Raw genomic sequence first — 57,671 nt, 5'->3', positions numbered from 1 at the left:
TTCATCCGCTGGGCCGAGAGATACGGCTACGACCTCGCCTACGCGGACGCCCGCGACCTGCACGCGGGCCGCATCGACCCCAGCCGCTACCGGGGCCTGGTCTTCCCCGGTCACGACGAGTACTGGTCGCTGCCCATGCGCCGGGCCGCCGAGCGCGCCCGCGACTGCGGCACCTCGCTGGTCTTCCTCTCCGCCAACACCATGTACTGGCAGGTGGGCCTCGCTCCCTCCGCCTCCGGCATCCCCGACCGGCTGCTGACCTGCCGCAAGCGCCGGGGGCCGGGCAAGTCCGCGCTCTGGCGCGAGGTGGACCGGCCCGAGCAGCAGCTCCTGGGCATCCAGTACGCGGGCCGGGTGCCCGAGCCCCGCCCGCTGGTCGTGCGCAACGCCGAGCACTGGCTCTGGGACGCCACGGGCGCGGCCGACGGCGACGAGATCCCGGGCCTGGTCGCCGGTGAGGCCGACCGCTACTTCCCCCGTACGAGCCTGCCCGAGCACGACAACCGGATCCTGCTCGCCCACTCCCCGTACCAGGACTCCGAGGGCGCCGTCCGCCACCAGGAGACCTCGCTCTACCAGGCCCCCTCCGGCGCGCTCGTCTTCGCCTCCGGCACCTTCGCCTGGTCCCCGGCCCTGGACCGCCCCGGGCACACGGACCCCCGGATCCAGCGGGCCACGGCCAACCTCCTCGACCGGATCTGCAAGCGCGACTGACCGGGGCTCGTACAGCGCGAGGAACACCAGGCCGAGCCCCGGGCGAAGACCGGGCCGCGGATACGGGACAATCGGAACCGCTCCTGGATCAATCTACGCGGAGGAACCGTGTCCGGTTTTGTAGAAAAGCCCGAGCCCGTACAGGTTCCGGGCCTCACCCACCTGCACACCGGCAAGGTGCGTGACCTGTACCGCAACGAGGCGGGCGACCTCGTCATGGTCGCCAGCGACCGTATCTCCGCGTACGACTGGGTCCTGCCGACCGAGATCCCCGACAAGGGCCGCGTCCTCACCAAGCTCTCGCTCTGGTGGTTCGACCAGCTCGCCGACCTGGTGCCCAACCACGTCCTCTCCACCGAGCTGCCGCCCGGCGCACCGGCGGACTGGGAAGGCCGCACCCTCATCTGCAAGCCCCTGCGGATGGTCCAGGTCGAGTGCGTGGCCCGCGGCTATCTGACCGGCTCCGGGCTCACCGAGTACAACGCCTCCCGTACGGTGTGCGGCATCGGCCTCCCCGAGGGGCTGGTCGACGGTTCCGAGCTGCCCGGCCCGATCTTCACCCCGGCCACGAAGGCGGCCGTCGGCGACCACGACGAGAATGTCAGCTACGAGGAGATCGCCCGCGAGGTCGGCGTGGAGACCGCCGCCGAGCTGCGGCGGACGACGCTCGACGTCTACCGGCGGGCCCGGGACATCGCGCACCAGCGCGGGATCATCCTGGCCGACACCAAGTTCGAGTTCGGCTTCGAGACCACCGAGGACGGCGGCGAGCGGCTGATCATCGCCGACGAGGTGCTGACGCCCGACTCCTCGCGCTTCTGGCCCGCCGCCACCTGGAAGCCGGGGAGCGCGCAGCCGTCCTACGACAAGCAGTTCGTCCGCGACTGGCTGACCTCGCCGGCCTCCGGCTGGGACCGCGCGAGCGAGCAGCCGCCGCCGGCGCTGCCGCAGGAGATCGTGGACGCGACCCGCGCCAAGTACATCGAGGCGTACGAGGTCCTGACCGGCTCCAACTGGTCGTAGGAGACCCGCAGTAGGAGGTACGCAGAAGGCCCCGGTCCACCTGGACCAGGGCCTTCTGTCTATCCGGAGCGGACGACCAGGTTCGAACTGGCGACCTCAACCTTGGCAAGGTTGCGCTCTACCAACTGAGCTACGTCCGCGTTGCGCCGAAGCGCGATGCTCACTATACCCAACCCCGCTCGCGGGCGAGACGCACCGCCGTGTGCCGGTTCTCCGCACCGATCTTGGAGGCGGCCGAGGAGAGGTAGTTGCGGACCGTCCCCTGCGAGAGCGAGGCCCGCTCCGCGATCTCCGCGACCGGCGCCCCGTCCGCCGCCAGTTCGAGCACCTCGGCCTCCCGGACGGTCAGCGGGGAGTCCCCGGCGGAGATCGCGTCGGCCGCCAACTCCGGGTCGACATAGCGGTTTCCGGCGTGGACGGTACGGATGATCTCGGCGAGCCGCCGCGCGCTGACGGTCTTCGGCACGAACCCGCGTACGCCGGCGGCCAGCGCCCGCTTGAGGTGCCCGGGGCGGCCGTGGCTGGTCACGATCATGGTGCGGCAGCCGGGCAGTTCGCTGCGGAGCGATGTGGCGACCTTCACACCGTCCGCGCCCGGCATCTGGAGGTCGAGGACGGCGACATCGGGCCGGTGTGCGAGGGCCATCGCGAGCGCCTCGGGGCCGCTCGCCGCCTCCGCGACCACCACGAGGTCGTCCTCCAGGGCGAGCAGCGCGGCCAGGGCGCCCCGGATCAGGTGCTCGTCGTCGGCGAGCAGGACCCGCAGGGGCCGGCCTTCAAGGCCTTCGGAGCCTTCGGTGGTCATGTTCCCCTCGGTGGTCATCGTTCGTCCGGAGAAGCGGAGCCGGAGCGGTTGTGGAGCGCGTCGGAGCGGTTACGGGGAGCCGTCAGCGGGACCGTCGCCGTGACCCGGAACAGGCCGTCCCCGGCCGCCCCGGCCTCCAGCGACCCGCCGAGGGCCGCGAGCCGCTCCCGCAGCCCGGCCAGACCCGAGCCGCCCTCACCGGCGGGGGCCGCCCCCGCCCCGCCGTTCGCCCCCGCCCGGTCGTCCTCGACCACCCCGTCGTTCTCGACCTCCAGGACCACCGAACCCGCCACCGTCCGGAGCCGGATCACGCACACCCGCGGATCACCGTGGCGCAGGACGTTGGTCGCCGCCTCACGGACCACCCAGCCGAGGGCCGCCTGGACGGCCGGGGGTGCCCCGATCCCCGCCGGGCCGTCGGCGCCCTCGACGGTGCAGGTGATCCCGGCGGCCTCCAGCACGCCCTTGGCGCCGAGCAGTTCGGTGGGCAGGTCGGCCTCGCGGTAGCCCCGTACGACATCACGTACCTCCTGCTGGGAGGCGCGGGCGATCCGCTGCACCTCGACCATCTGGTCCACGGCCGCCGCGTTCCCGCGCTGGGCCAGCTCCACGGCCAGCTCGCTCTTCAGCGCGATCACCGCCAGGTTCCGGCCCAGCACGTCGTGCATGTCCCGGCCGAACCGCAGCCGCTCCTCCGCCACCGCCAGCCGGGCCTGCATGTCCCGGGCCTCCTCCGCCTGCCACATCACGGACAGGCTCCAGGCGCTCGGCCGGGTCGAGATGAGCACCAGCACGGTGCCGACGAGCAGCGAGACGGCCGACCCGAACAGCGTGCGGCCGGGCACCCCGACGGCCCCCAGCAGCGCCACCACCGCCACCGCGCAGATCGCGCAGCGGAGCAGGTACGTCCGGGCCGGGACGAGGAGCACGTACGGCGTCGCGAACGCCAGGGGCAGGTCCAGCACCAGCAGGCTCAGCCCCGCGTCCTCGACCCCGCCCACCGCCGCGAGGGCCACCAGCAGGCCGGTCAGCACCGCCAGCAGCACCGCAGGGAGCCTCAGCCGCCGCAGCGGGAAGGGCGCCACGCCCCGGTAGTGGGCGAAGGCGGGGTCCACGTTGCGGTTGCTCAGCAGGCACTGGGCGGCGTTCACCACGAGGAACGCCACGGCCAGGGACACCGGCACCGGGCCCTGGCCGAAGGCCTTGCCGAGCGGGAGCAGGCCCCAGGTCACGAGGAAGACCCAGGGGAGCGCGCAGAGCGTGAGGCGGGTGTAGAGGTCGATGCGCTGGAGCTTGGTCCGCTCCGTCCAGCCGCGCCGCCAGCCCCGTACTCGCCCGATCACCGCGTCCAGCTCCTTCATGTCGTTCCCGTGGCGCACCGCTGTGGTCAGCCCCGCGGGTCCCAGCGGAACCACCGCTGCACAGCAAACACCGCGAACCCGGTCCAGGCCAGCGCCGCCACGGTGGCCGTGAGCAGGTCGCCGCCTTCGACACCGCCGAGCCAGCCGTGCCGGATGAGGGTCATCACGCCGGTCAGCGGCAGCAGCTCGAAGACCGAGGCCAGGCCGTCCGGGAAGATGTCCAGCGGGACGAAGATCCCGGAGGCGAAGAGCGAGACGAAGAACAGCGGCAACGTGGTGAGCTGCGAGGTCTGGACCGTCCGGGTCACCGCGGAGGTCGCGGCCGCCAGGCCGGACATCATCACGAGACCCACCAGCAGCCCCGCCAGGAAGATCTCGGGCCGCTGCGGAGCGCTCAGGTCGAAGGCGACCGCGCCGGCTGCGACCAGCAGCACGACCTGGAGGAGCGCCAGCGCGACGGCGGGCAGCGCGTTGGCGGCCAGGATCTCGCGGTCGGTGACCTCGCCGGTGCGCAGCCGCTTGAGGACGAGCTCCTCGCGCCGGGTGACGTACCCGGTGACGAGGGTCATGTAGACGACCTGGACCAGCACGATGCCGATGCCGCCGGTGAGGGCGGCGCCCGCGATGGAGAGGCCGGTGCCGGCGAGGTCGATCTGCTGGAGCGAGGCCCGGATCGAGAAGATCATCACGATCGGCAGCACCAGGGCGATGAAGATCGCGGACCGGTTGCGGACCAGCAGGATCAGCTCGGCGCGGGCGAGCGCGGTGAGCCGCCGTGCGGACGCGGATGCCTTCGAGGGGGACTTGCGGGGGCCGGTGAGGACGGTCGTGGTCGTCATGCCGCCACCTTCTTCTTCGTGTCGTCCGTGGGCTTGGTCCCCGCCCGGCGCGGGTCGTCGGCGCGGGAGCGGAGCTGGGTGTTCGCGATCTGGAGGAACGCCTCCTCCAGGGAGGCGGAACGGGCGTCAAGACCGAGCAGCTGCACGCCCGACTCCCTTGCCCAGCCGAGGAGTTCGTGCAGCGACTCCTGGAGTCCGGAGGTACGGATCTCGATCCGCTGCCCCTCCGCCGCCGCCCGCAGCGAGAGCGGAAGATGCCCTGCCGGTACGCCGTCGGGCAGCGTGAACCGGATCCTGGCGGGCTGCGACGCGGTGACCTCGGCGGTCGTCCCGGACGTCACGATCTGCCCCTGGTGCATGATCGCCAGCCGGTCCGCGAGCGCCTCGGCCTCCTCCAGGTAGTGCGTGGTCAGCAGTACGGTCGTGCCGCCGTCCCGGAGCGCCCGGATCAGGTCCCAGGTGTCGCGCCGCCCCTCCGCGTCCAGCCCCGTCGTCGGCTCGTCCAGGAAGAGCACCTCGGGCCGCGAGGTCAGGGCCAGCGCCAGGTCCAGGCGCCGCTTCTCCCCGCCGGACAGCTGCTTCACCCGTACCCCCGTCCGGCTCGTGAGGCCGACCATCTCCAGGGCCTCGGCGGCGGGGCGGGCGCCGGTGGTGCACGCCGACCACATCCGCGCGGTCTCCATCACCGTGAGGTCGGAGGGGAAGCCGCCCTCCTGGAGCATCACCCCGGTCCGGGGCCGGACGGCGGCGCGTTCGCGGTACGGGTCGTGGCCGAGGACCTCGATGGTCCCGGCGGTCGGGAGCGCCAGCCCTTCGAGGAGCTCCACGGTGGAGGTCTTGCCCGCGCCGTTCGTCCCGAGCAGGGCGAACAGCTCGCCGCGGGCCACGGAGAAGGAGACCCCGGAAACGGCCTCGAAGCCGTCCTTGTAGCTGCGGCGGACCCCGTCCGCCGCGATCACCGTCTCCGCGTCTGCCGTGCCACCGGTCGTTCGGTCGCTGAGAAAGTCGTCGCTGGTCATGCTTCGAGTTTTCCGCCGGAGCGGGCCCGCGAGCAGTGCGCGCTGTCACCACTGCTCATGACAAACGTCATGAGCAGTGGTGAGCGGAAGCCGGACGAACGACAAAGGCCCTGATCGAAATCGATCAGGGCCTTTGTCGTTCGGAGCGGACGACCAGGTTCGAACTGGCGACCTCAACCTTGGCAAGGTTGCGCTCTACCAACTGAGCTACGTCCGCAGTGCAGCCACTCGGCTTTCACCGGTGGAGCGAGCACTACTCTACCTGATCCAACGGAGTGGTCTGAAGAGTCGTGCAGAGCGGGTGACAGGAATTGCACACTGCGCCTTCCCCCTGGAAGGGGGATGTTCTACTACTGAACTACACCCGCACGCGGCTCGGGGTTCCGGCCTTTCGGCCTTGCCCCTCGGCGTGCTCCAGACTCTAGCCGACCTGCGGGGGTGTCGCGCAAGTCGGCTCCCGGCGGGTCTCGCCGGAGGGGGCGGAAGGCGGCCGTCCGCACCCCCGTCCCGCTCCTGCGCACCCTGCCCGCACCCCGCCTGACGGAGCGTCCGCCGCACGCCGGGCGGACGCCCACGCTCCAGGGCATGCACCCGGTCACGCCCCCGGGTGCGCCCCGGCTCAGTCCGCCGCGTTGAACGCCTCGTAGACCTTCTTCGGGATCCGGCCGCGGGCCGGCACCTCCATCCGGTGCGAGCGGGCCCAGGCGCGGACGGCCGCGGGGTCCGGGGCGAGGGAGGTGTGGTGGTACGACGCGGGGGTCCTGCCGCGCTTACCGGCATTTGTCTGCTTTCGTCCGGCCGCCACGTAAGGGGCCAGGGCCTTCCGCAGTTTCTTCGCGTTGGCGGGATTGAGGTCGATCTCGTACGTCTTCCCGTCCAGGGCGAAGGTGACCGTTTCCGCCGCTGTTCCCCCGTCGATGTCGTCGGAGAGCGTAACCACTACGCGCTGGGCCACGGATATCGGTCCTTTCCTACGGCGTCGGCGCGTCGGGCGTGCGCCGATGGGCCGGCCTTCCGGCTGTTAGGCGGATACGGATCGACTGGAGTCGACTGTTCCGGTGTTCCCGGGGCAATGCTGCTTTCCCCGGTAATCATTTGTACAGCGGTAGGTACCGCATTGTGAAGCCCAGCCAATTACATCCGCGTGTCCGTGCGCAATCCGGCGCATGATTTTTTCCCAGGACTTTTCCCGCATGTTGTCGCGGCCGATATCCCGGCGTGATCTGCGCCGAGCCCCCGCCCTCTTGCCACCGCGTCCGTTCCGTCCGATATCTACCCGCGTAGAATTTTCGGCCAGGTACGCTGAGTGGACCCGCGGGGGTCTGGGGAACCCCCCGGAGAGACAGCCGCACCACACCACCACACCGGGAGTGCCAGTGGCACGCGTCGTAGTCGACGTCATGCTCAAGCCGGAGATCCTCGACCCGCAGGGACAGGCGGTGCAGCGTGCGCTGCCCCGTCTCGGCTTTGAGGGAATCGCGGACGTTCGTCAGGGAAAGCGTTTCGAGCTGGAGGTCGAGGGGCCGGTGGACGACGCCGCCCTCGCCCGTATTAACGAGATGGCCGAGACCTTCCTCGCCAACACCGTCATCGAGGACTTCGTCGTGAAGGTGGAGGAGGAGAAGTGACCACCCGTATCGGCGTCGTCACTTTTCCCGGCACCCTCGACGATCAGGACGCCCTGCGGGCCGTCCGGATCGCGGGCGCGGAGCCCGTATCGCTGTGGCACCGCGACAAGGACCTGCACCAGGTCGACGCGGTCGTCCTGGCCGGCGGCTTCTCCTACGGGGACTACCTGCGGGCCGGCGCGATCTCGCGCTTCTCGCCGGTGATGGAGCCGCTCATCGAGCAGGCCAAGGCCGGTATGCCGGTCCTCGGCATCTGCAACGGCTTCCAGATCCTGACCGAGGCGCACCTGCTGCCCGGCGCGATGCTGCGCAACAACCACCTCCACTTCATCTGCCGCGATCAGAGCCTGCGGGTGGAGAACGCGGAGACCGCCTGGACCTCGGACTACAGCGCCGGCCAGGAGATCAAGGTCCCGCTCAAGAACATGGACGGCCGGTACACCGCCGACGAGCACACGCTCGACGAGCTGGAGGCCGAGGGCCGCGTCGCCTTCCGCTACCTGGACGGCAACCCCAACGGCTCGCTCCGCGACATCGCGGGCATCACCAACGCCGCGGGCAACATCGTCGGCCTGATGCCGCACCCGGAGCACGCCGTTGAGCCGCTCATCGGCACCGGCCGCACCGACGGCCTCGGTTTCTTCACCTCGATCATCAAGAAGCTGGTCAACGCATGAGCCTGGATACGGTCAAGCACGCGGCCGAGACCCCGGACGCCGAGCAGCCCTGGAAGGAGCTCGGCCTCAAGGAGGACGAGTACGCCCGGATCCGCGAGATCCTGGGCCGCCGTCCCACCGGCGCCGAGCTCGCCATGTACTCGGTGATGTGGTCGGAGCACTGTTCGTACAAGAGCAGCAAGGTCCACCTCAAGCAGTTCGGCGAGAAGGTCCCCGCCAACGACGCGATGCTCGTCGGCATCGGTGAGAACGCGGGCGTCGTCGACGTCGGCCAGGGGTACGCGGTCACCTTCAAGGTCGAGTCGCACAACCACCCCTCGTACATCGAGCCCTACCAGGGCGCGGCCACCGGCATCGGCGGCATCGTCCGCGACATCCTCGCCATGGGTGCCCGCCCGATCGCGGTCGTCGACCCGCTGCGCTTCGGCGCCGCCGACCACCCCGACACCAAGCGCGTCCTGCCGGGCGTCGTCGCGGGCATCGGCGGCTACGGCAACTGCCTCGGCCTGCCCAACATCGGCGGCGAGGTCGTCTTCGACGCCTGCTACCAGGGCAACCCGCTGGTCAACGCCGGCTGCATCGGCGTGATGAAGCACGAGGACATCCACCTCGCGCAGGCGTCCGGCCCCGGCAACAAGGTCATCCTGTACGGCGCCCGCACCGGCGGCGACGGCATCGGCGGCGTCTCGGTGCTGGCGAGCGAGACCTTCGAGTCGACGGGTCCCGCCAAGCGGCCCGCCGTCCAGGTCGGTGACCCGTTCCAGGAGAAGCTCCTCATCGAGTGCACCCTGGAGATCTTCAAGGAGAAGCTCGTCGCGGGCATCCAGGACCTCGGCGGCGCCGGGCTCTCCTGTGCCACCAGCGAGCTGGCCTCCGCCGGTTCCGGCGGCATGCGCGTCGAGCTGGACACCGTGCCGCTGCGCGACTCCTCCCTCTCGCCCGAGGAGATCCTCATGAGCGAGTCGCAGGAGCGCATGTGCGCGATCGTCGAGCCGCAGCACGTGGACCGCTTCCTGGAGATCTGCGAGAAGTGGGACGTCATCGCCACCGTCATCGGTGAGGTGACCGACGGCTCGCAGCTGGAGATCTTCTGGCACGGCGAGCAGATCGTGGACGTACCCCCGCGCTCGGTCGCCCACGACGGCCCGGTCTACCACCGCCCGTTCGCCCGCCCGTCCTGGCAGGACGCGCTCCAGGCGGACGACGCGGGCAAGCTGCCCCGGCCGCAGAACGGCGCCGAGCTGAAGGACCAGGTCCTCAAGCTGGTCGCCTCCCCGAACCAGGCCTCCAAGGCGTGGATCACCGACCAGTACGACCGCTTCGTGCAGGGCAACACCGTGCTGGCGATGCCCGAGGACGCGGGCATGGTCCGCATCGACGCCGAGTCGAACCTGGGCGTGGCGATGGCGACCGACGGCAACGGCCGGTACGCCAAGCTCGACCCGTACACCGGTGCGCAGCTCGCGCTGGCGGAGTCGTACCGCAACGTCGCCGCCTCCGGCGCCAAGCCGCTCGCCATCTCGGACTGCCTCAACTTCGGCTCCCCCGAGGACCCGGACGTCATGTGGCAGTTCGCCGAGGCCACCCGTGGTCTCGCGGACGGCTGCCTGGAGCTGGGCACCCCGGTCACCGGCGGCAACGTCTCGCTCTACAACCAGACCGGTGAGACGGCGATCCACCCGACGCCGGTCGTGGCCGTGCTCGGTGTGATCGACGACGTGAACCGGCGTACGCCGGTCGCCTTCGCGGAAGAGGGCCAGCTCCTCTACCTGCTGGGCGACACGCACGAGGAGTTCGGCGGCTCGGCCTGGTCCGAGGTCGTCCACAACCACCTCGGCGGCCTGCCGCCCAAGGTGGACCTCGGCCGCGAGAAGCTGCTCGCGGAGATCCTCATCTCCGCCTCGCGCGACGGCATGATCGACGCCGCGCACGACCTGAGCGACGGCGGCCTGATCCAGGCGGTCACCGAGTCCTGCCTGCGCGGCGGGAAGGGTGCCCGGCTGGTCGTGCCGGACGGCCTGGACACGTTCACGTTCCTCTTCTCCGAGTCGGCGGGGCGCGCAGTCGTCTCGATCCCGCGCAGCGAGGAGCTCCGCTTCAACGACATGTGCGGGGCGCGCGGTCTGCCCGTCGCCCGCATCGGTGTCGTGGACGGCGAGGAGATCGAGATCCAGGGCGAGTTCTCCATTCCGCTGAGCGAGCTCCGTACGGCGCACGAGGCGACGATCCCCGCGCTGCTCGCCTGAGCCGCGCGCCGACCGGCACCTCACGAAGCCCCCGCCCGGGTCGTCCGGGCGGGGGCTTCGGCCTTCCCCCTCCCCTTCCTCTGATGAACATCGCTTGTCAGAGATTACGTAATTACGTAAGGTTGGTGTCATGGAGCTGGAGCAGCGGGTCGCCGAGCTGGAGAGGCGGCTCACGGCACTGGAGCGGCAGGACCCGGAGTCCGCGTCTCCCCGCCTGGGAGACGGCGACTTCTGGGCGCTGGAAGGGCTGAAACAGCAGCTCGCCGACGCCGGGGAGGCCGGAGCCGACGGGGGAGTGCTCTACACGGGCTCGGTCCGGCTGCCCACCGGTGAGCAGTACGGGTGGCAGTACGGTGCCTTCACCGAGGCCCTGTTCGACGGCGACTGGGCGGACGCCGCCGAGTCGTTCGCCGCGCTGGGCCACCCGGTCCGGCTGCGCCTGCTCCGCGAGATCCTCGGCGGCCTGAGGACGGCCGCCGAACTGGCCGCGCTCGACGGCGCCGGCACCACCGGCCAGATCTACCACCACCTGCGCCAACTGACCGGCGCGGGCTGGCTGCACGCGGCGGGGCGAGGCCGGTACGAGGTGCCGCCCGCCCGGGTCGTGCCGCTGCTGGTGGTGCTGACGGCGGCGCGGCCCTGACCGCAGAGACCGACACGACGCCATGGGGGAGACATGTCCGTCCGCACTGTTGTGGAGAAGGCCCACCGGATCGCCTGGATGGTGCTGATCGCGCTGGTGGTCGCCGAGTTCTTCGTGGACCTGCCCGGCCCGGGCTGGGTGACCACGCTGCTGCCGGCGGTGCTGGCCTTCTTCCTCCTGATGGCGGTGCTCGCGCTGCAGGCCGGGGCCGGAGCACCGCGGGGCGAGCCGCGTGACCCGGTCGAGGTCGCCCCGCCGGTGACCGGCCGCTGGACGGCCCTCAACAGCCCGGCCGACAAGGTCCCGAGCCATGGGGTCCACCTGTACGGGCAGACGTACGCGATCGACATCGTGGCCGAACCGGAGGTGGCGGACGGGAAGCCCCCCGCCCGGCCGCCGTTCCGCTGGGTGTGGCCGCTCTTCCGCCGCAACCGCGCCTTCCCGGCCTTCGGCGCCCCGCTGCTCGCGGTGGCCGACGCGACGGTCGTCCGGGCGAGCGACGGACAGCGCGACCACTTCAGCCGCACCTCGCTGCCCGCACTCGCCTATCTGATGGTCATCGAGGGCAGCGTCCGCTCGGTCCTCGGCGTGCACCGCGTCCTCGGCAACCACGTGATCCTGGACCTCGGCGACGGTACGTACGCGGCCTACGCCCACGTCCGGCGCGGCTCGCTGAAGGTGGCGGCCGGGGACCGGGTCCGCGCCGGGCAGGAGATCGGGCGCGTGGGCAACTCCGGCAACACCACCGAGCCCCACCTCCACTTCCACCTGATGGACGGCCCCGACCCCGACGACGCCCGGGGTGTCCCGTTCACCTGGCGGGGCGTCGGAGTACCCGCGAACGGGGAGACGTTCACCGTCGAGGCGGTCGACGAGCAGGCCGCACCGGCCTGACCGGGCGATGTCGGTGCGGCCGGTTAGTCTCGCCCCCATGCCCCCGGCCAAGAAGCGCCCGCGCGCCTACGACCACCTCAGGACCCGGACCGCGGTCCTCGCTCAGTTCGCCCATGTCCGCGACGCCGTCGCCGCGTTGACGCCCGAGCAGCTCGCCCGGCCGACCCGGCTAGGCGACTGGACGGTGCGCGAGCTCGCCGCGCACGTGGCGATGGTCCTGGGCGGGGTGAGCCGGGCCCTGGCCCTGCCGGAGCCGCCCGGACCGAAGCCCGGGCTCACCCTCCTCCAGTGGCCGCCCGCCACCTCCGCGTACGCCGCCCGGATCGCCGAGGACGTCGAGGACCTGGCGACCGGCCGCCCCGACCTCGCGGCGCTGTACGCGGAGGTGGAGGCGGGTTTCCTCGCGGACGTCCCGGCCTCCGGCACGGGGGACCGGCTGCTGACCACCCGGGTCGGGTCCATGCGGCTGGCCGACTTCCTGGTCACCCGGACCGTCGAGCTGACCGTCCACACGGATGACCTGAACGAGGCGCTCGGCCTGGAGATCCCGTACGACCGGCAGGCGCTGGCGGCCTGCGTCCGGCTGTTGGCGGACGCCCTCGCCGACCGGGCGCCCGGCGGTTCGGTCGAGGTGAGGGTCCCGCCGTTTGCGGTGGTCCAGTGCATCGGCGGCCCCAAGCACACCCGGGGCACCCCGCCCAACGTGGTGGAGACCGGCGCCCTGACCTGGATCCGGCTCGCCACCGGGCGTACGGAGTGGGCGCGGGCCCTGGCGGACGCCGAGGTCAGCGCGAGTGGCGAGCGCGCCGATCTGGCGGAGCTGCTGCCGCTGATGGGCTGAGCCGCCTCGTAGCGCAGGCGACGGAACCGCAGGCGACGGAACCGGATCGGGGGCCCGTCCCGTCACATCGCCATGCACACACAACGTATGGCAGTCAGCGTCAGCGTCCTGGCCCTCCTCACCCTCGCCGCCTGCGGTACGGAGTCGGGTTCCGGCTCCGGCGGCGACGGCGGGGACGGCAGCGACACCGTGCAGAGCGATGTGCCCGTGACGGGGGTGGCGTGGAGCGTCGACTCCCTCACCGTCGACGGGAAGAAGACCGAAGCCCCGAAGAGCTCCCGGCTGGAGTTCGACCCGAAGGGCCGGGCCAAGGCCGGCTTCGGGTGCAACCACATCAGCGCGGACGCCCAGGTCAAGGGCGACCGGATCACCTTCGGCAAGCCCGTCTCCACGCAGATGGCGTGCGACGAGGCCACCGAGAAGGCAGAGAAGGCCGCCCTCGCCGCGATGGACGGTGAGGTCACCGCGAAGCTCTCCGGCGAGAAGCTGACCCTCACCACCGAGGGCGGCGACACCTTCGCGCTCAGCGAGGAGAAGCCGGCCGCCCTGGCCGGCACCCGGTGGGCGGTGACCACCCTGCTCAGCGGTGAGACGGCGACCTCCGTGCCCGCCGGCCTCCCGAAGGACCGGGTGCCCCACCTGACCTTCGGCGAGGACGGCACCGTGCACGGCAACTCCGGCTGCAACTCCTTCCACGGCAAGGCCGAGGTCAAGGGCTCCACGATCACCTTCGGCCCGCCGGCCGGCACCCGCAAGATGTGCCCGGAGGCCGAGATGGAGACGGAGCGCGCGGTCCTCGCGGCCCTGGACGGCCCGGCGACGTACACGATCAAGGGCTCCACGCTCACCGTCACGTCGAAGGACGGCAAGGGCATCGGCGCCACGGCCACCCCGACGACGGCCGAGGGCACCCAGGAGCACGGCTGAATCCGGCCCCTCGGTGTGAGGCTCACCACGAAACGAGCGTTCGGCCGACGGCCGGGGCGGGTTCGGGGCGGGTTCACCGAGCGCCACGGCCGGACGGCCGTGGCCGGGTCCCCGCCCACCACCCCTACCCGCCGGTAACCGGCCTCCGAGCCCGGCAGTGAGCGCCGCACCCGCTCGGCGGGGTCCGAGGCGCCCATCCGGCGGTCACGCACCGTGACCGCCCGAAGTCCCGCGAATCACCCGCCCTACGCGTCGCGCCGAGCCGTTCCCCGTGTTCCGTACCGGCTTTGCCGACCGGTACCCAATTCGGACCAGTGGTCGATCTCGCCTACACTCGGTGTCGTGCCCCGTGGTGATGGACGACTCAACCACGACCTGCTCCCCGGAGAGAAAGGCCCCCAGGACGCTTGTGGCGTCTTCGGTGTCTGGGCTCCGGGTGAAGAGGTCGCCAAGCTCACCTATTTCGGACTGTATGCCCTGCAGCACCGCGGACAGGAATCCGCGGGCATCGCAGTGAGCAACGGGTCCCAGATCCTCGTCTTCAAGGACATGGGACTGGTCTCGCAGGTCTTCGACGAAACGTCTCTGGGTTCCCTCCAGGGCCATATCGCGGTCGGTCATGCCCGCTACTCCACCACCGGTGCCTCGGTGTGGGAGAACGCGCAGCCGACGTTCCGTGCCACCGCGCACGGCTCGATCGCCCTCGGCCACAACGGGAACCTGGTCAACACCGCCCAGCTCGCGGAGATGGTCGCCGACCTCCCCCGCAAGGACGGCCGCGCCACCCAGGTCGCCGCGACCAACGACACCGACCTGGTGACCGCGCTGCTCGCCGGGCAGCGCGACGAGAACGACAAGCCGCTGACCATCGAGGAAGCCGCCGCCAAGGTGCTCCCCGACGTCAAGGGCGCGTTCTCGCTCGTCTTCATGGACGAACACACCCTCTACGCCGCCCGTGACCCGCAGGGCATCCGCCCGCTGGTGCTCGGCCGCCTGGAGCGCGGCTGGGTGGTCGCCTCCGAGTCCGCCGCACTCGACATCTGCGGCGCCAGCTACGTACGCGAGATCGAGCCGGGCGAGCTCATCGCCATCGACGAGAACGGTCTGCGCACCTCCCGCTTCGCAGAAGCGAAGCCCAAGGGCTGTGTCTTCGAGTACGTCTACCTGGCCCGTCCCGACACCGACATCGCCGGCCGGAACGTCTACCTCTCCCGGGTGGAGATGGGCCGCCGCCTGGCGGCCGAAGCCCCCGTCGAGGCGGATCTGGTCATAGCGACCCCGGAATCCGGCACCCCCGCCGCGATCGGGTACGCGGAGGCCAGCGGGATTCCGTTCGGCGCCGGACTGGTCAAGAACGCCTACGTCGGCCGGACCTTCATCCAGCCCTCGCAGACCATCCGCCAGCTCGGTATCCGGCTCAAGCTGAACCCGCTGAAGGAAGTCATCAAGGGCAAGCGCCTGGTGGTCGTCGACGACTCGATCGTCCGCGGCAACACCCAGCGCGCCCTGGTCCGGATGCTCCGCGAGGCCGGAGCCGCCGAGATCCACATCCGGATCTCCTCGCCGCCGGTGAAGTGGCCCTGCTTCTTCGGGATCGACTTCGCCACCCGCGCCGAGCTGATCGCCAACGGCATGACCGTCGACGAGATCTGCACCTCGATGGGGGCCGACTCCCTCTCGTACATCTCGATCGACTCCATGATCGAGGCGACGACCATCGACAAGCCCAACCTGTGCCGCGCCTGCTTCGACGGTGAGTACCCCATGGACCTCCCGGACCCGGAGCTGCTCGGCAAGCAGCTGCTGGAGACCGAGCTGGCGGCAGGACCCGCGGCCACCGCCGCGGCCGACGCGCTGCGCCGTCCGTGACCCGGACGCGCCGCCGCCCCTCCCACCAGCCCCGTATCTCCACACGAAAGATCCCAGGCCATGTCTGAGACAACAGGTGCCTCCTACGCGGCGGCCGGCGTCGACATCGAAGCCGGTGACCGTGCCGTCGAGCTGATGAAGGAGTGGGTGAAGAAGACGCAGCGTCCCGAGGTCGCAGGCCTCGGCGGGCTCGGCGGCTTCGCCGGCCTCTTCGACGCATCGGCGCTCAAGCGCTACGAGCGTCCGCTGCTCGCCTCCGCCACCGACGGTGTCGGGACCAAGGTGGACCTGGCGCGTCAGATGGGCGTGTACGACACCATCGGCCACGACCTCGTCGGCATGGTCGTGGACGACCTCGTCGTCTGCGGTGCCGAGCCGCTCTTCATGACCGACTACATCTGCGTCGGCAAGGTGCACCCCGAGCGTGTCGCGGCGATCGTCAAGGGCATCGCCGAGGGCTGCGTCCTCGCGGGCTGCGCCCTGGTCGGCGGCGAGACGGCCGAACACCCTGGTCTGCTCGGCCCGGACGACTTCGACGTCGCCGGCGCCGGTACGGGGGTGGTCGAGGCCGACCGGCTGCTCGGCCCGGACCGTATCCGCGAGGGTGACGCCGTCATCGCGATGGCGTCCTCCGGTCTTCACTCGAACGGGTACTCGCTCGTCCGCCACGTGGTCTTCGACCGGGCCGGCTGGACGCTGGACCGCGAGGTCGAGGAGTTCGGCCGGACGCTCGGCGAGGAGCTCCTGGAGCCGACCAGGATCTACTCGCTGGACTGCCTGGCGCTCACCCGCACGACCGAGGTGCACGGCTTCAGCCACGTCACCGGCGGCGGCCTGGCGAACAACCTGGCCCGGGTCATCCCGGCCGGGCTGCACGCCACCGTGGACCGCTCCACCTGGACGCCGGGCGCGGTCTTCGACCTCGTCGGCAAGGCCGGCCAGGTCGAGCAGCTGGAGCTGGAGAAGACGCTGAACATGGGCGTCGGCATGATCGCGATCGTCCCGGCCGACTCGGTGGACGCCGCGCTGACGACCCTGGCCGACCGCGGGGTCGACTCCTGGGTCGCCGGTGAGATCACCGACCGCGGTGACCGCACCACGGGCGCCGAGCTGACCGGCAGCTACGCACGCTGAACCGCACGCCGCCGTGCGCCGGGCCCCGCCCGGCGCACCACGGCGCGAACTGCACCGGGACCGGATCAGGACACGCCGGAACGCGCCGGAACCGGGTCAGGACACACAGAACCCGGCCCGGGGCAGGCCCGGACCGGGTTGATGTGTCAGCGCGAGGTCAAGCGCCGCGGCGCTGTGACGACGGACCGGACTGGTCGTCCTGATCCTCGTCATCGTCCTGGTTGTAGCGATCCGCGTACTGTGCGTACGGGTCATCTTCCTCGTCGTCGTCCTCGAACGGCTCGGCGTTCGGTGGCTGACTCGAAGGCGATGCGCCCAGCTCATTGGCCAGACGCGACAGGTCCGTCCCGCCGCTGCTGTACTTCAGCTGGCGGGCGACCTTGGTCTGCTTGGCCTTTGCCCGGCCGCGCCCCATGGCTCGACCCCCTCGGTGACGGGGCTCGACGGCCCCAGAGTCTTGACACGCGTTCATGTTTCAGGACGGACTCTCGACAGAGAGACCGCGCCCGTAGGGCTTTAACGGTACCTGCTTCCGTGGCCATACGGTACGCCGCCCGCGTCTTGCGCCCCGGTGCAGGGCCAGTGAGGAGCCCCGTCCCCGCTGGTCAACTGCGATTTTAACCTCTTCTGCACGCACGACCCGCCGACCGGCGTGAGTCTTGTCTCCCGCCGGCCTGCGGGTCGTACGCGTATCCGCACGCGGGTCGCACGCGTGTCGTACCTGTGCGACCCGCGTACGCGTCAGCGGCCGCGCGCCTCGGCCATCCGCTGCTCGGCGATGCGGTCGGCCGCGGCGGCGGGCGGAATGCCGTCCGCCTTCGCACGTGCGAATATTTCCAGCGTGGTGTCGAAGATCTTCGTGGCCTTCGCCTTGCACCGGTCGAAGTCGAACCCGTGCAGCTCGTCGGCGACCTGGATCACGCCACCGGCGTTGACCACGTAGTCAGGGGCGTAGAGAACCGACCGGTCGGCCAGGTCCTTCTCGACGCCCGGGTGGGCCAGCTGGTTGTTGGCCGCGCCGCAGACCACCTTCGCCGTGAGCACCGGCACGGTCTCGTCGTTCAGGGCGCCGCCGAGCGCGCAGGGCGCGTAGATGTCGAGGCCCTCGGTGCGGATCAGGGTCTCGGTGTCGGCCACCACGGTGACCTCGGGGTGCAGATCGGTGATGCGGCGCACCGACTCCTCGCGGACATCGGTGATCAGGACCTCGGCGCCGTCGGAGAGCAGGTGCTCGACGAGGTGGTGGCCCACCTTGCCGACCCCGGCGACGCCGACCTTGCGGCCGCGCAGCGTCGGGTCGCCCCACAGGTGCTGGGCCGAGGCCCGCATGCCCTGGAAGACACCGAAGGCGGTGAGGACGGAGGAGTCGCCGGCGCCGCCGTTCTCGGGGGAGCGGCCGGTGGTCCAGCGGCACTCCCGGGCGACGACGTCCATGTCGGCGACGTAGGTGCCGACGTCGCAGGCGGTGACGTACCGGCCGCCGAGCGAGGCGACGAACCGGCCGTAGGCCAGGAGGAGTTCCTCGGTCTTGATCTTCTCCGGGTCGCCGATGATGACGGCTTTGCCGCCACCGTGGTCGAGCCCGGCCAGGGCGTTCTTGTACGACATCCCGCGCGACAGGTTCAGCGCGTCGGCGACGGCCTCGGCCTCGGTCGCGTACGGGTAGAAGCGGGTGCCGCCGAGGCCGGGCCCGAGGGCGGTGTTGTGGAGGGCGATGACGGCCTTGAGGCCGGTGGCACGGTCCTGGCAGATCACGACTTGCTCGTGTCCCCCCTGATCCGAGTGGAACAGGGTGTGCAGGACGCCGTTAGTCACATCGGTCACTGTGGTGACTCCCAAGTACGAAGCGGCGGAGAGGCTCTCCTAGGGGTGGGGAGAGCCCCGGACCGACCGGCACGGCCGGTCCGATGGGCAAGAGCGTAAGTCCTCCGGCGGCGCGGATCTGCCCCCGTGCCGAGGATCACCCCAAGGGGGTGTACCGGCGTGGCACGATGCGCTGCATGTCGGTGGTGTCTTCAGTGCTCGTCCCTTACACGTCCTACCTCCGGGTGTACGAGCCGCTCGCCGCCTTCGCGGAGCCCGAGCGCAGTCACTGGGCCCGTTACGCGCAGCGCCCGGTGCTGCCCACCGCCCAGGACGAACTGCGCCGTTCGCTGGCCGACTTGGTGCCGACCCCGCCGGTCGGGGTGCCCGTGCACGAGAGCGGCGACGCGTTCGTGGCGGAGCTGGACGGGGTGGTGTGCGTCTGCCCGTGGCGGACCCGGCTGCGGGGGTGGCTCGCGCTGGAGGAGCTGGAGGGGACGGGCGGGCAGGGGGGAATGTTTCCGGCCAACGTGCTGGACGCCCTGCTGCCCGGGGTGGTGCGGGGCCAGGCGCGGGCGGATCACGAGCGCTGGCAGCGCCGGAACCCGGACGCGCGGCCGTGGATCCGTACGACGGTGTGGCAGGTCCCGGTGCGGTGGTTCGTCCTCTTCCGGGACGAGGAGCGGGAGTACGCGGCGGCCGACGGCGAGGGCGGGGAGCCGGTGCTGCGCTACCGGACGCCGATGGTGGAGGCCCGGCGCCGGCTGGCCCGGGGGCTGCGGACTTTGCGGGAGAACGTGGCCGACGGCCCCCTCACCGAGGGGCTGGTGGACGTGGGGCGCTGGCTGGAGGAGTTCCATCCGCGCTCGCTCGTGGAGCTGGACTACGGGGGCCTGGTGCACGCGCTCCCCGCCGGGCAGCTCGCCGGGGACCGGTCGGCCGCGGATGTGGCGGAGGGGCTCGCGGCGCTGGGGAACGGTGACAGCGAGGGCGCCGGGGAGGCGTACGCGCGCCTCGCGGAGCGGTGGCGGGCGGTGCGGGACCGCCAGTTCACCAATTGACGTGAAAAGACCCACAGCGGCATCAACGTGACGGAACCGGGGCATCCTTCATCCAGGACGGACCGGAAGGCCGGGCGGACCGGGCGAAGTGCGGGAAGGAGGAGAGAGCTGACGGGCCGTGAACCCGCGTCCCGTGGGACACGTGTGGTGGGTGGGGCGGAAGAGTACGCCTCTCGCTCCAGGACCTACGTCCCGAACCGGGCCTTTGCCTCAAGCGTGATGGATAGCACTAACGGGGCCCTTGCGCCCATCCCTACTCCTCGTGCCAAAATAGGACAAGGAGTCCGGGGAGGGCTCCTTCCGTCCAAGTAAGGGCGGAATACTCAGCATTGCACTCTATGGGGGGTCTGACGACTCCTGATCGCTCTGTGACTGATCGTCACGGTGGTGTGACTGTCCGCTATGGCATGGTCCATCGGCTTCCGTCGCTGATGAACACCTGGAGGGCAATTCCATCGGTTTGGCCGACGCGGCTGGACGGATGGTGTAGTTGTAGTGCCGAGGACAAGCCGTTCGTCCTATAACCGACTCGGCCCGCGTCCGCCATTTCGGGCAACGCGGGTCAAGGTGCAGAATTTAGAGGAAAGAACCGAGAAGGTTCGGTTCTCCCGAGGAGGCCGCTCATGACCGCTCGCACCCCTGATGCCGAGCCGCTGCTGACCCCGGCTGAGGTTGCCACGATGTTCCGCGTGGACCCGAAGACGGTCACCCGTTGGGCCAAGGCTGGCAAGCTCACGTCCATCCGCACGCTCGGTGGACACCGCCGGTACCGCGAGGCAGAGGTCCGCGCACTGCTTGCGGGTATTCCGCAGCAGCGCAGCGAGGCCTGACACACCCCTGCCACGCAGCTCAACAGCAGTACGGCATCACAACCGGGCAGCCGCCAGGTCCCCCAACCCCAGGCCGCCCATACATAGCTCCACTCGACGGACGCCTGCCCCAACGGGCGTCATGCCTGTGTACGGGTACGTCGTTTTTGATCGCGCTGGACTCCGCCGGGTCCAGCGCGATCTTTTTATGCCCTGGAGCCTCCGGGCCGGCATCGCACCACCGAGGCCTCTCGTGCCCGCGTACGCCCCTCGCACACCCTGTGAGGGGCCTGAGGACGGCTGAACGATAACCGGGTGGTCGGTCGGCTTCCGGGCCCTCCACGGCCCGTGCTGCGCAGGGCCCGCCGTCCGTCCCGGCGCCCTTCGTGGGTCTGTGAGCGGGTCTGTGCGGGAGTGTGGGTGAGCGTCCCGGACTCGGTGGGACAGCCCCGGACGGAACGGTCCGGCCGAACGGTCGGGGTGGTGCAATTGCACATATTAAATTCGCCAGTTGTAGGACAGGCGTAAAGTACCCCGGTCTGAAAACTCTTTCGGTGACACCCGTCACACTGCCTGATGCTTGCCAACTACGAGCCTGCCACTGTCCGGACGCGGAATCATCCGGCCGATGGTCATGGAGTGGAGGGTCTTTCGTCCTCGTCCCCGGCCGGCTCGGCGGGGGCGTCCTCGGCCGCCGACGGGCTCGCGGCGCCCTCCCGGGGCTCCTGCGGCCCGTACGGAGGCTCCGCGGCCGCCCCGGAGCCACGGGTCTGCCGGTCGCCCTCCCCGTCCCCGGGCTCCATGGCGAGGCGCAGGAGCCGGTGGCAGACCGGGCAGTGGCGGGTGAGGTGGCCGTAGCCGTAAGCAGCGGCCAGATGCGCGCGGAGCAGTGCGCGGGTCTCGTGTCGTGCTGTGGACGCGGACATGTGAGCCACCTCCCGGTGGGCCCGGCCGCCCCTCGCCGAGGGAAACAGGGACAGCCTCGTCCCTACGGGGTACCCGCGGCGGAAGGCGCCGTCAAGACGCACGAAAGCCCGGATCGAAACGATCCGGGCTTTCGTCACTGCGGTCCTGACGGGATTTGAACCCGCGGCCTCCACCTTGACAGGGTGGCGAGCACTCCAAACTGCTCCACAGGACCAGGTTTTCGCCGCTTGCCTTGCGGCTTGCTGCGAAACCAGACTGTACAGGAGGTGGGAGGCCCAGGTCGACTTCACTCCTGGTGGTGACACCGTCACCGCCTCACCACCCCCTGTCTCAGGGCGCCAGGGCGTCGATCGCCTTCACGATCCGCTTGTCCGAGACGGGGAACGCCGTGCCCAGCGCGTGCGCGAAGTAGCTGACCCGCAGCTCCTCGATCATCCAGCGGACGTCCAGCACCTCCTGCCCCACCGGCCGCCCCTGCGGGAGCTGTTCGAGCAGCCACGCGTACTCGTCCTGCATCTCGTGGACCTTCGCCATCCGCGTGGTGTCCCGCTGGACGGCCGTCGGCATCTGCTGGAGCCGCCGGTCGGCCGCCACGAGGTACCGCATCAGGTCGGGCAGCCGGCGCAGTCCGGTGGCCGTAACGAAACCGGGCGGTACGAGACGGGCCAGCTGCTCCCGTACGTCGGTGACGTTGGCGACCAGCGTCAGGCTGTTCGTCGACTTCAGCCGGCGCTCACAGGCCTGCCAGGCGGCCAGGATCTGCTGCACCTGGTCGATCGTGCGGACGGTCAGGTCCACCAGATCGGCGCGCACCTTGTCGTACAGCGTCCGGAACGCCTTCTCGTCCCACGCCGGCCCGCCGTACGCGGCGATCAGCCGGTCGGCGGCGGCGGTGGCGCAGTCCTCGAAGAGGGCCTGGACCGAGCCGTGCGGATTACGGGACAGCGCCAGCTTCTGCTGATTGCTCAGCCGGTCCGACGCGAACTTCGCCGGGTTGACCGGGATGTTCAGCATGATCAGCCGCCGGGTGCCGCGCCACATCGCCTGCTGCTGCTCGGCCACGGTGTCGAAGAGGCGTACGGCGACGGTGTCGCCCTGGTCCACGAGAGCGGGGTACGCCTTCACCGGCTGCCCGGCCCGCCGCGTCTCGAAGACCTTGTTCAGCGTGCCGATCGTCCAGTCCGTGAGGCCCGAGCGCTCGATGGACTCTCCGGAGGGCCCGGCGGTCGCCGCGGCGGCCTTGGAGAGCGCCTGGCGGGCCTTCGGGCGCAGCTGGAGCTTCAGCGCCTCCAGGTCCTTGTCCTCGGCCACCTTGCGGCGCCGCTCGTCGACGATCCGGAACGTGATCTGCAGGTGGTCCGGGACCCGGGAGAGGTCGAAGTCGTCGGCCGTGACCGGGACGCCGACCATCCGCTGGAGCTCCCGCGCCAGGGTGAACGGCAGCGGCTCCTGGAGCGGGACCGCCCGGTCCAGGAACTTGTCGGCGTAGTTCGGCGCGGGGACGTAGTGCCGGCGGATCGGCTTCGGCAGCGAGCGGATCAGCTCGGTGACGACCTCCTCGCGCAGTCCCGGGATCTGCCAGTCGAAGCCCTCGGAGGTGACCTGGTTGAGCACCTGGAGCGGGATGTGGACGGTCACGCCGTCCGCGTCGGCGCCGGGCTCGAACTGGTACGTCACCTTGAACTTGAGCTTCCCCTGCCGCCAGGAGTCCGGGTAGTCGTCCTTGGTGACGGCCCCGGCCTTCTCGTTGATCAGCATGGAGCGCTCGAAGTCGAGGGCGTCCGGCTCCTCGCGCTTCTTGTTCTTCCACCAGGAGTCGAAGTGCGCCCCGGAGACGATGTGCTCCGGAATGCGCTGATCGTAGAAGTCGAAGAGCGTCTCGTCGTCCACGAGGATGTCGCGGCGCCGGGCGCGGTGCTCCAACTCCTCGACCTCGCCGAGGAGTTTGCGGTTGTCGTGGAAGAACTGGTGGTGGGTGCGCCAGTCGCCCTCGACCAGGGCGTTGCGGATGAACAGGTCCCGCGAGGCCTCCTGGTCGATTCGGCCGAAATTGATCTTGTGCTGGGCGATGATCGGCACCCCGTAGAGCGTGACCCGCTCGTACGCCATCACCGCGGCCTGGTCCTTCTCCCAGTGCGGCTCGCTGTAGGTGCGCTTCAGCAGGTGCTGCGCCAGCGGCTCGATCCACTCGGGCTCCACCTTGGCGTTGACCCGCGCCCAGAGGCGGGAGGTCTCCACCAGCTCCGCCGACATCACGAACCGCGGCTGCTTCTTGAACAGCGCGGACCCGGGGAAGATCGCGAACTTGGCGCTGCGCGCGCCCAGGTACTCGTTCTTCTCGGTGTCCTTCAGCCCGATGTGCGACAGCAGCCCGGCCAGCAGCGAGGTGTGCACCGCCTGCTCGGGGATCGACGCGTCGCCCTTGGGCTCCTCGACGACGATGCCCATCTGCTTCGCGACCGTACGCAGCTGCGCGTAGATGTCCTGCCATTCGCGGATGCGCAGGAAGTTCAGATACTCCTGCTTGCACATCCGGCGGAACGAGGACGAGCCACGCTCCTTCTGCTGCTCGCGGACGTAGGCCCACAGATTCAGGTACGCCAGGAAGTCGGACGTCTCGTCCTTGAACCGGGCGTGGTTCTGGTCGGCCTGCGTCTGCTTCTCCTGGGGCCGCTCGCGCGGGTCCTGGATGGAGAGCGCGGCGGCGATGACCATGACCTCGCGGGCGCAGCCGTTCTTGTCGGCCTCGATGACCATGCGGGCCAGGCGCGGGTCGACGGGCAGCTGGGAGAGCTTGCGGCCGAGCGGGGTCAGCCGCTTCTTCGGATCCTTCTCACCCGGGTCGAGGGCACCCAGCTCCTGGAGGAGCTGAACACCGTCGCGGATGTTGCGGTGGTCCGGCGGGTCGATGAACGGGAACTTCTCGATGTCGCCGAGCCCGGCCGCGGTCATCTGGAGGATGACGGAGGCCAGGTTGGTCCGCAGGATCTCCGGATCGGTGAACTCCGGCCGGGTGACGAAGTCGTCCTCCGAGTACAGCCGGATGCAGATGCCGTCCGACGTACGGCCGCAACGGCCCTTGCGCTGGTTGGCGCTGGCCTGGGAGATCCGCTCGATGGGCAGCCGCTGGACCTTGGTGCGGTGGCTGTAGCGGGAGATACGGGCGTTGCCCGGGTCGATCACGTATTTGATGCCGGGGACGGTCAGCGAGGTCTCGGCGACGTTGGTCGCGAGGACGATGCGGCGTCCCGTGTGGCGCTGGAAGACGCGGTGCTGCTCGGCGTGCGAGAGGCGCGCGTAGAGGGGGAGCACCTCGGTGTGCCTGAGGTTCCGCTTGTTCAGCGCGTCCGCCGTGTCCCGGATCTCGCGCTCGCCTGAGAGGAAGACCAGGACGTCACCGGGGGCCTCGTGGCTCAGCTCGTCGACGGCGTCGCAGATCGCGGTGATCTGGTCGCGGTCGGAGTCCTCGCTGTCGTCTTCGAGGAGGGGGCGATACCGCACCTCCACCGGGTACGTCCGCCCGCTGACCTCCACGATCGGCGCCTCGCCGAAATGGCGCGCGAACCGCTCCGGGTCGATGGTCGCCGAGGTGATGACGACCTTCAGATCCGGACGCTTCGGCAGCAGCCGGGCCAGATAGCCGAGCAGGAAGTCGATGTTCAGCGACCGCTCGTGGGCCTCGTCGATGATGATCGTGTCGTACGCCAGCAGCTCGCGGTCCGTCTGGATCTCGGCGAGCAGGATGCCGTCCGTCATCAGCTTCAGATACGTCGACTCCGGGTTCACCTGATCGGTGAAGCGGACCTTCCAGCCGACGGTCTCGCCCAGCGGCGTCTTCAGCTCGTCCGCGACCCGCTCCGCGACCGTGCGGGCGGCGATCCGGCGGGGCTGGGTGTGCCCGATCATGCCCCGGACGCCGCGCCCCAGCTCCATACAGATCTTGGGGATCTGCGTGGTCTTCCCGGACCCCGTCTCACCGGCGACGATCACGACCTGGTGGTCGCGTATCGCCTCCAGGATCTCGTCCTTCTTCTGGCTGACCGGCAGCTCTTCCGGGTACGACAGGGCCGGCAGCCGGGCCGCGCGCGCCGCGAGCCGTTCGGCCGCCTTGCCCGCCTCGGCCGCGATCTCGTCCAGCACGGACTGGCGGGCCTCGGGCTTGCGGATGCGGCGCGCTCCTTCGAGGCGCCGGCCGAGCCGGTTCGCGTCACGGAGCGAGAGCTGTCCGAGCTGGGACTGGAGATCGGCAAAGGAAGTAGACATACGGATCCCAGGATCTCACCCGGGCCTCGGGAGTGGCGACCTCATTTCGCGCGGACTGCGTCACGTGCCACGTACCATTTCGGGCAGTCGAACGCTCAGTCCCCCCGTACGGAAGGTGCCGGTCCCGTGTCCCGTACGCAGTGGTGCTGCCTGACGGCGCTGCTCGTGATCGTGATGGGACTGCTGGGCGGACCGGTGGGCGCGGCTCCTTCTTATGCTGACGCGTCACCCTCTGAGGGCGTCGCGGTCACTGTGGGGGAAGCCGCCGTGACGGTGACCGCGGCGGTAGCCGCTCCGGCGGCCCCCGTCGTGGAGGCCTTCGACGCGGGCACCCCGGTCCCCGGCTGCGGGCGGCCCGGCGACCACGACAGCGAGCCCGCCGTCCCCACCCGGGCCCGCGCCGCGTACGACCAGGCCCCCGGCCTCGCGCCCTGGGGGCTGCCCGCCGCGACGGGCGCCCTGCCGGCCGAGCCGCCGTCGGGGATACGGGTCCGGGCCCCGGTGCCGGCCACACCGACCCCCGTCGAGCTCTCCGTGCTGCGGGTGTAGGCCGGGCCACCCGCCCGACCCGCACCTTTTCCCTTCCTTCCGCACCACCAGCACGGAGTGCCGCATGCCCACGCCCAAGAAGTCCACGTCCGGGTCGAAGAAGCCCCTCGTCTACGGCGCCGTGATCGTCGTCGCCGCCGGTCTCCTCGGCTTCGCCTCCTACAAGGCCACCGCCCCCGACAGCTCCTCGACGGACACCTCCACCGCCCCCGCCGCCGAGGTCTCCGCCGACCCGCAGGCGGGCATCTACCCCGAGCTGGCGAAGCTGGCCCGCCGCGACACCGGCGACAAGCTGGCGGTCGGCCGCGCGGACGCGCCCGTCGTCCTGATCGAGTACGCCGACTTCAAGTGCGGCTACTGCGGCAAGTTCGCCCGGGACACCGAGCCCGAGCTGATCAAGGAGTACGTGGAGGACGGGACCCTGCGCATCGAGTGGCGCAACTTCCCGATCTTCGGCGAGGAGTCCGAGAACGCCGCTCGTGGCGCCTGGGCCGCCGGGCAGCAGGACCGCTTCTGGGAGTTCCACGCGGCCGCCTACGCCGAAGGGGCGAAGGAGAAGGGGTTCGGCAAGGACCGGGTCAAGGCCCTCGCACAGGAGGCCGGGGTCAAGGACCTGGCCCGGTTCATGAAGGACCTGGACGGCGAGGCCGCCCGCGCCGCCGTCGCGGAGGACCAGGAGCAGGCGTACGGGATCGGCGCCACGTCCACCCCGTCGTTCCTGATCAACGGCCGCCCGATCGCGGGGGCGCAGCCGAAGGAGACGTTCACCCGGGCCATCGAGACGGCGGCGGAGCAGGCGAAGACCGCCGCAGGGGCAGGCGCCATTGAGGGCACGGCCGAGGGCTCCGCCAAGTGAGCCCGGACATCGGCTACTTCGCGGCCTTCCTCGGCGGGTTGCTCGCCCTGGTCAGCCCGTGCAGCGCGCTGCTGCTCCCGGCCTTCTTCGCGTACTCCATCGACTCCGCCTCGCGCCTGCTCGCCCGTACCGGCATCTTCTACGCCGGGCTCGCCACCACCCTCGTCCCGCTCGGCGCCGCCGGTTCGTACGCGGGACGGCTCTTCTACGGGCACCGCGACGCCCTGGTGGCGGGCGCGGGCTGGCTGATCATCGTGCTCGGCGCCGCGCAGATCGTCGGCCTCGGCTTCTCCTCGCGCCGCATGGCCGCGCTCAGCGGCCGCATCCGCCCGACCACCGCCTTCTCCGTCTACGCCCTGGGCGCGGTCTACGGCCTCGCGGGCTTCTGCGCGGGCCCGATCCTCGGCAGCGTCCTGACCGTGGCGGCGGTCAGCGGCAGCCCGGTCTACGGCGGGCTGCTGCTGGCGGTCTACGCGCTCGGGATGGCGGTCCCCCTCTTCGTACTCGCCCTGCTCTGGGAGCGGTTCGACCTGGGCCGCCGCACCTGGCTGCGCGGCCGGACCGTTCAGCTCGGCGGCCGGTTCCGGCTGCACACGACCTCGCTGCTCTCGGGCCTGTTCTTCATCGGCCTGGGCGCGCTCTTCCTCGTCTACGACGGGACGACCGCGCTGCCGGGCCTGCTCGGGGTCGACGCCTCGTTCGCGGTGGAGCAGTGGGCGCAGAAGCTCGGCGAGCGGGTGTCGGACGCGGTGCTGCTGGGGGCCGTGGTGCTGGTGGTGCTGCTGGTTCTCGGCGTACGGGCCTGGCGGCGGCGCGAGCCGGCGGCGAAGGAGGCCGGGGAGGCCGGGGAGGGGTGAGAACGGCGAAGGCCCCGTCCAGGGGCGGGGGCCTTCGAGAGGCGGCCTGAGGCGGCTCGGCCGGCCTCTCGGCTACAGCCAGCCGCGCTTCGCGGCGTGCAGGCCCGCCTGGAAGCGGCTGGCTGCATCCAGCCGTTCCATCAGGCTGGACATCATGCGGCGGACCGTGCGCAGGGAGACGCCGAGCTTGCGGGCCGCGGTCTCGTCCGTCTCTCCCGCCGCGCTGATCTGGAGGAGGGCACGCTCGGTAGGGGTGCAGCCGTTGAGGTCCGTCGGCGGCTGTTCGCCGAAGGGGGTTCCCTGCTGCCAGACCTGTTCGAACAGTGCGTACAAGGCGTTCACCGCGCCGAGCGTGCGGATCTCCAGTGCGCCGGCTCGGGGGTCGGCCGGGTCGAGCGGCACGATGGCGGCTTTGCGGTCGACGAGGACCATCTGGATCGGGACCGTGGGAACGGTGCGCATGTGGCCGCCGTGCTCCGTCAGCCACCGTGCGTACCCAAGGGTGTCGGCGTCGTTGCGGACACTCTCACGGCACACCGCCCGGATCGTGACGCCGCGTCTGAGCGCCTCCTCGTTCAGAGGGGTGGCGGCCTGCCGGGCATCGGGACGGTGGGCGCCGCCCGGGTTGAGGGACAGGCATTCGAGCTCGGTGTCCCGCTGGAGCACTTCCAGCCGGGCCCGCACCGCGTCCAGGCCCTCCAGCCTCAGGGCGCTGTCGTGGTCGTGGCCGTGGGGATGGTCGTGCTCTGCCGCGATCGTGGCGATCGCGGCACGGGTGGACTCGACCCGGGCCTGCTGAGTGCTCACCTGGGCCTCGGCGTTGGCCAGAAGAGCGGTCAGTCCGACCGTGGGGCTGACCGGCCGCAGGAGACCCGCCTCCTGGGCGGACGGTTTGAGCAGTTCCAGGGACGCCAGCTCATCAAGGGCCTCACACACCGCGCCTTGGGACAGGCCGGTGTCCGAGGCCAGGGCGGCGATGCCGTGGCGAGGCCAGCGCAGCATGGCCCGATACACACTCTCCGACCGCTGAGACAACCCCAAAACCTGCAGCATGAGTGACCTCCTGGTGACCATCCCTGACCGCGCGGACGTCAATTGTTGTTCAGTTCAGCTATCTTTTCAGGATGAAGTTTTGATCATGGCTGGGTTTCGATGTCGATCGGCTGAATTTACGCCCCCGGGGCGTCGCCGCGCATGGTGGAAAGACAGTCGATCTTCCTCTCGGGAAAGGCAGTCGGAGCAGCCGCGCTCTCACCTGTCCCGAAGCTGCCAGTCACCTTGCTGTCTCCACCGCACTCGTGACATCGCCGCACCGCGTGGGCAAGCTTTACCCATCGAACGCACCACCCCAAAAGGCGTGAATGCGAAGAAAAGCGTAAAGCCCCTAATTCTGCAAACGGTTGGAGTCTGCCATGCCTCGGATCGCCGTACTGCTGCTTGCGCCCGCTGTCCTGCTCGTCGCCGCCGGCGCGGGCATCACTCCTCCCGCGGACCGGGATGTGCCGGTTCCCCAGCACGTCGTCGCCGACGGGTTCGGCTGGAACGCGCCCGCGGACGGCAGCCCGGCCTGATCCCTCGTCCGGGCATGGCAGCTGGAAGTCATAACGGAGGCCGCCATGCACATGATCGCGTTACGACTGGACGTCCCCCCGGGAGAGTACGTCGCCCCGGCTGATGTCGCCGCATTGATCCGGGTTCATTTCGTACCCGACGATCGCATCGAACACTTATGGGCCCACTCCGCCACGGGCAGTGTCGACCTGGCGTTCTTCCTTCTCACGGATATCGAGGCCGAGGCCCTGCTCAGCGCCCGTGCGGCATGTCAGCGGGCCATCGAGCGCACGCCCAGGTTCACGCACTGGCGATTACGCGACAGCTGAGCCCGGCCTCCCCCTGTTCGGCACCACCCTTTCGGCCCCTTCGCCGTTCTCGGCCCGGTGGGCCGCTGCTCGGCCATCTCCTCCCGCACCTTGCCCCACCGGCGCTGCCGCCGCGGGGTGAGCGTCCCTGTGCGACCCGGAGCCAGGGCCCCCTCGCGAGTATCCCCATGACGTCTGGAGCTATGAGCCTTGAACACCTCACCGACCGATCACGGCTCCGTCCTGGAGCTGTTCGCCGCCAGGACCCGGGCCCGGCCGGATGCCCCTGCGGTGGTCTCCGGTACGCAGATGCTGACGTATGCCGAGTTGGAGGCCCGGGCCGACGCGGTGGCCTGGCTGCTGAAGGACGCCGGCGTCGGCCAGGACGTTCCCGTCGTGGTCCGCGTCGACCGCTCGCCGAACATGGCGGTGGCGCTGCTCGGGGTGCTGAAGGCCGGGGGCGTCTATGTGCCCCTCGACCCGAAGTACCCCTCGGAGCGGAACAAGTTCGTCCTGGAGGACACGGGAGCACCGGTGGTGCTGACCACGCGGGAGCTGGCCTCCGGGCCGGCGGACGGCCGGGCCCGGACCGTCCTCCTCGACGAGCCCGGCCCGGACGCGGCCCGTACGGACAGCCCGCCGACCCCGAGGCCGCAGGATCTCGCGTACGTCATCTACACGTCGGGTTCGACCGGGAGGCCGAAGGGGGTGATGGTCGACCACACCAGCCTGGCCGGCCACCTCGCCGCGATCACGGAGGCGTTCGGCTACCGCGAGGACGACCGGACCCTCGTCTCGGTGAGCGCCGCGTTCGACGTGTCCATCGAGCAGATGCTCGCACCGCTCGTCCGCGGGGCCACCGCCGTCATCCAGCCCGATGACGTGGTGGCGCCCAAGGACGTGATCCGGTACGTGCACGAGCACTCCGTCACCGTCCTCAACATGACGCCGGTCTATCTGGACGCGGTCGTACGGGAGGGCACCGGCCTGGAGACCGTCCGGCTGGTCGTCTCGGGCGGCGACGTGATCAGGTCCGGCATCGTGCGGGCAGCCCGCACCAGCCTCGCGGGAAAGCGCGTGCTCAACGTCTACGGTCCGACCGAGACGACCATCACCGCCATGGTCCAGGAGCTGAGTGAGGTCGCCGAGGGCGATCCCGTTCCCATCGGCCGGCCGGTGTCCCGTACCCGGGTTCATCTGGTGGGCGAGGACGGGGCGGAGGTCGGACCTGGCGAGGTGGGGGAGATCCTCATCGGCGGGGACCGGGTCGCCCGCGGCTATCTCAACCGGCCGGCGCTGACCGAGAAGCAGTTCGTGCCGGATCGCTTCGGGCCACCCGGCGGACGGCTCTACCGGACCGGAGACCTCGCCCGGAGGCTGCCCGGCGGCTCACTGGAATTCGTCGGGCGCTTCGACGACCAGGTGAAGATCCGCGGGTTCCGGATCACGCTGGGTGAAGTCGAGTCCGCGCTGGCTTCGCTGCGGGGGGTTGCCGGTGCGGTGGTCGTGGCCCGCCCCGATGCCACGGGCGAGCTACGGTTGACCGGGTATGTGACGAGGACCGCGGAGGCCGACGGGACCACCGAACCGCGCAAGGCGCTCCAGGCTGTGCTGCCGGCTCACCTGGTGCCCGCGGCCGTCGTCGAGCTGGACGCCTTCCCCATGACGCCGAACGGCAAGGTCGACCGGAGCGCCCTGCCCGAGCCGGTCGCGGTGAACGGCTCCCCGGCATCCGCCACCGAGCCGGCGAACCGGGCCGAAGCCCTGCTGGCGGGGATCTGGGCCGAAGTCCTGCGGGTCGACAGCGTGGGCACGCACGACAGCTTCTTCGATCTCGGCGGACACTCCCTGCTGGCGTTCCAGCTCGCTTCCCGGGTGAGCGCCGCCACCGCGAAGGACATACCGCTCAGGCTGGTCTTCGAACACCCGACGGTCGCCGGCATGGCGGCCGTGATCGGCTCACTCCAGGAGGCCGTGGCCGGCGCTTCGGCGCCGACACGGTGCGAGGGGCGGACCGAGGGGCCGCTCTCGGCCGGGCAGGAGCGGCTGTGGATCGTCCAGAGCCTCGACCCCGAGGGCTACCAGTACAACGTGCCGTCCCTCTGGCACCTTTCGGGTGAGGTGGACGCCGCGGCGCTCGCAGCGGCGTTCAACGCTCTGGTCCGGCGGCACGAGATCCTGCGTACGTGGTTCGTCGCCGGCGAGGACGGCCCCCGCCAGGTCGTCGCGCCGGCGGAGGCGAACGGGTTCCGGCTGACCCGGGAATCCGTCGAGTTCAGCGCGGACGGTATCCCCGAACAGGTCCGTGCCTTCGCCGAGGAACCGTTCGACCTCGGTACGGCACCGCTCGTACGGGCCGGTCTCTTCGAAGACCCCCGGCGTGCCGGCGAGGCGCTGCTCCTGTTGGTCTTCCACCACATCGCCGTCGACGGCAGCTCGCTCCCCACCGTGCTCCGCGATCTGGAAGCCCTGTACCGGCAGGCGGCCGGTGAGCCGCAGGGCGGACTCGCGGACGTCCCTCTCCAGTTCCTCGACTTCGCCGTGTGGGCCGAGCGGCAGTCGGTCGAGGAGGCGGATCTCCATCTGGCCTACTGGCGCGAGCGGTTGAAGGACCTGCCCGCCCTGGAGCTGCCGGCCGACCGGCCGAGGCCCCCCTACTGGTCCGGCCACGGCGCGTCGGTCGAGTTCGCGCTGCCGACGAGTGTGGCTCTCGGTCTGCGGAGCCTCGGAGGACAGGAGAACGCGAGCTCGTTCATGGTCCTGCTGGCCGCCTTCAAGGTCGTGCTGGCCCGCTGGAGCGGGCAGGACGACATCGCGGTGGGGGCGGCGACGAACGGACGCTCCCTTCCCGAGCTGGAGCAGCTGGTCGGATTTCTGACCGACACCGTGGTGCTGCGCTCCGCGGTTTCCGCGGAGCGGACCTTCCGCGACGTACTGGGAGACGTGCGGGCGGCCACTCTCGGTGCGATGAAGCACAACTCGGTCTCCTACGGCCACGTCGTCGACACGCTGCGGCCCGAACGGAGGCTGGACCGGAACCCTGTCTTCCAGGTGTTCTTCTCCTACGAGACGGAGAGCGACCTGCCGCGCTGGGAGCTGCCACGCGCCGAGGTGACGCACCGGGACTGGCCGATGTCCTCGTCCAAGTTCGACCTGGACCTGACCTGCGTCGAGTCGGAGGGGCAGCTCCGCTGCTCGGTCATCTACGCCACCGACCTCTTCGAGGCAGCTTCCGCCGAGCGGTTCTCCCGCGATTTCCAGTCCCTCCTCCGGCACCTGGTGAGCGGCGGCGGACCCGACGCGGCCCTCGCCGAATGGCAGCCCTCCCCGCCGGTCGACCTGTGACGACAAGAAAGGACGTCGACTGATGCACACCAAGGCAGCCGTCATCGCCGCCGAAGCGCTCGTCCGGGACGGGATCAAGTCCATGCTGTCGATCGACCGCACGGTCAGTGTGGTGGGTGAGTCGGCGCATTTCGCCGACATATCGCAGGTGCGACGACGGGTGGACCCGGACCTGTTCATCATCGACGCCTCCGGACTCGGGCCCGGCGGCGAAGTCCGGACGCGGTGGATTCGATCGCTCGTCGACATGGCGGACAGGCCCCTCGTGCTGCTCGCCGACGACGGCGTCCAGCCCGACATGGAACTGCTCAGGCTGGGGGCCTGCGTCCTCAAGCGCTCACGCATGAGCTCCGCCGATCTGGTCTCCTCGGTCAGAATGCTGGCCATCGGCTATCTCCCCGTGGAGCGCGGTCTCGCGCAGCAACTCGCTAACCGGGCGCTGGAGGAAAGGGCGGGTGAGGCGCCGCACGTGCGCCTCCTGACGCCGCGGGAGCGGGAAGTCTTCCACCTTCTGGCCCGCGGCAAGTCCAACATGGAGATCGCCGCCTCGCTCACGCTGGCCAACTCGACGGTGAAGACGCATGTGCAGGGAATTCTCAAGAAGCTCGGTCTGACCAGCCGGGTCGAGGTGGTGATGCTCGCCCACCGTCAGGGCCGCCGGCCGGCACCGTCCGCGGTGCTCAGGCAGCGCGTCCGCGGAAGAACCGCCGCCTGAGCCGAGGCGCCGCCCCGATACGCCAGGACCACGGTCCGGCGTATCGGGGCGGCGCCCGCGTTCAACCGGAGAGGCGACGACGGGCGGGGCCCGTACTCACGAGGCCGGCACCCGCAGCTCCGGGACCGGCCGGATCACCTCGTGGGGGACGCGCGCCTGTGGGGACGGCAGGGTGACCGCCGTGACCGCCTGCAACGGCTCCGACATCAGCAGGTCGAGTGCCTCCTCCACGTCATCGGTGGCACAGACGAGGTTGCGGTCCTCGACGGTCATGAAGCCCTCCCGCATCACGGTGTCGAGAAAGTCCAGGAGCGAGTCGAAGTAGCCCTTCGTGTTGAGGAGGACCAACCGCTTGCGGTGCATGCCGAGCTGGTTCCAGGTCGCCACCTCCATGAACTCGTCCAGGGTCCCGAATCCACCGGGCAGGACCGCGAAGGCGCTGGAGAGCCGGTACATCAGCGCCTTGCGCTCGTGCATGCTCTGCACGACGAAGATCTGCCCCGGCGCCTTCTGGGACCGCTCCCGTTCGTGGAGGTCGTGCGGGACCACCCCCGTGACGGCAGCGCCGTGGGCCAGCGCCGCTCCGGCCACCGCCCCCATCACGCCGACGCCGCCGGCGCCGTAGACCAGCCCGCAGCCGCGGCGGCCCAGAGCCGCACCGAAGTCCTCGGCGAGGGCGGCGTACGCGGGATCTCTGCCGGGACGCGCGCCGCAGAACGTGGCGATGACTGGGGTGTGTTGACGCATGGTCTGCATAGGAATCTCCGATCAGAGCGTGCGGGAGGTAAACGTCGTGCGCGCGGGACCACACACATCAGCGACGGGGGCGTCGGTCAGAGCTTCAGCACCGTGCGCAGCAGCACTTCGGCACCGGCGACCAGGTCGTCGGGGGCGGTGCGTTCAACGGGCACATGGCTGACGCCGTCGATGCTCGGCACGAAGATCATTCCGACCGGAGCGATATCGGCCACCACCTGGGCGTCGTGTCCCGCGCCGCTCGGCAGCGTCTCCTGGGCGAATCCGAGCTCGGCCGCCGACGCCGCGATGGTGTCCCGGACCTTCGGATCCGTGTGCACGGGAGCGCTGCGTACGGTGGACTCGATCGTGGCCCGTACGTTCCCGGCGCGGGCCAGGTCGGCGAGGGTCTGGCGCACGGTGTGCTCGGCCACGTCGAGCCGGGTGGGGTCGCTGTCCCGGAGGTCGATGTCGAGCCGTACCGAATCCGGGATGGTGTTGGGGGAGTTCGGCAGGACCTCCACCCGCCCGACGGTGGCGACCCGGCACAGGTTCTCCCGCGTCGCCATGGTCTGGACGGCCTGGATCAGGCCCGCCGCCACGACGAGCGGGTCCTGGCGCCCATCCATGGGAGTGGTGCCCGCGTGGCCCGCTCTGCCGTGCAGCTGTACGGACATGTGGATGCGCCCGGTGATGGATTCGACCACACCGATGGTCCTGCCCAGCCGTTCGAGGACGGGGCCCTGCTCCACGTGGAGTTCCAGGTAGGCGGTGAGGGAGCCGGGCGCCCAGGTGGCGGTCTTCAGCTGGGACAGATCGCCGCCGGCCCTGGCCAGGGCGTCCCGCAGGGGCCTGCCGGCGTAGTCCTCCGGCTCACTGGGCAGCGCGTCCAGCCGTCCCGCGAGCACCATGGAGCCCCAGAACGGCTGCGGGAAGAGAGCGCCCTCCTCGTTCGCGAAGCCGACGGCGATGGTCTCGTGGTCCGATTCGACGCCCGCTTCGTGCAGGGTCTGCAGCACTTCCAGCGCGGCGATGACCCCGTAGGCGCCGTCCAGCCGGCCGCCGTTGGCGACCGTGTCGAGGTGCGAACCGATGAGGACGGGGGGCCGGGTGGAGTGCCGGTGGTCGCCGGGGCGCCGTATGAGCAGGTTCCCGCCGGCATCGACCGATGCGGTCAGCCCGGCCTCCACCGCCTGCCGGGCCACATGGGCCCGCCCTTCCACATCGGCGTCGCTGAAGCCCATCCGGGTGACGCCGCCGTCCTCGCCGCCGATCTCGGCCAGGCGGTCGAGACGGTCGAGCAGCCGGGTGCCGTCGATCCGGAGGGACGTGCTGGAGGGGGACTTGGCTTCAACAGCCGGAGAATCAGGCATCGTTACCATCCGTCGCGGCGATCGGACTCCGGGGGCGGGTGCCCGCCCGGGAGAGGGGAGGGGTCGGGACGTGCTGGGGCCGGTCGTACGGGGAGGCCGCGTGCTCAGCTGACGACATGTCCGCCCCCGCTGCGCCGGGCCCGGGACCGGCGGCTGTCGGTGTGGATGAACACGCGGTGCAGCCAGCGGTCGTTGCCGTCGTACCGGGGCGTGAACGGCGTGCGGCCGTGCAGGGCCACGCGGTTGTCGACGATCGCCAGGTCGCCCGGGGCGAAGTAGACGGTGTCGACGACTGCTTCGAGAGCCTCGCGGAGGGCGGCCATGGCCCCGGTGGCGCCCGCGTCCAGGGGCGTCGTGGCGTGGAAGTCCACCTGGGCGTCCGGATCCTCGGGCGCACCGGAGAGGACCCCGTGCGCCACCGCGTCGCCCGCTCCGTTGAACGACGGCGGCGGGTCGGTCCTGAAGCGGGGCTCGGCGAGGACCTCCCGCTGCTCGGCCGAGAGGAGCCGGACCGCCCGCCGCAGCGACGCGACGCGCAGCCCGGCTTCCCCGTCGAGGTCCTGGCGCAGGCAGGACAGGGCGACGAAGTCGGGCCGGTGGGGGTGGAACGCGTTCTCGGTGTGCATTTCCAGGTCGACGGACCCGGCGTTGCTCTGCTTCCGCTCCTCACCCGGTACCGGCACCACGTTCTGCACCAGGGCGCCGTGCTTCTCGCCTTCGAAGCCGACCACTTCACCCAGCACCATGGTGCAGAGCACGATCGCCGACGCCGGCACGGTGGCCGTCCGTTCGACGGAATCCCGCTGGGTGGGGGTGGGAGGCAGGGGCCCGACCGGCAGGCCGTGGATCCGCAGCACGCCCGCCTGGCCGGAGTCGGCGGAGAAGTTCCGCAGGGCTGTCCGCAGGGCGGTCGGGAGCGCGCAGGAGAGGTCACGTGCCGCAGCCAGCCAACGGGGCTCGTCCAGCAGGCCCGGTGCCGTCTCCGTCAGGAGCTCCGCGAGGCGCTTGAGCTCCCGCCGGACGTCGAGGTCGAGGTGGATCGAATCCTTTTCGAGGTTGGTGACGAGGGGGCTGATTTCCATCATTTCCAGCTCCGATATGCGATTCGGGAGGACATCAGAGGGCCGCCACGGAACGGGCCACGGTGGCGGTGTTGGGGGCCTTCACGGCCGCGTAGTGATCGCCGGCCAGCGAGAGGGCCGTCGTGTCGCCGGTGCACAGCCGCAGCCACTGCCGACGGGCCGCCGAGGCCCGTTCGTCCTCGGCCGCGTCGCCGGCGCTGAAGATCAGGGTGCGGCCCGGCTGGGGAAGCGGCCGGTACTCCCCGAGTGCGCGCCAGTTGGCGGCGAAGACCTCGAAGAGCCGCAGCTCCTCACCGGTGGTGGCGTCCGCCGGGATGAGCTGTGCGTCGCGCATCCGCGTCACCAGTTCCCGGCGCCGGTCCGCCGACGGCATCGCCGCCAGCTTTTCCGCGCTGAGGGCCATGTCGACCTCGTGCAGCCGGTCGAGGAAGGTCAGGTAGGCCGCGATGACCTCCGGTTCCTCCTCCTCGCCGGTGCTGACGGCACCCGGCAGGAGCGGGGGCGGGAAGGCCGGGTCGATCATGGCGAGCAGTTCGACCTGCTCGCCGGCCTCGGCGCTCTGCCGGGCCATCTCGTACGCCACCAAGCCGCCGAACGACCAGCCGATCAGCCGCAACGGCCCCTCGGGCTGCGCCTCTCGGACGACCGCCAGATGGGCCGCGGCGATGTCGGCGACGTCGGTGAGGGGGTGCTCGCCGGGCTCGATGCCGACCGACTGGAGACCGTGGACCGGGCCGTCGCCGGGCAGGGACCGCGCCAGGTCGAGGTAGCAGAACGCGGTGCCTCCGACGGGCGCGACGCAGAACGTGGGGCGTCCGGTGCCGAGCCGCAGGGGGACGAGCGTCCGGGGCTGCCGGGGGCGGCGGGCGACCAGGGAAGCGGCCTGGGCCGCCACGGTGGAGGCGTCCAGCAGACTGGCCATGGGAAGGTCGATGCCCAGCTCCTTCCTGATCGTCGAGATGAGGCGCACGCCGAGCAGGGAGTTCCCGCCGGCTTCGAAGAAGTCGTCCTCGATACCGATGGAGCGGTTCGGCAGGACCCGCTCCCAGATGTGCAGCAGATCCAGCTCCGTCCGGCTGCGCGGAGCCGACTGCGGGCCGGCCGGCGCCGCGGAGGGTGCGGGCAGCGCCGCCTGGTCGAGCTTCCCGTTGTGCGAGAGGGGGAAGGCGGCCATGAGGATCAGCGCACTCGGCACCAGCGCCGGGGGCAGCTGCTCCTGGCAGCGGCGCCGGACGTCCGCGACGAGCTCCTCGGCGTTCGTCCAGGTGGCCTCCGCCGTTGCGTCCTGTGGCTCGGGGGCGGCGTCGGCGGTGTCCACCAGCTGCCGCCGTACCGGTGCCGCGGTCACGGCGTCCGGCACCACGTACGCCAGCAGCCGCTTCCCGCCGCCGGTACCGTCCACCACCACGACGGCGTCCCGGACCGCGGGGTGCTCGACCAGGACCGACTCGATCTGGCCGGGTTCGATACGTACGCCGTGCAGCTTCACCTGCCGGTCGACGCGGCCCAGGAAGTCGATGACGCCGTCCGGGGACATCCTCGCCAGGTCGCCGGTCCGGTACATGCGCTCGCCCGGGAGACCCAGGGGCGCCGGAACGAACCGGTCCGCGGTCAGCGCCGGGGCGGCGTTGTACCCGCGGCCCATCAGGTCGCCGCCCAGGCAGAGTTCACCCACCGCGCCGCTCGGCACCGGATTCAGATCGCTGTCGCAGACGAGAGCCCAACTGCGCCCGATGGGACGGCCGATGGGCACGGTGGTCCGGCCGTCGTCCGCCTCGCACTCCCAGGCGGTGGCGATGATCGCTGTCTCGGCCGGGCCGTAGTGGTTGTGCAGCCGGATCCACGGAAGCTCCCGCATCGCCCGCTGCTGCAGCTCGACCGGCAGTGCCTCGCCGGCGGGCACGATGTGGCGCAGGCTGCCGCACCGGCGCGCGACCTCGGGCGTGTCCAGGAAGATCGCGAGTATCGAGGGGACGGGGTGGATCACCGTGATCCGCTCGTCCGCCACCAGGTCGGCGAGATAGTGCGTGTCCCGGTGGCCACCGGGCTGGGCGAGTACCAGCCGGCTGCCCACGGTGAGCGGCCTGAAGATCTCCCACAGCGATACGTCGAAGCTGATCGGGACCGTCTGCAGCACCGCGTCGTCGGGCCCGAGAGGGATGCGCTCCTGGCCCCACCTCAGTGTGTTGAGCAGCCCGCGGTGCGTGTTCTCCACGCCCTTGGGCCGTCCCGTCGACCCGGAGGTGTAGATCATGTAGGCGAGCTGGTCACCCCCGTGCCAGTTGACCGGCACAGGCCCGTCGTCCCCCGCCGGCATGTCCGGTTCGGTGTCCAGGCAGACGGCCGGGATCCCGATGTCACCGAGTTCGGGCAGCCACGCCTCCTCGGTGACCAGTACGGCGGGCGCCGCCTGAGCCAGCAACGTGCGTCGCCAGTCCTGCGGATACTCAGGATCGACGGGGAGGACGACACCACCGGACTTCAGTACGGCCAGGTAGGCGACGACGAGGTCGACGGAGCGCTCCAGGTGGACGGCGACCACCGCTTCGGCCCCGATTCCGGCCGCCGTCAGGCGGTGTGCGAGCCGGTCGGCACGGGTGTTCAGCTCCCCGTAGGTCAGTCGGTCCTCGCCGCAGACCACGGCGACGGCGTCCGGTGTGCGAGCGACCTGCCGTTCCACGACTCCGTGGACGGACATCTCCTCGGCGGGGGTGGTGGCGGGTGCGGGCGCCCGCTCGCCGAGCGCCGCCGCCGACTCCGGCCCGTACGCGATGGAGCGGTACGTCCGCGGGGTCAGCACTTCGTGGGTGGCACCGTCCGGGTCGGCTGCCATCGCCTCCAGGACCGTGCGGTAGAGGGTGCCCAGCAGGGCCTGGGCGTGCGGGCCGGCGTCCCCCGGCCGGCTGTAGACCGTCAGCCGGCCGGTCTGCGCGACAGCCATGAGCCGGAACTCGTTCGGGCTCTCGTCGACGACCGCGTCGTCGTCGATGAGATTCCAGTCGAGGACATGGAAGTCCAGGTACACGAAGGCGACGTCGACCATGCGGGCATGCCGGCTGCCCTCCTGGATCTCGCCGAGCGGATACCGGCGGTGCGGCCACATCTCGACCTCGGTGTCGCGCACCTGCTCGACCAGTTGCCGCCAGGTACGGGCGCCGCGGCGGAAGGGGAAGGGCACCGTGTTGACGTACAGGCCCGGAACGCGGTCCGCGCCCTCGGCCTCCGGGCGGGTGTCACACACCAGGCCGGTGGAGAACGCCTGATCCGGGGTGATCATGCTCATCACCGCCAGATGGGCCGCCAGCATGACGTTCTTCAGCGACGCGTCCGCTGCCCGGGCCAGCCCGGACAGGCCGTCCTGCAGGTCGTCGTACGGCGTGACCAGCTGCTTGACGGGTCCTGAGCCGTCGCCCCAGGCCGAAGGCAGCTCCAGCTTGGCGTGGTTCGCGACCACGTCGCGCCAGTAGCTCGCGTGCGCCGGATCGCGGAGATCCTTGCGCTCGAGCGCGATGAAGTCGGCGTACCGGATCTGGGGCAGGGGCTTGGGCACGTACTCCGTGGCGTCGTGCAGGGCGTGGTACCGGTCGAACACCTCGGAGAGGAGTACGTGGAAGCTCCAGCCTTCGAGGATCGGATGGAACTCGGTGAAGGTGACCCACCACTGGTCCTCGCACATATGAGTGAAGTACCGGAACAGCGGTGCCGCGCTCAGGTCGAACCGGTGGCCGCGCTCCGCGGCCATGTAGGCGCGTACCTCTTCCCGCTGCGCCTCCGGTGACAGCCCGCGGACATCCGCGAACCCGACGGGCAGGTGCGCTTCGCTGTGCACGAGCTGGAGCGGCTCACCGTAGGTGGTGAGGTCCATCGTCGTCCGCAGGACCTCGTGCCGGGCGACGGTGGCGTCGATGGCCGCCTGCAGGAGTTCGTGGCGGTAGGGCCGGCCGTCGCGGACCAGGTAGCAGGTGACGTTGTGGTAGTTGCCCTCGCTGCCCGAGGACTCCATCTCCAGGATCATCCCGAGCTGGATGCGGGACAGCGGGTACGCGTCCGTCACTCCGTCGGGTATCCGTGCCCGGTCGGCCGGATCGAGCATCTCGAAGGGCTGTACCACGGGGGCGTCGACGCTCTGCGCGGAGCGGGGGCCGAGTATCCGCGCGAACGCCTCGACGGTGCGGTGCTCGAAGACGTCCTGCACGGTGACGGCGTAGCCCTCTCTCCGCAGGGCGCCCACCACGGCCACCGCGCGCACCGAGTCCCCGCCGATCAGGAAGAAGCTGTCGCGGACCCCGAACTCGGTGGCGCCCAGCACGGTGCGCCAGGCCGCCGCGATCTTCTCCTCCGCGTCGGAGCGGGGAGCCACCAGGTCGGTGCTGACGCCACGGGACGCCCGGTCGGGAGCCGGCAGCGCATCGGTGTCGATCTTCCCGACGTCGGTCAGCGGGAGTGAGTCCAGGACGACGATCGCCGACGGCACCATGTACTCGGGCAGACGCTCACCGACGAAGGCGCGGAGGGCGGCCTGGTCGGGGGCGGCCGTCGCTACGGCGGGCACCACGTAGCCGACCAGCTCGGGCCGGCCGCCATCGGTCTGCCGGGCCGTGACGTGGGCGGTCCGTACGGCGGGATGGGCGGCCATGGTGCTCTCGACCTCGGCCGGCTCCACCCGGTAGCCGCGGATCTTCACCTGCTTGTCGACCCGGCCCACGAAGTTCACGTCCCCGTCCGGCCGGACGGCCGCGAGGTCGCCGGTGCGGTAGAGCCGCGCGCCCGGTTCGGTGGAGAACGGGTCGGGCAGGTATCTCTCCGCCGTCAGGCGGGGCTTGTCCAGGTAGCCGCGGGTGACCCCGGTCCCGCCGATGCAGACCTCGCCGACGACACCGAAGGGCACCGGGCGCAGGTGCTCGTCGAGGACGTACATCGTGGTGCCGGGGATGGCGGTGCCGATCGATACGAGTTCCGTGCCGACCGGCCGCTCGATGCGGCAGCCGGAGTTGCCGACCGTGATCTCGGTGGGTCCGTACTCGGCGGCTACGCTTCCGGGGCCGGCATCGGCGAGCCAGCTGTTGGCCAGTGTGCCGGTGAAGCGGTCTCCCGCCGCGATGACCAGGCCGGCGAGTGACCTGCGCTGGGCCGGATCGAGCTGTTCGGCCAGCAGTTCGAGGTGCCCTGGGGCCATCTTCACGAAGCTCAGCGGCGCGCATTCCAGGAGCCGCGCGCCCAGCTCCGCGGGTTCGCCGTCCGGCAGCAGATGGACCGGGCGGCCGCGCAGGAGCGAGGTGTAGAGGTTCGGGACGCCCAGGTCGAAGGCGGCGGAGGAGAAGAGCGCGGTTCCGCCGGGAGCCCGCAGGTAGGTGTCGACCGTCCACCACAGGTAGTTCATCAGCCCGTGGTGGGTGACCATGACTCCCTTGGGCAGTCCGGTCGTCCCCGAGGTGTAGATGATGTAGGCGAGGGAGTCGGGGGCGACGGGGAGGGCCGGGTCGTCGGCCGCCCGCGCTCCGATCACCTCGGCGTCGCTGTCGACCAGGACGACGGTACGTCCGTCCAGGCCCTGGCCGAGGGAGCCGGCGCCGGCTTCGTCGGTCACCACGACCTGGGCACCGGCATCGCTGAGGATGTACCCGCGCCGCGTGGCGGAGTCGCCGGGGTCCAGTGGGGCGTACGCGGCGCCGGCCTTGAGGACCGCGAGGAGCGCTATGACGAGACGTGCGTCCCTGGGGAGGTGGACGCCGACGACCGAGCCCGGTTCGACACCGAGGCTCCGCAGGTGCTGGGCGAGGCGGTTCGCCTCGGCGTCCAGCTCGCCGAAGGTCAGGCTCGTGTCGCCGGACAGGACGGCCGGCGACAGCGGCGCGGTCCGGGCCTGTTCGGCGATCAGCTCGTGCAGGGCGCCCCGGGGCCGGTCCGCGGTACCGCCGTCCGCCGTGGCGAGCAGCTTCGCCAGCTCCTGCTCGGTGATGTACCGCAGTTCGGACAGCCGCTGGTCAGGGCTGTCCGTGGCGCTCTCCAGGAGCTGGAAGTAGTTGTCGACGAACCGTCGCACGGTGTCCGGTTCGAACAGTGCCGTCGAGTATTCGAGGGCGCCGGACATGGTGCCGTCGGCCTCGGAGTCGATCTGCAGGGTCAGGTCGAGCTTGGAGCTCTCGCTGAGGGTGGGGATGCGAACGGTCTCGACCCCCGGAAGCGCGATCCCGTCCGGGTCTCCGTCCCCGTAGCTGAACATCACCTGGGCCAGCGGCGGCGTGGAGAGGTCCCGGTCCGGCGCCAGCTCGTTGACGAGCACGTCGAAGGGGACCTGTGCGTGCTCCACCGCGTCGAGGAACCGCGACTTGTTGCTTCGTACGAGGTCGGAGAAGGCGGGGTCCTCGGACCAGGCGGTGCGGATGACGATCGTGTTGACGAAGCATCCGATCAGCTCCTGCGTCGCCCTCTCGTCCCGGCCCGCCACGGGGATGCCGACCGCGATGTCCCGCCGGCCGGTGTAGCGGCTCAGGAGTACCTGGAAGGCGGTCAGCAGCACGAGGAACGGAGTGGTGTCGTGCTCTGCCGCGGCCGCCCGGACCGCCTTCGCGACCGTCGGGGGGACGGTGATCGGAAGTGACGTACCCGCCGATGACCGCACTGCCTGGCGCGGGCGGTCCGTGGGCAGTTCCAGGGGCGGCATGCCGGAGAGCTGCCGCTTCCAGAACGCGAGGGACTCCGCCAGAGTGCCGTCGAGAAGCTGCGTACGCTGCCGCTCGGCGTAGTCGGCGTACTGCGTCGGCAGCGGCGTGAACTCCGCGCCGCCGTCACCCGTTTCGGCCCGGTAGGCGTGGGCGAGGTCGCGCCAGAGAATCGGCTCCGACCAGGCGTCGAAGGCGATGTGATGGATCGACACCACCAGGTAGTGATCGTCGTCCGCCACCGTGACCAGGCCCGCACGGGCCACCCGGCCTTCGGCCAGGGCCATCGGGGAGCGGGCCAGACGCCGCACCAGTTCCTGGGCGCGGCTCTCCCGGTCTCCGGCGGCCGTCGCACGGAGATCGCTGTGGACCAGCTCGCTCTCCGGGCTGCCGGTCACCTCCTGTACGGGCTCGTCCCTCTCCATGCGGTAGCGGGTCCGCAGCACCTCGTGGCGCTCCAGGACGCGCGCCCAGGCCCGCCGCAGGGCCGAGGCGTCCACCGCTCCGCGCAGTCGCAGAACCATGGGGACGTGGTACTCGCCGCTGTCCGGGTCGATCGAGTCGAGAAACCAGAGTCGGCGCTGGCTGGGCGACAGCGGCACGGACCTGCCCGGGCCGGCCGCGGACTCGGCCGGTGCCGTGGGCGTGGTCCGGGCGGGGAGCGGCGTGAGGACCGCCGAAGTTCCGGTTCCCTCGAGCCGGCTCCTCAGGATGTGGTCTCGGAGGGCCTGGATGTCTTCGGCCATTCTTTCCTCACTCCTTACGCGTCGCCAGTGCGACGACTTCGGCGTCCGAGAGGCCGGACACGTCGCTGCGAACCTTGGTTTCGACAACCTGTGCCAGATCTCGGACAGTTGGAAACTCGAAGATGGTTCTCAAGGAAAGCTGGACCCGATAGCGGGCCGAAATTCGGGCGATCACCTTGGCGCCCATGATGGAAGTTCCGCCGATGCGGAAGAAACTGCAGGTGACATCTACCGGATCGTCCGTGGCGAGCACATCCCGGAAGATCTCGCCGACAACTTCTTCGACGTCGGTGGCGGGAAGGGCCAACTTTTTCTGTTCCTCCGTGGACGACATGCCTGCCTCGGTCGTCACGCCGTAGCTCCTTCCATGCGCTTCCGCAGGCTGAGCGGACGCATGTCGGTCCACACCTCGGAGATGTGGGAGAGGCATTCTTCCCGGCTTCCGCTGAAGCCGGCGCCGTCCCATCCGGACGGCAGCGGTCGATGGGACCACCAGATCGAGTACTGCTCTTCGTGGTTCACCACCACGGTGAACTCGTGCGCAACGGACATGGCCACTCCATGAATTCTCTGAGCGAGACACTGGAAAGAGACCCGCGTTTTTCGGCTGGTCGAACGATTCGCCTAGAACGTAGCTTCCGAGCAATCCGGATTGCCATCCACCACCGGGTTGAACCGATCTGGAACTTCATCCTCGCGGGGGAGGAGCACCCGCGGTGAACTGCGGTCACGTCACATCGGGGTGGAGGGCGGAGCGGAGGTCGGGGCGCTTACGGGAGGACGCTCCCACTCCCGGCGGCGGGCCGGCGGAGCCTATAGTCCAGGCGCCAGGCGAGGCGTGAAACGAACTCGCGCAAGCTGGTGATCGAACTCTCCTCCAGGATGGGGCAAAAATGACAGACGAGATGGCGAAGGGGCTGGGGGAGAGGATTCCGGCCAGCCTTCCGAACGCTCTGCGCTACCACGGTCTCCTGGTGAACACGGCCACCGGATTGTACGGATGGGGTGCCGAACTCGAAACGGTCTATTCCGGCCTGGCGAATGCGCTGTCCGCAGAGGTCGCGCACAAAGAGCCCACCGAGCTCCATTTCCCGCCGATCCTGCCGCGTGCCGTCTTCGAGAAGAGCGAGTATGTGGCGTCGTTTCCGCAGCTCTTCGGTGCGGTACACGCATTCCAGGGCGATGAGTTCGCACACGAGGACCTGGAAAAGGCCGTCGCCAAGGGGGAGGACTGGGGCGGGCACACGCAACTGACCGACTTCGTACTGGCTCCCGCTGTGTGCTACTCCGTGTACCCGCTGTTCGGTGGGAGCGTGCTGGACGGGAGCCGGACGGTGGACGCGAGCGGATTCTGCTTCCGCCACGAGCCGTCGACCGAACCGGGACGCCTGGTGTCTTTCCGGCTGCGCGAGTTCGTGAGGGTCGGCAGCCCTGCCGAAGCCTCCACCTGGTTCGACGACTGGCACGCGCGCGCGTCCGCCTTCGTCCGCCGCCTCGGACTTGAGGCCAAGGTCGAGGCGGCGTCGGACCCGTTCTTCGGGACGACCGGGCAGATCATGGCCGACAACCAGCGGGAGGAGGGGATGAAGGCGGAGGTCGTCGCCCCCATCGGCGGCCATCCCGTCGCGGTCGCGTCGATCAACTACCACCATGACCACTTCGGCCGGATCTTCGACATCCGGTCGGCGGACGGGGAGCCGGCCCACAGCGCCTGTGTCGGCTTCGGCCTGGAGAGAATCGCGCTCGCGCTCGTCGCCGCCCACGGCCCACGACTCGCTGAATGGCCCGACGACGTACGCGAGTTGCTGTGGAGCGGACGTACGAAATGGTGAGTACGGCGTTCCCCGGCGCCGTCACCGAGAGCGTCATGGCCCGCAACGCACTCGCCATGACGGACGACAGGGCGCTCTGCTCGCTGGACCCCCGGCTCGACTACTTCGAGGTCCAGACGCGTGCCGGGCGCGGGCGCGGGCGGCTGCCCGTCGTGATGGTCAAGCAGGTCGAGTCCCTCAACGACGACTATCGCCGGTACCTCGGGCTGACCTCCCACCAGGGGTCCGCGGCCTTCATCGGTGGCGGGCCGGCCCGTCTGCGGTCCGGCAGCTCCCTCACAGGCATCGGCCACGACGAGGAGCGCCGCGAACTGCTGGCCACACTGGTCACGGAGGCCGTATCCCGCGCCGCGCAGACGGCGGACGCGGTCCTGTCACCCTTCCTGACCGTCACCGACCTGCCCGCCTACCTCGACGCCGCGCCGTCGGCCAGCGTCCGTGAACACGGTGTCTGGTGCACGTTGGAGATCGGCGAGGTCGCCGGCATCGAGGACTTCCTCCAGAGCCTCCCCGCGAAGCGCCGACGGCACTGGAACCGGGACATCTCCGAAGCCGGGGAACTCGGGCTGAAGCACGACGTCGTGCCCTTCTCGGACGAGGTCGTCGCGGAGGCCGCGGCGGGTATCGCCAGCGTCTCCCAGCGCAACGGCATGAACGAGTCCGCCGACCTCGTCGGGTGGCGGATCAAGAACTACCGCCGACGCCCGGGCAAGCACTTCTTCGTCCGGACCTGGTGGCGGGGAAACGTGATCGCGCACATGCTGTGCCGCATGTTCGACGACACCATGGACGCACACACCCTCGGAATCGTCGACACGGCCGGGCTCGACCGCGGAACCGTCTACCACTTCGGCTGCCTGCTGGGCCCGTTGCGGGCGGCCATCGACCGCGGGGCATGCCGTCTGGAGCTCGGCATCGGACATGACTCACCGAAACTCCGCCGGGGGTGCACGGGCGAGGACACCTACTTCGCCGACCTGCTTCCGGCGACATAGCCAGGACGTGCCGATGCCGGCCGGAGGATGCCCTCCGGCCGGCATCGGCACGTCCCCGTACAAAGGGGAGCGGCAGACCGGCGACCGGTTGTCCCGCCGGATGGCCGGACAACCGGTCGCCGTGGAGCGTCCGGCTCACTCAGAGCATCGTCCGGAGTGCGGCCGCCGGCCCGGAGGCGTCCGACGCCATGAGCCCGAGTGCCGTGACCACATGGGCGGCCAGGGCCCGCACCCGCTCCGAGTCGAGTCCCCCCTCGTGGAAGGCGAACCGGAGGGCGACCGGCTGGCCGTTCTCCACCAGGAGGGTGAGCGAGAGCGGATAGTGCACCTCTTCGTACCCCAGCTCCCGTTGGTACGGCCGGTCGGAACTCGCGTCCGACACGTCCTCGACGACGAAGAGGGTGTCGAAGGGCTCGCCCTGGGAACCAGGCACCCTCCGCTGGAGGTCGGCCAGGGAGTGGTAGCCGTGGCGCACGGTGTCGCTCAGCTGGTCCCTGAGACCGGTCAGCGCCGTGGCCACCGTCGCCGGGCCGGCCGGATCCCACACGACCGGCACCGTGTTCATCACCAGCCCGACGATGCGGTCGATCTTCGCGAGATCCCAGGCCCGCCCGTCGACCACGCAGCCCACCATGACGTCGTCCCGGCCGACGGCGGCCGACACCGCGACCGCCCAGGCCGCGAGAGCGGCGACGGCGGGCGTCACCCCGTTCCGGCTCACCAGACGCTGGAAGTCGGACCTGGTGGCCGCCGAAAGGTCGACGGTCAGCAGGCGCTCTCCGCCACCGCCACCCCCGCCGGGCGGGCCGAGGTAGCACGCCCGGCTGCCCGCGAGCCGGTCCGTCCAATACGTATGCGCCGCCCGCTGCCGCTCCGGGTCGCGCAGCCACTCCACGTAGCGGCGGTACGGGACCGGCGCGGGCAACTGCCCTCCGCCACCCGTCAGTGCCTCGTGCAACCGGCTCGCCTCATCGGTGAGCACACCGACACTCCAGCCGTCGATCCACAGGTGATGGCAGTTGAGCACCACCTTCAGCCGGTCACCACCCATGCGCGCCACCGTCACCCGGGGGCGCCAGGCCCGGTCCTGGTCGCTCGCCGTGTCGATGAGGGATTCCGACCAGTCGGCGATCCCGATCTCCACCGACTCCACGGGATGCACCACCTGGACCGGCCGCTCCAGGCCCTGCCAGTGCACGCTGCTGCGGAGCACCGGGTGCCGTTCGACCAGCTCGCGCCACACGTCGAGCACGTCGGACTCGTCGAGGCCGGGAGCACACTCGATGACGTGGCATCCGCCGTAGCCGCCGCCCATGAGGCTGTGCAGCAGCATCCCGCTCTGCAGCGGCGTGAGGTCGTACAGATCGTCCGCCCGGCCGGTCTCCTTGAGCAACCGGTCCAGCTGCTCCCGCGTCACCGACGCCAAGGGGAAGTCCGACGGCACCCGCGTGGCCCGCACCTCCGGACCGCGTCGGACCAGGAGCTCGATGGTGCTCATGCACCGTCGGGCGACCGACTCGATGGTCTGCCGCCTGTGCAGCGCGGGGGCGTAGAGCCAGCGGAAGGTGAGCCGGCCGTCGGCGACTTCGACTTCGAGCTCGATGTCGTGGCTGCGCTCCTGGCGGGCCGAGCGCTCCTCACCGGCAGCACCCAGGGCCGCTCGGAAGTGCTCCGCCTGGAACTGGGTCTCCAGATGGCCCGAGTAGTTGAACATGATCGTGCCCGGGTTGGCCGGGGCTGCCTCGATGTCGCACTCCAACCGGTCCGCGGGCCCGGCGGCCATCGCCTGTTTCATGTGGTGCACCGCGTCGCGCAGCCCCGCGTCGCTCTCCGCCTCCAGAGTGAAGGAGTCGAGCGTCACCCGGTGCACGCCCGCGAACCAGCCCACCGCGGCTGAGCGGTCAGGGCCGGGAAGGCGGCTGTCCCGGCCGTGCCGTTCCACGTCGAACGTCACCGACGGCCGGCCGTGGGCCGCGCTCAGCGACTCGGCGAGTGCGGTCAGCAGCACGGTCTCGACCGGGCTGCTGTAGTCGCTCGGCGTCCTCCGCAGCAGATGTCCGGTGGTGTCCGCCGGGAGGCGCACCTCGACGCACGCCGCGCCACCCACGGTGTTGGCCCCGTCCGGGATGTCCCGGGGGAGGGAGACCGGCTCAGGTGCTGTGCCCGCCCGGTCCTCGGACGGTGCGGCCTGCCGAGGACGTACGGCGGCGAGCGCGCTCGCCCACTTCGAGAAGACGAAGGCGTCCTCGGACAGGCCGGCTTCCCGTCCGGCGACGAGATTCGTGTAGGCGACGTCGAGATCGCGCACGATCGTCGGCCAGGAGAAGGTGTCGACCGCGAGGTGGTGGACGGCGATCAGGAGAAGGCTCGGGCGTTCGGCACTGGTGATCAGCGCGGCGCGCAGCACCTGACCGCCCTCGATGTCGAGCGAGCGCTGCACCGCCGTGGCCGCTTCCTGGAGCTGCTGGTCGACATCGGCGTCGTCGAGATGGACCTCGGACAGCAGCTCGAACCCGGGCGGCGCCTCGCCGGCCTCCTGCCGCCACTCGCCGTCACTCCGCGAGAAGGAGAGCCGGAGCGCGTCGTGGGCGTTGACCAGCGCCTCCAGCGCGGTTTCCAGTGCGAGGACCTCGGGCTCGTCCTTCCACTCCAGGAGGATGGACTGGTTGTTGTGGTCCCGGTCCACCAGCTCGCGGTCGATGAACCACTGCTGGATCGGTGTCAGGACCAGCGGCCCGCCGATCTCCGGTGCGGTCTCGGCAACCGCGTCCGACCGTACGACCAAGGACGCCAGGGCGTGCAGGGTCGGAGAGCGGAACACGTCGGTGAGGCTCAGCTCGTAGCCTTGCTCGCGCAGCTTCGACGCGACACGGACGGTCGAGATCGAATCGCCGCCGAGCTCGAAGAAGTTCGCGTCGGGGTCCACCGTGGTGATCCCCAGGACGGACTTCCACGCCTCGCGCAGCACGTCCTCCACACTGCTTCCCGCGGCCGGGCCGTCCGCGGCCCGCTCAGGCCCGGGATTCTGCCGGTCCAGCGCGGAGCGGTCCGCCTTGCCGTTCGCGTCGAGCGGGATCGCGTCCACCGTGGCGTACTGCCGCGGGACGGCGTAGTCCGGGACGCGCTCCTTCAGCCACGCGACCAGCCCTTCGGGCACACCCTCGTCGACGACGAGGTAGGCCTTCAGCACGAGCGGAGCGTCGGGGTCGCCGCGGTGACCCACGACGGCCGCGTCGTGGATGCCGGGGTGCCGCCGGAGCGCCGCCTCGGTCTCGCCCGGCTCCACACGGTAGCCGCGGATCTTCAGCTGGCGGTCCGACCTGCCCAGGAAGACGGCGTTGCCCTGGTCGTCCCAGGTCGCCCGGTCGCCGGTGCGGTACATCCGCGCTCCGGGGTCCGGGGAGTAGGGGTCGGGTACGAATTTCGCGCTGCTCAGGTCCGGCCGGCCCAGGTAGCCACGAGCGCAGCACACCCCGCCGATGAAGATCTCACCCTCCGCACCGGCCGTCACCGGCTGGAACTCCTCGTCCAGGATGTACATGGAGGTGTTCTCGATGGGCCTGCCGATCGGGATGGTCTTCCCCGAGAAGTCGTCCGGGATCATGAAGAAGGCGTTGGCCACCGAGGCCTCGGTCGGCCCGTACTCGTTGAGGACGGGCGTCGAGGTGTCGAGTGCGCGCCACCGCTGCAGCGACTGCGCCGGGAAGAGGTCGGCTCCGACAGCGAGCAGCCCCGCGAGGCTCCGGGCCCCGTCGGTACCGGTCGTCGAGCTGATCAGGTCGAGCTGCCCGGGCGTCAGTTTGATGAAGCCGTACGGGCCCGAGGAGACCACCTCGGAGATCTGCGCCGGCAGGTCCTGGTCGTCGGGCACGAGCCGCACGGGCTGGCCGCACCACAGGGGCGCGTAGATGTTGGGCACGACCATGTCGAAGCCGACCGAGGAGAAGAGCGGCGCACCGTCGGTGCCGAGCGTGGTGTAGGTCTCGACGGCCCAGTCGAGGTAGTTCGCCACCCCGTGGTGCGGGCACATCACCCCCTTGGGCCGGCCACTCGACCCGGAGGTGTAGATGACGTAGGCCAGCTGCTCAGGCCGGACCTCGTGGTCCAGGTCGCTCCGCTCGGCAGGGCCCGCGGCCTCGACCCACGCCGGCAGACCGTCGACGCACAAGGCCGCCGAGCCGGCGAATTCCTCGTCGCCCTGGTGATCGGCGTCGGTGATGACGAGGGTGGGCCGCGCGTCCTCCACGATGTGCCGACGCCGCTGGTCCGGGTCGCCCGGCGACAGCGGGACGTACGCGCCACCGGCCTTCATCACGGCGAGGAAGCTGACGAGCAACTCCACGGAGCGCGGCAGACATACGACGACCAGGGACTCGGTCCCGACGCCGTGGGCGCGCAACCGGCGGGCCAGGACGTTCGCTTGGGCGTTGAGCTCCTCGTAGGTCAGCGCCACACCGCGGGCGCGCAGAGCGATGCTGTGCGGAGTGCGGGACGCCTGGGCCTCGAACCCGCCGTGGATCGTCTTCGCCCGGATGGCCCGACGCGGAGCCCAGCCTTCGGGGATCGTGTGTGCTGCCGCGGCTCCGTGGAAACCATGCTCCGCTGCCCGGGTGACGACTGCTGTGCCGGGCCCAGCCGATGGATCCGGAGGGGTCGGCTCGCTGGACTCCGTCATCGTTTCTCCAAGGTTCTGGTCGGCTGACATCTGATTCGACCGCCAATCGCGCAGCCCGGACCGTGGAATGCGGCAGGCCGCGATCCCTTCCTCGGCGCGCACGCCGGTCCTTGCGGCCCCGGACGCCGAATCCGCCGTCGGCACCAGGCGCGAGAGGCGCCCAACTGGTTGTGTGTGATCAGTCGATCCGGCCGAATCCGACAACTCCCACGGCGCTCCACGGGGGTCGGGAGGTCGTCCTGGCTGACGCGAGGAATATAGGTTCCGACGCCCCGGCGTGGCAGGCGCGAGTGGAGCCGACGGAGCTCCGCGGCTCCTCGGGGGCGAGAGGTAACCGCTGCTCACGGCCCCCTTGTCTCCTCCGGGAGGAGGAAGTCCCAAGTTGTTTCCGCCCGGCGGGGGACAGGGGACGGTTTCGCCCCCGGTCCCCGTGACAGGGGGCGGTCCCGGCCGCTACGGGGCCGATGGGACACGGTCGGCCGGAGCGGTGTCGGGGCTTCGCCCGGCTCGTCCCTTGCCGCGGTGGAGGTCCATCTCACGCCACTCCGGGCGCAGGCCCGTGAGGTTGGTCGTCAGGAAGTACACGGCGCCCGCGGTCAGCAGCGCGGGCGCGAGGCCGATGCCCGCCACGGCGGCGCCCGCGACCAGACCGCCGAGGGGAATTCCGGCCCAGGTGATGGCGTCGCCGATGCCTTGGACCCGGCCCATCATCTCCTGGGGGATCCGTTCGTAGGTGACGGCACCGATGATCGGGTTGATGAAGCCGCCCCCCAGACCGCCGATGCCGATCACCACCGCCACGCACCACAGCGGTGCGTCCGTGGCGAGGATGAGGAACCGTGGCGCCCCCGTGACGAGCCAGCCGAGGAAGAACACCGGCCGGCGCCGCAGCCGGTGGGCCACCGCCGCGGCGACGAGACTGCCGACCGTTGCCGTGATGCTGAACGACGCCAGCACCAGCCCGATCGTGGCGGGCCCGTAACCGGACCCCTGGGCCCAGACGGGAATGAGCACGGCCACGTAGGCGGCGTCCAGCAGATTCGTGATGCCGAGCATCGCGTAGAGCGCCAGCAGTATCGGCTGCTTGCGCAGGAAGGCGAAGCCCTGCCGCAGGCTGTGCCAGTATCCGGTCCGCGCCCCGGGTGCGGCCGTTCCCTGCTCGACGGGGATCTTCTCCGGTTGTCCCATGCCCCGGGGCAGGGCCGTGGCGATGATGAGCGAACCCAGCAGGAAACAGGCGGCGTTGACCCCCAGCCCGACCATCGGGCCGACCAGCCCGACCAGGGTGCCTCCGACAGCGGGACCCACGGTCCCGGCCAGGCGCTCGCAGATGCCCTGCAGCCCGGTCGCCCGCTCCAGCGGCACCCGGCTGAGCTCGGCCGCCTCCGGGATCATGACGTCCTTCGCGAGGTCCCCGGGGCTGCGGACCGTGCCGATGACCGCGACCAGGGCCAGCAGGACCCCGAAGGACAACATGCCCTGGGCGTGCAGCAGAGGGATCAGCAGAGCGGCGGCCGCGCTGACGACATCCGCGATCCAGGAGATCCGGCGGGGCCCCACCCGGTCGACCAGCGGCCCGGCGAAGGCCTTGACCACCACATAGGGCCCCATCTCGCAGAACGCGACCAGACCGGTCTGGGTGGCGCTGCCGGTCGTCACGAGAACGAACCACGGAATGGCGATGGCCGATATCCTGATGCCGCTGTGCGCGACCAGCAGTGCCGCCAGGACTCCCGCGAGGGGCCGTAACCGCGCCCGGCCGACGGTTTCCGTCTTGTCGTACGCCATCAGTTCTCCTCCTGCGCGGCCAAGTTGACCTCCGGCAGTACATGGAGGTTCACCCAGACCCGTTCGGTGTCCTGGGACTTCTGGTCGTCCGAAGCCCGCTTGTACCGCTCGATCACGGACCAGATCTCGTCGCGCATCTCCCGGGCCTCCGCGGGAGTGAGCCGAAGCGCGGCATCGCTCATGTCGAACGCCTCGCGCCACGGCCGCGGCAGCGTCTGCAGGCCGTGGAGCCCCTGCTGGGTTCGCATGGTGTACGCGCTGTGCACCGACTGCAGATACGCCAGTGCCGCCTCCGGCTCCCGCTCGGCGAGATCCTCGTGGTCGAAGCGCGTCAGCTGGTGCACCGAACGCCACCACCGTTCCCGCGCGTTCCCCCTCTCCGCGTCCTCGGCCACGAAGCCGGCCGCGGCGAGCTGCCGGAGGTGGTAGCTCGCCGTACCGGAGTTCACGTCCAGTCGTTCCGCGAGACGGGTGGCCGTCGAAGGACCGTGTTTCCGCAGCAGTGTGACCATCTGTACGCGTACCGGATGCGCCAGGGCGCGCAGCCCCTTGGCATCCAGGACGATCGCTTCCTCTTCCCCATCGGGGCGGTCCGGCCCCACCTCTGCGTCAGCCATGCGACATACGGTAGACCACGAAGAGTCCTTCGCAAAGAGGTCTTCGCAAAGAACTCTTTGCGTTCCAGGCGCTGGCGGGGCTCGGGAGGATCGGTGCGGGTCTCTGCCGGAACGCACAAAAGGGAGAGCCCGGACGGATATCCGTCCGGGCTCTCCCGAGATGGTGGCTGGGGCCGGGATCGAACCGGCGACCTATCGCTTTTCAGGCGATCGCTCGTACCAACTGAGCTACCCAGCCACGCAGCCGCTGGGGCTGCAAGCGGTCCTGACGGGATTTGAACCCGCGGCCTCCACCTTGACAGGGTGGCGAGCACTCCAAACTGCTCCACAGGACCAAGCAATGTGCGAAACAAGTCTCGCACACGGTGAAACGTGCCCCCAACGGGATTCGAACCCGTGCTACCGCCTTGAAAGGGCGGCGTCCTGGGCCACTAGACGATGAGGGCTATTGGCCCGCCTGTTCGCTTTGCAGCGCGTCGGGGACGTGAGAAGCATATGGGATGGGTGGAGCTATCGCCAAAACGGTTTACGGCGAGGGCGTCGGCCGCGTCGGAGAGCCCGCCGGGGAGGGCGTGGGGGAGGGCGAGACGGGGGCGTCCTTCTTCAGGTTCTCCTCCGGAAGATGGCGGCTGACCTCGGCGGTCGTCAGCCCGAGACCGCCGAGCGTGATCTCGTCCCAGGCCTGGAGGCGGCGGCTCTCGCGGTCCAGGTAGAGCACCGAGGCGCGTACTTTCTCGGGCTTGTCGTTCTGCACCGCGCGCAGCCCGCCGCCGCCCGTGGAGCCCTCGACCTTGAGCCGCGTCCCGAGCTTGAGCTGCTTGTTGATCCGGTTGTGGAGGTGGCCCGCGAGGATCAGCGGGACGGTGCCGTCGGTCTGCCGGGCGGTGTTCGGGTCGTGGGCGACCGCGATGTCCACCGGGGTGCCGGCCTGCTCCTGGTCGCGGAGGGCGGACGCCAGGCGCATGCCCTCCAGCTCCGCGGCCGCCTTGCCGCCGACCGGCTTGGTGCGGTCCGGGGTGAACGAGGCGTCGCCGGTGCCGGCGATCCGGAGTCCGGCCACGTTCACGGTCCGGCCGTTGTCGAGGACGCGTACGTTCCGGAACTTCTCCAGATACGCCTGCGTGACCTTCGAGTCGTGGTTGCCGCGCACCCAGACGTACGGCGCCCCGAGGTCGCGGATCGGGTCGAGGAAGCCGTTCTCGGCGGCCGAGCCGTGGTCCATCGTGTCGCCGGAGTCGATGATCACGTCGATCTCGTACTGCTTCACGAGCGAGGCGATGATGTGCCAGGCCGCCGGGTTCAGGTGGATGTCGGAGACGTGCAGGGCGCGGATGGTCCCGGGGTCCGGCTGGTAGACGGGGAGCGTGGAGGTGGCGTCGTACAGCCGGGTGACGTTGGTGACCAGGCGGGCCAGCTCCTGCTGGTAGATGTCGAACTCGGTGACGATCGACCGGGCGTCGCCGACCAGGGACGGGGCGCTGGAGAGCAGCCCGGAGAACTTGGGCTCCAGGACGGACTTCGGGTTCCAGGTGGCGTACGCGCTGACGCCCGACGCGGCCAGCAGGGTGAGGGCGAGCCCGCCGGCGGCCAGGGCGCGGCGCGGGCGGCGGTAGACGACGAGGCCGAGCGCGGTCGCCCCGGAGATCACGGCGACGCAGGAGCGCACGGCCAGCTCCCGGGTGCCGGCGGCGACGTCCCGGGTGACCTCGTCCTGAAGGCCGGAGAACCGTTCCGGCTGGTCCACCAGGGCCTGCGAGCGCACGGGGTCGAGGCGGTCCACGTCCACGTCGAGGCGGAGCGGGGCGATGTGCGAGTCCAGCTCCAGGGCGCCGAGCGGAGACACGTTGATCTTGCTGCCGCCGGTGAGGGACGGCCGCAGGGTCATGTTGGTGTCCATGGGGCCGACCGGCGTACGGATGGACCCGACGGCGAGCAGCCCGAGCCAGGCCCCGAGCACGACGACGGCCAGCATGGAGAGGGCGCGTACGTACGGCTTCGGGGCGGCGGTGCCCATCAGGTCGCCGGGGACGGGCTTACGTGCCGGGGGCTTCGGGGACTTCGGGCGGGTGAACCGGGTGAGGCGGTGCCGGACGCGGTCGGCAGCGGCACGGAACGGGGCGCGGACCATTGGGCGCGTATGCCCCGGTACGGCTCCGCCCATGCGGGGTGCCGGCAGTGGAGTGGATCAGGCGGCGGGCGCGGAGTGGGCCCGGTCCCCGGCCGCGACGTGGTCAGGCCCCTCGCCCCTGAAGTGGATCAGCGGCCGCCGCCACCTGCCCGTGGCGGGTCCCGGTACGTGACAATGGCGGTGTGCTGGAGATGACGCGGGAGCAGTTCGAAGAGCTGGTGAGCCAGGCACTCGACCGGATTCCGCCGGAGCTGATGCGGCTGATGGACAACGTGGCGGTCTTCGTCGAGGACGAACCCGAGCCCGGCGACCCCGACCTGCTCGGGCTCTACGAGGGCACCCCGCTCACCGATCGCGGGGAGTGGTACGCCGGGGTGCTGCCGGACCGGATCACCATCTACCGCGGCCCGACGCTGCGGATGTGCGAGACCCACGAGGACGTCGTGGCCGAGACCGAGATCACCGTCGTCCACGAGATCGCCCACCACTTCGGCATCGACGACGAACGGCTGCACGCCCTGGGATACGGGTGAGCGAGCAGGCGCCGGCCGAGCTGCCGGAGCCCGGACCGCCCGCCGCTTCGCAGGGGCGGGTGCTGGGCGCGGTCGCGGCGGGCGGTGCGCTGGGTGCCGTCGCGCGGTACGGGGCGCTGGTGCTGTGGCCGGTGGCCGGGGGCGGCTTCCCGTGGACGGTGTTCGCCGTCAACGTGAGCGGCTGCGCCCTGATCGGCGTCCTGATGGTGCTGACCGTGGAGCGGGGCCGGGTGACGCACCCGCTGGTCCGGCCCTTCCTCGGGGTCGGCGTACTCGGCGGGTTCACGACCTTCTCGACGTACGCGGCCGATGTCTCGGGCCTGCTGGTGCGTCAGGAACTCCTCACGGCGGTGGCGTACATGGCGGCGACGGTCGTGGCGGCGCTGGCGGCGGTGTGGGCCGGGGCGGTGGTGACGCGGCGTCTGATCGACCGGGGTGAGCGGTCCGTGGAGCGGGGGCGGGTCGCGTGAACTGGCTGCTGGTGGTGGTCGGCGGGGCGGTGGGCGCGCCCCTGCGCTATCTGACGGACCGGGCGGTCCAGGCGCACCAGGGGCGGGGTGTCGCGTACGTCTTCCCGTGGGGCACGTTCACGGCCAACGCGGCGGGCAGCCTGATCCTCGGGGTGCTGACCGGGGCCGCGGTCTCCTCACCGGTGCACGCCCTGCTGGCGACGGGGCTGTGCGGGGCGCTGACGACGTACTCGACGTTCTCCTACGAGACCCTGCGCCTCACCGAGACGGGCCGGGCCTTCCTCGCCGCGGCCAACGTGGTGGCGTCGCTGCTGGTGGGGCTGGGGGCGGTGTTCCTGGGGGCGGAGCTGGCGGGCGGGTTCGGGGGGTAG

The 57,671-nt window shown here is 70.6% G+C and carries 45 protein-coding genes and 7 tRNA genes (1 of these 52 running past the window's edge); 25 read left to right on the top strand and 27 right to left on the bottom strand.

Annotation, left to right across the window (positions count from 1 at the left end):
* Window positions 1-714, top strand: the end of a protein-coding gene (locus IF17_RS0133700; RefSeq protein ID WP_030574519.1) for a N,N-dimethylformamidase beta subunit family domain-containing protein. 741 nt of this gene lie to the left of the window's left edge; 714 of the gene's 1,455 nt are visible here — the last part of the coding sequence; its start codon lies beyond the left edge, outside the window; its stop codon occupies window positions 712-714.
* A gap of 108 nt (window positions 715-822) precedes the next feature.
* A complete protein-coding gene (locus IF17_RS0133695) occupies window positions 823-1,737 on the top strand; it encodes a phosphoribosylaminoimidazolesuccinocarboxamide synthase (RefSeq protein WP_030574516.1) in 915 nt (304 codons plus the stop codon).
* A 67-nt stretch (window positions 1,738-1,804) separates the two neighbouring features.
* Here the strand turns inward: IF17_RS0133695 and IF17_RS0133690 are convergent.
* The 8 genes from IF17_RS0133690 to IF17_RS0133655 form a co-directional block, all read right to left on the bottom strand.
* Window positions 1,805-1,877, bottom strand: a tRNA-Gly gene (locus IF17_RS0133690).
* A gap of 23 nt (window positions 1,878-1,900) precedes the next feature.
* Window positions 1,901-2,542, bottom strand: a complete 642-nt coding sequence (locus IF17_RS0133685) for a response regulator transcription factor (RefSeq protein ID WP_030574513.1) — start codon at window positions 2,540-2,542, stop codon at window positions 1,901-1,903.
* A 14-nt stretch (window positions 2,543-2,556) separates the two neighbouring features.
* Window positions 2,557-3,903: a sensor histidine kinase gene (locus IF17_RS0133680; protein ID WP_032772989.1), complete on the bottom strand. Its 1,347-nt coding sequence runs from the start codon at window positions 3,901-3,903 to the stop codon at window positions 2,557-2,559.
* Window positions 3,904-3,929: 26 nt separating this feature from the next.
* Window positions 3,930-4,742 (bottom strand): ABC transporter permease, encoded by an 813-nt coding sequence (locus IF17_RS0133675; RefSeq protein ID WP_030574507.1) that lies wholly within the window; start codon window positions 4,740-4,742, stop codon window positions 3,930-3,932.
* The gene (locus tag IF17_RS0133670; RefSeq protein ID WP_030574505.1) at window positions 4,739-5,761 is read right to left on the bottom strand and encodes an ABC transporter ATP-binding protein; all 1,023 of its coding nucleotides are present in this window, start codon (window positions 5,759-5,761) and stop codon (window positions 4,739-4,741) included. The genes IF17_RS0133675 and IF17_RS0133670 overlap by 4 nt, the downstream gene beginning before the upstream one ends.
* A 144-nt stretch (window positions 5,762-5,905) precedes the next feature.
* Window positions 5,906-5,978 (bottom strand) — tRNA-Gly (locus IF17_RS0133665).
* A gap of 79 nt (window positions 5,979-6,057) precedes the next feature.
* Window positions 6,058-6,129, bottom strand: a tRNA-Gly gene (locus tag IF17_RS0133660).
* Window positions 6,130-6,380: 251 nt separating this feature from the next.
* Window positions 6,381-6,716 carry a histone-like nucleoid-structuring protein Lsr2 gene (locus IF17_RS0133655; RefSeq protein ID WP_030574502.1) on the bottom strand — a complete coding sequence of 112 codons (336 nt, stop codon included), beginning with the start codon at window positions 6,714-6,716 and terminating at the stop codon, window positions 6,381-6,383.
* Window positions 6,717-7,137: 421 nt separating this feature from the next.
* On the opposite strand from IF17_RS0133655, the gene purS reads away from it, so the two are divergent.
* The 9 genes from purS (at window position 7,138) to purM (ending at window position 16,620) form a co-directional block, all read left to right on the top strand.
* Entirely contained in the window at window positions 7,138-7,389 is a 252-nt protein-coding gene (purS, locus tag IF17_RS0133650; protein WP_010056446.1) for a phosphoribosylformylglycinamidine synthase subunit PurS, read from the top strand.
* Window positions 7,386-8,066, top strand: a complete 681-nt coding sequence (gene purQ / locus IF17_RS0133645; RefSeq protein ID WP_018513563.1) for a phosphoribosylformylglycinamidine synthase subunit PurQ — start codon at window positions 7,386-7,388, stop codon at window positions 8,064-8,066. The genes purS and purQ overlap by 4 nt, the downstream gene beginning before the upstream one ends.
* Window positions 8,063-10,312, top strand: coding sequence for a phosphoribosylformylglycinamidine synthase subunit PurL (gene purL, locus IF17_RS0133640; protein ID WP_030574497.1), 2,250 nt, complete (start codon window positions 8,063-8,065; stop codon window positions 10,310-10,312). The genes purQ and purL overlap by 4 nt, the downstream gene beginning before the upstream one ends.
* Window positions 10,313-10,442: 130 nt before the next feature.
* The gene (locus tag IF17_RS0133635; protein ID WP_030574494.1) at window positions 10,443-10,955 is read left to right on the top strand and encodes an ArsR/SmtB family transcription factor; all 513 of its coding nucleotides are present in this window, start codon (window positions 10,443-10,445) and stop codon (window positions 10,953-10,955) included.
* 33 nt (window positions 10,956-10,988) lie between these two features.
* Window positions 10,989-11,849, top strand: a complete 861-nt coding sequence (locus IF17_RS0133630) for a M23 family metallopeptidase (RefSeq protein WP_030574491.1) — start codon at window positions 10,989-10,991, stop codon at window positions 11,847-11,849.
* A gap of 37 nt (window positions 11,850-11,886) precedes the next feature.
* A complete protein-coding gene (locus IF17_RS0133625) occupies window positions 11,887-12,690 on the top strand; it encodes a maleylpyruvate isomerase family mycothiol-dependent enzyme (RefSeq protein ID WP_030574488.1) in 804 nt (267 codons plus the stop codon).
* 72 nt (window positions 12,691-12,762) lie between these two features.
* A complete protein-coding gene (locus IF17_RS0133620) occupies window positions 12,763-13,617 on the top strand; it encodes an META domain-containing protein (protein ID WP_030574485.1) in 855 nt (284 codons plus the stop codon).
* A 342-nt stretch (window positions 13,618-13,959) separates the two neighbouring features.
* Window positions 13,960-15,486, top strand: coding sequence for an amidophosphoribosyltransferase (gene purF, locus IF17_RS0133615; RefSeq protein WP_030574482.1), 1,527 nt, complete (start codon window positions 13,960-13,962; stop codon window positions 15,484-15,486).
* A gap of 60 nt (window positions 15,487-15,546) precedes the next feature.
* Window positions 15,547-16,620 carry a phosphoribosylformylglycinamidine cyclo-ligase gene (gene purM, locus IF17_RS0133610; protein WP_030574479.1) on the top strand — a complete coding sequence of 358 codons (1,074 nt, stop codon included), beginning with the start codon at window positions 15,547-15,549 and terminating at the stop codon, window positions 16,618-16,620.
* Window positions 16,621-16,777: 157 nt separating this feature from the next.
* Here the strand turns inward: purM and IF17_RS0133605 are convergent, their stop codons facing one another.
* Both IF17_RS0133605 and IF17_RS0133600 read right to left on the bottom strand, forming a co-directional pair.
* The gene (locus IF17_RS0133605) at window positions 16,778-17,035 is read right to left on the bottom strand and encodes a DUF3073 domain-containing protein (protein WP_007447468.1); all 258 of its coding nucleotides are present in this window, start codon (window positions 17,033-17,035) and stop codon (window positions 16,778-16,780) included.
* Window positions 17,036-17,361: 326 nt separating this feature from the next.
* On the bottom strand, window positions 17,362-18,444 hold the full coding sequence (locus tag IF17_RS0133600; protein WP_026241740.1) for a Leu/Phe/Val dehydrogenase: 1,083 nt from the start codon (window positions 18,442-18,444) through the stop codon (window positions 17,362-17,364).
* 176 nt (window positions 18,445-18,620) lie between these two features.
* On the opposite strand from IF17_RS0133600, the gene IF17_RS0133595 reads away from it, so the two are divergent.
* Window positions 18,621-19,484 carry a DUF8083 family protein gene (locus IF17_RS0133595; RefSeq protein ID WP_030574476.1) on the top strand — a complete coding sequence of 288 codons (864 nt, stop codon included), beginning with the start codon at window positions 18,621-18,623 and terminating at the stop codon, window positions 19,482-19,484.
* 623 nt (window positions 19,485-20,107) lie between these two features.
* A complete protein-coding gene (gene bldC / locus IF17_RS0133590; protein ID WP_003949541.1) occupies window positions 20,108-20,314 on the top strand; it encodes a developmental transcriptional regulator BldC in 207 nt (68 codons plus the stop codon).
* A 611-nt stretch (window positions 20,315-20,925) separates the two neighbouring features.
* Here bldC and IF17_RS01000000136805 read toward each other — a convergent pair.
* From IF17_RS01000000136805 to hrpA, 3 genes are all read right to left on the bottom strand, one after another.
* A complete protein-coding gene (locus IF17_RS01000000136805) occupies window positions 20,926-21,219 on the bottom strand; it encodes a DUF6274 family protein (RefSeq protein WP_032772987.1) in 294 nt (97 codons plus the stop codon).
* A gap of 140 nt (window positions 21,220-21,359) precedes the next feature.
* Window positions 21,360-21,434: transfer RNA gene (locus tag IF17_RS0133580), tRNA-Asp, on the bottom strand.
* A 116-nt stretch (window positions 21,435-21,550) separates the two neighbouring features.
* A complete protein-coding gene (hrpA, locus tag IF17_RS0133575; protein WP_030574473.1) occupies window positions 21,551-25,483 on the bottom strand; it encodes an ATP-dependent RNA helicase HrpA in 3,933 nt (1,310 codons plus the stop codon).
* 126 nt (window positions 25,484-25,609) lie between these two features.
* Between hrpA and IF17_RS0133570 the strand changes: the two genes are divergently transcribed.
* The 3 genes from IF17_RS0133570 to IF17_RS0133560 all read left to right on the top strand — a co-directional run bounded on the left by IF17_RS0133570 (window position 25,610) and on the right by IF17_RS0133560 (window position 27,745).
* Complete coding sequence (locus tag IF17_RS0133570; protein ID WP_030574470.1) at window positions 25,610-26,032, top strand: hypothetical protein; 423 nt, start codon at window positions 25,610-25,612, stop codon at window positions 26,030-26,032.
* Window positions 26,033-26,096: 64 nt separating this feature from the next.
* Complete coding sequence (locus IF17_RS0133565; protein ID WP_030574467.1) at window positions 26,097-26,888, top strand: DsbA family protein; 792 nt, start codon at window positions 26,097-26,099, stop codon at window positions 26,886-26,888.
* Entirely contained in the window at window positions 26,885-27,745 is an 861-nt protein-coding gene (locus tag IF17_RS0133560) for a cytochrome c biogenesis CcdA family protein (RefSeq protein ID WP_030574463.1), read from the top strand. Before IF17_RS0133565 ends, IF17_RS0133560 begins: the two co-directional genes overlap by 4 nt.
* A 72-nt stretch (window positions 27,746-27,817) precedes the next feature.
* Here IF17_RS0133560 and IF17_RS0133555 read toward each other — a convergent pair whose 3' ends face one another.
* A complete protein-coding gene (locus IF17_RS0133555; RefSeq protein ID WP_237667136.1) occupies window positions 27,818-28,747 on the bottom strand; it encodes a helix-turn-helix domain-containing protein in 930 nt (309 codons plus the stop codon).
* Window positions 28,748-29,157: 410 nt separating this feature from the next.
* On the opposite strand from IF17_RS0133555, the gene IF17_RS1000000139115 reads away from it, so the two are divergent.
* The 4 genes from IF17_RS1000000139115 (at window position 29,158) to IF17_RS0133535 (ending at window position 33,664) form a co-directional block, all read left to right on the top strand.
* On the top strand, window positions 29,158-29,316 hold the full coding sequence (locus IF17_RS1000000139115) for a hypothetical protein (protein ID WP_157851192.1): 159 nt from the start codon (window positions 29,158-29,160) through the stop codon (window positions 29,314-29,316).
* Between the two features lie 45 nt (window positions 29,317-29,361).
* Entirely contained in the window at window positions 29,362-29,625 is a 264-nt protein-coding gene (locus IF17_RS0133545) for a hypothetical protein (RefSeq protein ID WP_030574457.1), read from the top strand.
* A gap of 189 nt (window positions 29,626-29,814) precedes the next feature.
* Window positions 29,815-32,949, top strand: a complete 3,135-nt coding sequence (locus IF17_RS0133540) for a non-ribosomal peptide synthetase (RefSeq protein WP_051884195.1) — start codon at window positions 29,815-29,817, stop codon at window positions 32,947-32,949.
* A 22-nt stretch (window positions 32,950-32,971) separates the two neighbouring features.
* Window positions 32,972-33,664, top strand: coding sequence for a LuxR C-terminal-related transcriptional regulator (locus IF17_RS0133535; protein ID WP_030574451.1), 693 nt, complete (start codon window positions 32,972-32,974; stop codon window positions 33,662-33,664).
* 96 nt (window positions 33,665-33,760) lie between these two features.
* Here the strand turns inward: IF17_RS0133535 and IF17_RS0133530 are convergent, their stop codons facing one another.
* The 6 genes from IF17_RS0133530 to IF17_RS0133505 form a co-directional block, all read right to left on the bottom strand.
* The gene (locus tag IF17_RS0133530) at window positions 33,761-34,420 is read right to left on the bottom strand and encodes an LOG family protein (RefSeq protein ID WP_063830254.1); all 660 of its coding nucleotides are present in this window, start codon (window positions 34,418-34,420) and stop codon (window positions 33,761-33,763) included.
* A 77-nt stretch (window positions 34,421-34,497) separates the two neighbouring features.
* A complete protein-coding gene (locus IF17_RS0133525) occupies window positions 34,498-35,772 on the bottom strand; it encodes a M20 family metallo-hydrolase (protein WP_030574446.1) in 1,275 nt (424 codons plus the stop codon).
* Window positions 35,773-35,876: 104 nt separating this feature from the next.
* On the bottom strand, window positions 35,877-36,857 hold the full coding sequence (locus IF17_RS0133520) for a TauD/TfdA family dioxygenase (RefSeq protein WP_237667379.1): 981 nt from the start codon (window positions 36,855-36,857) through the stop codon (window positions 35,877-35,879).
* 31 nt (window positions 36,858-36,888) lie between these two features.
* Entirely contained in the window at window positions 36,889-44,262 is a 7,374-nt protein-coding gene (locus IF17_RS0133515; protein ID WP_030574440.1) for an amino acid adenylation domain-containing protein, read from the bottom strand.
* Window positions 44,263-44,269: 7 nt separating this feature from the next.
* Complete coding sequence (locus tag IF17_RS0133510; RefSeq protein ID WP_203612147.1) at window positions 44,270-44,614, bottom strand: phosphopantetheine-binding protein; 345 nt, start codon at window positions 44,612-44,614, stop codon at window positions 44,270-44,272.
* On the bottom strand, window positions 44,611-44,814 hold the full coding sequence (locus tag IF17_RS0133505; protein WP_030574435.1) for an MbtH family protein: 204 nt from the start codon (window positions 44,812-44,814) through the stop codon (window positions 44,611-44,613). Before IF17_RS0133505 ends, IF17_RS0133510 begins: the two co-directional genes overlap by 4 nt.
* 422 nt (window positions 44,815-45,236) lie before the next feature.
* Between IF17_RS0133505 and IF17_RS0133500 the strand changes: the two genes are divergently transcribed.
* Window positions 45,237-46,094 (top strand): class-II aminoacyl-tRNA synthetase family protein, encoded by an 858-nt coding sequence (locus IF17_RS0133500; protein WP_203612146.1) that lies wholly within the window; start codon window positions 45,237-45,239, stop codon window positions 46,092-46,094.
* Window positions 46,088-47,089, top strand: a complete 1,002-nt coding sequence (locus IF17_RS0133495) for a hypothetical protein (protein WP_030574429.1) — start codon at window positions 46,088-46,090, stop codon at window positions 47,087-47,089. Before IF17_RS0133500 ends, IF17_RS0133495 begins: the two co-directional genes overlap by 7 nt.
* Before the next feature lie 139 nt (window positions 47,090-47,228).
* On the opposite strand, the gene IF17_RS01000000136800 is transcribed toward IF17_RS0133495, so the two are convergent.
* The 7 genes from IF17_RS01000000136800 to IF17_RS0133460 form a co-directional block, all read right to left on the bottom strand.
* Window positions 47,229-51,764: a non-ribosomal peptide synthetase gene (locus IF17_RS01000000136800; RefSeq protein ID WP_167344545.1), complete on the bottom strand. Its 4,536-nt coding sequence runs from the start codon at window positions 51,762-51,764 to the stop codon at window positions 47,229-47,231.
* Window positions 51,765-52,217: 453 nt separating this feature from the next.
* Window positions 52,218-53,552 carry an MFS transporter gene (locus IF17_RS0133485; RefSeq protein WP_051884192.1) on the bottom strand — a complete coding sequence of 445 codons (1,335 nt, stop codon included), beginning with the start codon at window positions 53,550-53,552 and terminating at the stop codon, window positions 52,218-52,220.
* Window positions 53,552-54,169 (bottom strand): ArsR/SmtB family transcription factor, encoded by a 618-nt coding sequence (locus IF17_RS0133480; protein ID WP_030574424.1) that lies wholly within the window; start codon window positions 54,167-54,169, stop codon window positions 53,552-53,554. The genes IF17_RS0133485 and IF17_RS0133480 overlap by 1 nt, the downstream gene beginning before the upstream one ends.
* Before the next feature lie 161 nt (window positions 54,170-54,330).
* Window positions 54,331-54,407: transfer RNA gene (locus IF17_RS0133475), tRNA-Phe, on the bottom strand.
* Window positions 54,408-54,429: 22 nt separating this feature from the next.
* Window positions 54,430-54,504, bottom strand: a tRNA-Asp gene (locus IF17_RS0133470).
* Between the two features lie 38 nt (window positions 54,505-54,542).
* A tRNA-Glu gene (locus IF17_RS0133465) sits at window positions 54,543-54,615 on the bottom strand.
* 80 nt (window positions 54,616-54,695) lie between these two features.
* Window positions 54,696-56,297, bottom strand: coding sequence for a metallophosphoesterase family protein (locus tag IF17_RS0133460; protein ID WP_030574421.1), 1,602 nt, complete (start codon window positions 56,295-56,297; stop codon window positions 54,696-54,698).
* A 182-nt stretch (window positions 56,298-56,479) separates the two neighbouring features.
* Between IF17_RS0133460 and IF17_RS0133455 the strand changes: the two genes are divergently transcribed.
* Genes IF17_RS0133455 through crcB form a run of 3 tightly spaced genes read left to right on the top strand, consistent with a single transcriptional unit; the run spans window position 56,480 to window position 57,671 of the window.
* Window positions 56,480-56,830, top strand: coding sequence for a metallopeptidase family protein (locus IF17_RS0133455; protein ID WP_015610126.1), 351 nt, complete (start codon window positions 56,480-56,482; stop codon window positions 56,828-56,830).
* Entirely contained in the window at window positions 56,827-57,300 is a 474-nt protein-coding gene (locus tag IF17_RS0133450; RefSeq protein ID WP_030574418.1) for a FluC/FEX family fluoride channel, read from the top strand. Before IF17_RS0133455 ends, IF17_RS0133450 begins: the two co-directional genes overlap by 4 nt.
* A complete protein-coding gene (crcB, locus tag IF17_RS0133445; protein WP_030574415.1) occupies window positions 57,297-57,671 on the top strand; it encodes a fluoride efflux transporter CrcB in 375 nt (124 codons plus the stop codon). Before IF17_RS0133450 ends, crcB begins: the two co-directional genes overlap by 4 nt.

The sequence above is a fragment of the Streptomyces cyaneofuscatus genome, from assembly GCF_000718135.1.
In the GTDB taxonomy this organism is placed as follows: domain Bacteria; phylum Actinomycetota; class Actinomycetes; order Streptomycetales; family Streptomycetaceae; genus Streptomyces; species Streptomyces cyaneofuscatus.
The sequence above is the reverse complement of the archived record's forward strand: the minus strand, read 5'-3'. Positions and strand labels throughout refer to the sequence as shown.

Bases quoted from the DNA above. Each gene is read 5' to 3' on its own strand.
- IF17_RS0133685 (WP_030574513.1), bottom strand. From the start codon at position 2,542: ATGACCACCGAAGGCTCCGAAGGCCTTGAAGGCCGGCCCCTGCGGGTC.
- IF17_RS0133680 (WP_032772989.1), bottom strand. From the start codon at position 3,903: ATGAAGGAGCTGGACGCGGTGATCGGGCGAGTACGGGGCTGGCGGCGC.
- IF17_RS0133675 (WP_030574507.1), bottom strand. From the start codon at position 4,742: ATGACGACCACGACCGTCCTCACCGGCCCCCGCAAGTCCCCCTCGAAG.
- IF17_RS0133670 (WP_030574505.1), bottom strand. From the start codon at position 5,761: ATGACCAGCGACGACTTTCTCAGCGACCGAACGACCGGTGGCACGGCA.
- purL (WP_030574497.1), top strand. From the start codon at position 8,063: ATGAGCCTGGATACGGTCAAGCACGCGGCCGAGACCCCGGACGCCGAG.
- IF17_RS0133635 (WP_030574494.1), top strand. From the start codon at position 10,443: ATGGAGCTGGAGCAGCGGGTCGCCGAGCTGGAGAGGCGGCTCACGGCA.
- IF17_RS0133630 (WP_030574491.1), top strand. From the start codon at position 10,989: ATGTCCGTCCGCACTGTTGTGGAGAAGGCCCACCGGATCGCCTGGATG.
- IF17_RS0133625 (WP_030574488.1), top strand. From the start codon at position 11,887: ATGCCCCCGGCCAAGAAGCGCCCGCGCGCCTACGACCACCTCAGGACC.
- IF17_RS0133620 (WP_030574485.1), top strand. From the start codon at position 12,763: ATGCACACACAACGTATGGCAGTCAGCGTCAGCGTCCTGGCCCTCCTC.
- purM (WP_030574479.1), top strand. From the start codon at position 15,547: ATGTCTGAGACAACAGGTGCCTCCTACGCGGCGGCCGGCGTCGACATC.
- IF17_RS0133605 (WP_007447468.1), bottom strand. From the start codon at position 17,035: ATGGGGCGCGGCCGGGCAAAGGCCAAGCAGACCAAGGTCGCCCGCCAG.
- IF17_RS0133595 (WP_030574476.1), top strand. From the start codon at position 18,621: ATGTCGGTGGTGTCTTCAGTGCTCGTCCCTTACACGTCCTACCTCCGG.
- bldC (WP_003949541.1), top strand. From the start codon at position 20,108: ATGACCGCTCGCACCCCTGATGCCGAGCCGCTGCTGACCCCGGCTGAG.
- IF17_RS01000000136805 (WP_032772987.1), bottom strand. From the start codon at position 21,219: ATGTCCGCGTCCACAGCACGACACGAGACCCGCGCACTGCTCCGCGCG.
- hrpA (WP_030574473.1), bottom strand. From the start codon at position 25,483: ATGTCTACTTCCTTTGCCGATCTCCAGTCCCAGCTCGGACAGCTCTCG.
- IF17_RS0133565 (WP_030574467.1), top strand. From the start codon at position 26,097: ATGCCCACGCCCAAGAAGTCCACGTCCGGGTCGAAGAAGCCCCTCGTC.
- IF17_RS0133555 (WP_237667136.1), bottom strand. From the start codon at position 28,747: ATGCTGCGCTGGCCTCGCCACGGCATCGCCGCCCTGGCCTCGGACACC.
- IF17_RS1000000139115 (WP_157851192.1), top strand. From the start codon at position 29,158: ATGCCTCGGATCGCCGTACTGCTGCTTGCGCCCGCTGTCCTGCTCGTC.
- IF17_RS0133545 (WP_030574457.1), top strand. From the start codon at position 29,362: ATGCACATGATCGCGTTACGACTGGACGTCCCCCCGGGAGAGTACGTC.
- IF17_RS0133535 (WP_030574451.1), top strand. From the start codon at position 32,972: ATGCACACCAAGGCAGCCGTCATCGCCGCCGAAGCGCTCGTCCGGGAC.
- IF17_RS0133530 (WP_063830254.1), bottom strand. From the start codon at position 34,420: ATGCAGACCATGCGTCAACACACCCCAGTCATCGCCACGTTCTGCGGC.
- IF17_RS0133525 (WP_030574446.1), bottom strand. From the start codon at position 35,772: ATGCCTGATTCTCCGGCTGTTGAAGCCAAGTCCCCCTCCAGCACGTCC.
- IF17_RS0133520 (WP_237667379.1), bottom strand. From the start codon at position 36,857: ATGATGGAAATCAGCCCCCTCGTCACCAACCTCGAAAAGGATTCGATC.
- IF17_RS0133515 (WP_030574440.1), bottom strand. From the start codon at position 44,262: ATGGCCGAAGACATCCAGGCCCTCCGAGACCACATCCTGAGGAGCCGG.
- IF17_RS0133505 (WP_030574435.1), bottom strand. From the start codon at position 44,814: ATGTCCGTTGCGCACGAGTTCACCGTGGTGGTGAACCACGAAGAGCAG.
- IF17_RS0133495 (WP_030574429.1), top strand. From the start codon at position 46,088: ATGGTGAGTACGGCGTTCCCCGGCGCCGTCACCGAGAGCGTCATGGCC.
- IF17_RS01000000136800 (WP_167344545.1), bottom strand. From the start codon at position 51,764: ATGACGGAGTCCAGCGAGCCGACCCCTCCGGATCCATCGGCTGGGCCC.
- IF17_RS0133485 (WP_051884192.1), bottom strand. From the start codon at position 53,552: ATGGCGTACGACAAGACGGAAACCGTCGGCCGGGCGCGGTTACGGCCC.
- IF17_RS0133480 (WP_030574424.1), bottom strand. From the start codon at position 54,169: ATGGCTGACGCAGAGGTGGGGCCGGACCGCCCCGATGGGGAAGAGGAA.
- IF17_RS0133460 (WP_030574421.1), bottom strand. From the start codon at position 56,297: ATGGTCCGCGCCCCGTTCCGTGCCGCTGCCGACCGCGTCCGGCACCGC.